Below are 56173 nucleotides of genomic sequence, written 5' to 3' on the forward strand. Positions count from 1 at the left end.
ATGCAGGCGTCGCAGCACGCAATCAAGGACTCAACGCCATGCAAACTGTTGTGAACCTGTGGCCGCTGATTGGCGTGCTCGTCATCGTGGTCGGCTTTGTGTTGCGCTTCAATCCGTTGCTGGTGGTAACGGCGGCGGCGATTGCCACCGGATTTGCTGCGCACTTCCCCCTGGAAAAAATCCTCGCCACCATGGGCGATGGCTTCCTGCAGACCCGCGCCTTGCAACTGATCCTGTTGCTGCCCCTGGCCGTTATCGGCCTGCTGGAGCGCCATGGCCTGCGCCTGCACGCGCAGAACTGGATTGCGCGCTTCGAGCGCGCCACCGTCGGGCGCCTGCTGATCATCTATCTGTTTGTTCGTGAGTCCACGGCGGCCATGGGCCTGACCAGCCTTGGCGGGCACCCGCAAATGGTGCGCCCGTTGCTGGCGCCCATGGCGGAAGGCGCTGCCGAGAAACGCTTCGGAAAACTGCCGGACAAGGTGCGGCACAAGGTCCTGGCGATGTGCGCCGCCACAGACAACGTGGGGCTGTTTTTTGGTGAAGACATCTTCGTGGCCTTTGGTGCGATTGCCCTGATGCATACCTTCCTGCTGGGTTCGGGTATTGATGTCGAGCCGCTGCATATTGCGGTGTGGGGCATCCCCACGGCGATTTGTGCGTTCATTGTGCATGCCATACGCTTGCATCGCTTTGACCGAAGGCTGACCCGTGAGCTGACGGCCACTGCGCCAGTCACCGCTCAGTCGGAGGCCGCGCAATGATCATTTCCATCCAATACCTGTACTGGCTCGCCGGCGTTTTGTTGCTGATTACGGCGGGCATGATCCTGGCTGACCGGACCCATCCCAAGCGTTGGTCAAGCGCGTTGTTCTGGTTGCTGTTCGCCATTCCGTTTTTGGTGGGCGAGCACCTGCCGTCGGTGGTGGTGGGTGTTGGCGTGGTGCTGATGGCACTGATCGCCGGGCTCGGCGGGGTAGGGCGTGGCACCCATGCCGAGTTGCATGACAAGGCGTCCCGCGCCAGTGCTGGCCGGCTGGGCCATAAACTATTTATTCCGGCCCTGGCCATTCCGTTGACCACGGTGATTGGCTCGGTGCTGCTCAAGCACACCGAGATTGGTGGCGTGCCGCTGTTGGATCCGAAGAACACCACGTTCGTGTCCCTGGGGCTCGGTTGCCTGATTGCCCTGGGGTTGGCCTGCTGGCTGACCCGCGATACGCCGGTGCAGGCCTTGCGTGAATCGCGACGCCTGACCGAAGCCCTGGGCTGGGCCATGGTGCTGCCGCAGATGCTGGCCATGCTCGGCCTGCTGTTCAACGAAGCCGGCGTTGGCACGGCCGTGGCTCATGTCACCACCACCTACATCAACCTGGATTACAAGTTGGTGGCGGTGATGGTCTACGTGCTGGGCATGGCGCTGTTCACCGTGATCATGGGTAACGGCTTCGCCGCCTTCCCGGTCATGACCGGCGGGGTTGGCGTGCCGGTACTGGTGGGCATTTATGGCGGCAACCCGGCGGTGATGGCGGCCATCGGCATGTTTTCCGGGTACTGCGGCACGCTGATGACCCCGATGGCGGCGAACTTCAATATTGTGCCTGCGGCGCTCCTGGAGTTGCCGGACAAAAACGCGGTGATCAAGGCGCAGATGCCCACGGCGTTGATGATGTTGCTGGTCAATATCGTCCTTCTTTATGTATTGATGTGAGGTGGTGATGGGGACTGTGCTGCTGACGGGTTTCGAGCCGTTCGATCAAGACCTGATCAACCCGTCCTGGGAGGCAGTGCGCCTGCTGGATGGGGTGCAACTGCAAGACGGGGTGACAATCGTCGCCCGCCAATTGCCCTGTGCCTTCGCCACTGCCGGCGCCTGCCTGGAACAGTTATTGGCCGAGCATCGACCGCAACTGGTGATTGCTACCGGGCTGGGGCCTGGGCGCAGTGATATTTCCATCGAGCGGGTTGCGATCAATCTCAACGATGCACGGATCCCGGACAACCTCGGTGCCCAGCCCGTGGATACGGCAGTGATTCCTGGGGGGCCTGCTGCCTACTTCAGCACCTTGCCGGTCAAGGCCATGGTCAAGGCGCTACGCACGGCCGGAATTGCCGCCTCGGTCTCGCACACAGCGGGCACTTTCGTATGCAATCAGGTGTTCTACAGCTTGCAGCATGCGTTGGCGGGGTCGGGAGTGCGCAGTGGGTTTATCCATGTGCCTTTTCTGCCAGGGCAGGCGGCCGAGCCTCAGCCCTCGATGGCGTTGGCGACAACGGTTGAAGGGCTGCGGGTGGCAATCCTGGCCGCCTGGAATACTCCACGTGACATCGCCGAGAGCGCTGGCCAGGTCTGTTGATGACGGCCGATCCGCCGTTTACAACGCCTGGGCTGATCCGTAGATTGCATCACGGCCCAACCACGGGCGACGAGCGCACGAGGAAACCCAGCAGTGTCCGCCAAACATCCGGCCGTATTTGATCGCCAGTACCGTGCATTTCTGTTTGATATGGATGGCACGCTCCTTAACTCCATCGCCGCCGCAGAGCGGGTCTGGGCTGCCTGGGCGCTGCGCCATGGCCTGGACGTCGAGGCGTTCCTGACCACCATCCATGGCGTGCGGGCCATCGACACGATCAGCCGCCAGGCCTTGCCAGGGGTGGACGCGCACGCGCAAGCGCGCGCTATTACCGAGGCAGAGATCGAGGACGTGGAGGGCGTGGTGGCAATCCCAGGTGCCGTGGCCTTTTTGCAGAGCTTGCCTGCGCACTGCTGGGCCGTGGTCACTTCTGCGCCCAAGGCCCTTGCGTTGAGCCGTATGCACGCCGCAGGCCTGGTCCCGCCGGCCGTCATGGTTACGGCTGAGGATGTGACCAATGGCAAGCCGGACCCGACCTGTTATCTGCTCGGCGCGCGGCGTTTGGGAGTGCCGATAGGCGAGTGCCTGGTGTTCGAGGATGCAGCGGCGGGCATTCGTGCAGGCGAGGCGGCGGGCGCGGACGTGGTAGTGGTGACATCCACCCATGGCGAGCCGATGCTGACGGAGCATGGGGCTATTGCAAATTATAACGACGTGCGTGCCCAGTGCGATGCTGATGGCCGGCTGCGCCTGCTGCCGTCTACAACGGCTTGAATGCCATGCCGCGCCGGGTCAGCAGGATGTTTTGCGCGCCAATCCACTGGTGGCCCAGAGGGTCGACAATGTGCCCAAGGGTGAAGGTGCCGGTGATCAGTTTCAGCAGATAAAGCTCGCGCAGGCCTGCGAGGATTTCTTCGGGCTTGCCCCGCAGTTCGCTGGAGGATTTCGGGTTATCTACCGAGAGTTGTTCGATCAGGGACTGTAGGTGCTTGGCGTTATGTTCTATGTCCATATCGATAATGTTTTTTATGAAAGATATGGGTATGGGTGCTACCGACGTGGATAGTTCCTCATAGTTTGAATATAGGATCCAATCGGTGCTTCAAGAGGGGGTTTTCTGGTGACCACGCCCAAATGCGCGGCGGTTGAGTTTGCGCTGGATCGCAGCCTGAAGGGGCTTGAGGCAGAAGCAGAACAGATAGCCACCGAGAAACAGCGCCAGGTCAGGCCAAGAATCGGCATCCTGCGCGGGGGTACTGCCTTCCATGTAAAACCTGAGGCCGTATCCGATTGTCACGAAAGCAAGGGCAATCAGTAGGGCAATCATCCAGGATTTGTAGGCATAAGGCTCTTTGAGGGATCGCCTCATCAACGCGCTCCGAATGCACCGTAAGGTTTTGTTACGTTCCTGGAGAGATTTGTCTGCTAAATGTGCAGCAAGTTCCGTGGCTGAACCTGTGTGCTGACCACTGGTGGCGGGGCCTGGCGCAAGTTGCGCGGATCACGGGATTCCGTGGGCAGGCCAAGGGGCTTTCGCCAGCCGTTACAGGGGCGAGCGGGCTGGCTACTGGGGAGGCTTCAAGGTGTTTCGCGTTTGTCCGGTGCAGTCAGGCCTGCCTGGATGCGCTGGTAAATCTCTTCGCGATGCACGGCAACATCCTTGGGAGCATTGATGCCGATTCTTACTTGCTGGCCGCTAACGCCCAGAATGGTGATAGTAATGTCATCACCGATATTTATGCTTTCACCGACTTTGCGGGTGAGTATCAGCATGGACTTCTCCTTGATTGCTTTGAAGGACGCATGTTTCTAACAGGGCGGATGTCGGTTGTGTGTAGCTTACTGTGAAGCGCTTCCCTGTGGCTGCCTCTTTAGGACGCATGGAGGCGGCATTAATTCCCATGGCGCCATCATACAGGTCTGGGAAACATCCTTCGCAATGTTTAAGCCAACGTTTATGACGGCCAGAATAGACAGTGAATGATAAAGTTGCCTCTTTGATCCTTAAAGGGGCAGGGCAGTGCGTAAAGTAGCGATGGCATTTGTGGTATTGGCGTTGGCCGGATGCGGTGACGGGCCCAATCTCGACACCCCCCGAGACAAGGCTGAAGCCGCCAAGGCCCAGGCTCCTGCGGTTGCCGCTGTGCAGTGGGACATCCTGGTGCGCTCGCCCGACAACAAGCTGCAGGCGCTGAGTGACCTGACCGCCTGGTTGCTGGAAAACGGCTTCACGTTCTATCTGGCCAAGGAAGACGGCAAGGACCTGGTGCTGTTAGGGCCGTTCGCCAGCAAGGCCGAGGCCGAAGCAAAGCAGGCCCAATTGCAGGAAAGGCTGGTGAAAAAGAAGAAAACTGACGCCGAGTCGCTGGTGATCGAGCACAAGGCCCGCCCGTAATACGGTGGTTGGCGGGATCCGTGGATCCCGCTCGCGTTTATCCGCAGGCCTTGAGGTTCACCGGGCCGACGAACTCATTGCCACGCCCCATCACGCAGGCCACGGTCTGATTGCGCTGGCGCTCCCAGGGCTGAACGGGATAGGTACGGTTCCAGGCTTCATACAACTGGCGGTCCTGTTTCGACAGGCGCAGGCCGTATTGTTTGCTCATGTAAAAGTACGTCCGGGCAATCATGCCGCGGATGGATGGCCTGGGCATGACCTTCTTGGCCTTGAAGTCCACCTGGGTCAGGCATGAACCATATTGCCCACCCTGCACCGGCAACCAGCCAAAACTGAAGTTGTTGCGGTCACCATTGACCTCGCCGATGCTCGGCACCAGGTTGTGCAGGTCAGCTTCGGCGCGTTTGAAGACGCTATCGGTACGTGTGCAGTTCTTGCGACCACCGTCCTGCCAGCACTGGCGTTGATGGCCGATCTGCCACGCCGGGACAATGTGCTCCCACTCGATGCGCGCCGCGCGGTTGGCGTTTTTACGGGGAATGTAGCCGCAGGCTTTCAGGTCTACCCGGTTACCCGTGTATTTGCAGCCGCAATAAAACTCCGTGGATTGCGGGGCGTAGAGTTTCCAGGCGATTTTCTTGGCTTCACTGAAGGTGCGTGGGGCTTGGGCGTGGGCAGTGGTGGCAAAAAACACACAGAACAGGGCGATAAAACGGACACTCATTGACTCAATCTTCCTTCGGTACGACCCAGAAAATCTGCACGCCGCCATCATCGCGATAGGCGAGGGTGACGTTGTCGTTTTCTGCGATTTCCTCCAGTAGTCGTGCCCATTCGTCCTCGGGTTCCTCGGGCAGGCGAAAAATCAGCGCGGCCTTGTTTTTTTGCGCGTTGGTGGAATTGATGATTTTTTGCACGCGGATCGCCAGGCGTTGATAGGCGTCGGGAGGTGTCGGTGCTGCGGAGGAGGGCTTGGCCACGGAGGAGTCCTTAATTAGCTGTACGAACATACAGTATTTAACTGTGAGGAAATTCGCAACTGCTTAAAATTCAAGAAGTCCGTGTGACAACGGTTTACGCGGATTGGTGTACAGCGAGGATTTTTTGTAGGAGCCGGCTTGCCGGCGATGGCATCCCTGGGACCACCATCGCCGGCAAGGGTTATATCAGTGACTCAGTATTCCCAGAACATGCGTTGCAGTTCTTTGCTGTCCTGGGTCTTGGTCAGGGCGACCATGGCCAGGATGCGGGCTTTTTGCGGGTTCAGGTCATGAGCCACGACCCAGTCGTATTTGTCGTCAGGCTGTTCGGCATTGCGCAGAACGAAACCGCCGGCATTGACGTGGGAAGAGCGAATGATTTGCACGCCTTCCTTACGCAGTTCCTGCAGGGCAGGTACTACCTTGGCCGGTACCGAGCCATTGCCGGTGCCGGCATGGATGATGGCTTTGGCGCCAGCCTGGGCCAGGGCTTTGTAGGCGGTGTCGCTGACGTTGCCATAGCCGTAGGCAATTTCAACATCCGGCAGGCTCTTGATGTTCTTGATATCGAACTCAGAGTTCATGGTGTGACGCTTGGCCGGCTGGCGGAACCAGTAGGACTTGCCTTCTACAACCATGCCCAGTGGGCCCCAGGCACTTTTGAAGGCTTCGGTCTTGATGTTGATCATTTTGCTGACGTCGCGACCCGACTGGATCTCGTCGTTCATGGTCACCAGTACGCCTTTGCCGCGTGCGTCTTTGCTACCGGCTACAGCCACGGCGTTGTACAGGTTGAGCATGCCATCGGCAGACATGGCAGTGCCTGGACGCATGGAGCCCACGACTACGATTGGCTTGTCGGTTTTTTCCACCAGGTTGAGGAAGTAGGCGGTTTCTTCGAGGGTGTCGGTGCCGTGGGTGATCACGATACCGTCCACGTCCTTGCTGTCGGCAAGTTCGGCGACACGACGACCCAGTTGCAGCAGGTTTTCGTTGGTGATGCTTTCGGAAGCAATCTGCATCACCTGCTCACCACGCACGTTGGCGATCTGGCTGAGCTCGGGAATGCCGGCGATCAGTTGTTCGATACCGACTTTGGCGGCCTGGTAGGTGGCGCTGTTGGCAGCGCTGGCGCCGGCGCCGGCGATGGTGCCGCCAGTGGCCAGCACGACCACGTTGGACAGCTTGGTCTTGGATTCAACTTCCTTGGCCTGGGCGGCAACCGGGAAGAGCAGCAGCAGGGCTAAGGCGCCCGGAACAAAGTTCTTGAGTGCAGATTTCATTATTTTTCTCTCTAGTTTTGATGAGTGCGTGTGCAGGTTCATCCAGAACACCCAGGCTGCGCTGAGCGCCACAAGGTGCTGTTTAAGAGCAGGATTTGTACCAGGCGGATTTTGTTCTAGGTTTGATTTTAACTTATTGATTTAAATCATTTTTTTACATTTAGAAAATTTGCTGGCTTTAACTCGTGTCCGAATTTCCGAACGCTGGCGGCTTCGGCGTTCGGTTGTCCGAAAATCACCCTGGAAAAATCAGCATCACCCTCCTGAAATGTTTCTGCGCAACTGTCGTTTTAGAGAACGATCACCCAGCCCGAATGTTTAGCCCGCACGCGGTCAAGTTGTAAGGCAGGCGCTAGAGCCCGCGCAGGAAAAGCACATTTCTCTCGTTGACAAAATTCAGCAGTCTTCGCATAGTTTGTTTAGCGCAAACGTTTGCGAGCTATTTCACGAGCACTCCATGAGTGAGGTGAAGGTGCAGGCGTTGCTCACAATAATCATAAGATCGGAGTGAACCCATGAAGCTGCCATTCGCTGGACGTTTACTGGCTGCCGCTGTGCTGGCTGCCGCATCCGCTGCCCTGCCTCTCTCCTCTGCATTCGCTGATGACACCGCCGTCAAACCCAAGGTCGGCCTGGTGATGAAGTCTTTGGCCAACGAGTTTTTCGTCACCATGCAAGACGGTGCCAAGGACTATCAGAAAGCTCACGCCGCTGATTTCGACATGATCACCAACGGCATCAAGAACGAAACCGATACCTCGGCGCAGATTGATATCGTCAACCAAATGATTCTCGCCAAAGTCAACGCCATCGTCATCGCGCCCGCCGACTCCAAGGCGTTGGTCAACGTGCTGAAGAAAGCCTCCGACGCCGGGATCAAGGTGGTCAACATCGATAACCGCCTCGACCCTGAAGTGCTGAAAAGCAAAAACCTCGACGTTCCCTTTGTCGGTCCGGATAACCGCAAGGGTTCGCGCCTGGTCGGCGAGTACCTGGCCAAGCAACTGGCGAGCGGTGACAAGGTTGGGATCATCGAAGGTGTGCCGACCACCACCAACGCCCAGCAACGCACCGCCGGGTTCAAGGATGCGATGGATGCGGCCGGCATGAAGATTGTCTCCGTGCAGTCCGGTAACTGGGAAATTGACCAGGGCAACAAGGTCGCGGCGGCCATGTTGAGCGAATACCCGGACCTCAAGGCACTGCTGGCCGGTAACGACAATATGGCTTTGGGCGCCGTTTCTGCGGTGCGCGCGGCGGGCAAGGCGGGCAAGGTGCAGGTAGTTGGCTACGACAACATTGCCGCGATCAAGCCGATGCTCAACGACGGTCGCGTCCTGGCTACCGCCGACCAGGCGGCTGCACAACAAGCAGTGTTTGGTATCCAGAATGCGCTGAAGCTGGTCAAGGGTGAAAAAGTCGAGTCCGTGGACGGTGTGATCGAAACACCGGTTGAACTCGTCCTCAAGCAATAATCCCTGGCTGCGCACTACAGCGCCCGCTCAGGTCGAGCGGGCGCCTGGAGATTTTCCTATGTCATCTTCCGCACCGGCCACTGTCCTCTCGGTCAGCGGTATCGGTAAGACCTATGCCCAGCCCGTCCTGTCCGACATCACCCTGACGCTCAATCGCGGCGAGGTGCTGGCACTGACCGGCGAGAATGGCGCGGGCAAAAGCACCCTGTCGAAGATCATCGGCGGCCTGGTCACGCCAACCACTGGGCAGATGCAGTTCAACGGCCAGGACTATGCCCCGGCCAGCCGCACCCAGGCAGAAAAGCAGGGGGTTCGCATGGTGATGCAGGAGCTCAACCTGCTGCCGACCCTGACGGTGGCCGAAAACCTGTTCCTCGACAACCTGCCCAGCCGTGGTGGCTGGATCAGCCGCAAGCAACTGCGCAAGGCCGCGATCGAGGCCATGGCGCAAGTGGGCCTGGATGCCATCGATCCAGACACCCTGGTCGGCAGCCTGGGCATCGGCCATCAACAGATGGTCGAGATCGCCCGTAACCTGATCGGCGACTGTCATGTGCTGATCCTCGACGAGCCGACCGCGATGCTCACCGCCCGTGAAGTCGAGATGCTGTTTGAACAAATCACCCGCCTGCAGGCCCGGGGTGTGGCAATTATCTATATTTCCCATCGGCTGGAAGAACTGGCGCGGGTAGCCCAGCGCATTGCGGTGCTGCGTGACGGCCAGTTGGTATGTGTCGAGCCGATGGCCAATTACAACAGCGAGCAACTGGTCACGTTGATGGTCGGTCGCGAACTGGGCGAGCACATCGACCTCGGCCCACGCACCATCGGCGCGCCGGCCTTGACGGTGAAGGGCCTGACCCGTTCGGACAAGGTTCGTGATGTGTCCTTTGAAGTGCGGGCCGGTGAAATCTACGGCATCTCGGGGTTGATCGGCGCCGGCCGCACTGAGTTGCTGCGCCTGATCTTTGGTGCCGACCTGGCCGACAGTGGCACGGTCGCCCTTGGCTCGCCGGCGCGGGTGGTGAGCATTCGCTCGCCGGTGGACGCGGTGGGGCATGGCATTGCGCTGATCACCGAGGATCGCAAGGGCGAGGGCCTGTTGCTCAGCCAGTCCATCAGCGCCAACACGGCCCTGGGCAATATGGCCAAAGTGTCCAGCGCCGGCCTGGTCAATGGCCGCGATGAAGCGGCCCTGGCCAAGCGCCAGATCGACGCGATGCGTATCCGCAGTTCCAGCCCGGCGCAATTGGTGTCCGAGTTGTCGGGCGGCAATCAGCAAAAGGTGGTGATTGGCCGCTGGCTGGAGCGCGATTGTGCGGTGATGCTGTTTGATGAACCGACCCGTGGCATCGACGTGGGCGCCAAGTTCGATATCTATGCGCTGCTTGGTGACTTGACCCGCCAGGGCAAGGCGCTGGTGGTGGTGTCCAGTGACCTGCGCGAGCTGATGCTGATCTGCGACCGCATCGGGGTGCTGTCTGCCGGGCGCCTGATCGAGACCTTTGAGCGGGACAGCTGGACCCAGGACGAATTGCTTGCCGCCGCATTTGCCGGCTATCAGAAACGTGATGCGCTGCTCAATGAAGCGGCGCCCAGGACAACCCCATGAAAACAGCTACTCCAACCGCAAAAGCCGGCGGTAATTTCTACGGCCTGGGCACTTACCTGGGCCTGGCCGGCGCCTTGCTGGCCATGATCGCGCTGTTCTCGGCTCTGAGCAGCCACTTTTGGTCCTATGACACGTTCAGCACCATCGCCAACCAGATTCCCGACCTGATGGTGCTGGCGGTGGGCATGACGTTCATCCTGATCATTGGCGGCATCGACCTGTCGGTGGGTTCGGTGCTGGCCCTGGCCGCGTCTGCGGTCAGCGTGGCGATCCTCGGCTGGGGCTGGAGCGTGGTCCCGGCAGCGCTGCTCGGCATGGGTTGCGCGGCACTGGCGGGGACCATCACCGGCTCGATCACCGTGGCCTGGCGGATTCCGTCGTTCATTGTGTCCCTGGGCGTGCTGGAAATGGCCCGTGGCGCGGCCTACCAGATGACCGGGTCGCGCACTGCCTATATCGGCGACTCTTTCGCCTGGCTGTCCAACCCGGTGGCCTTTGGTATCTCACCATCATTCATCATTGCGCTGCTGGTGATTATCGTCGCCCAGGCAGTGCTGACGCGTACCGTCTTTGGGCGCTACCTGATCGGCATCGGCACCAATGAAGAAGCGGTGCGTCTGGCGGGGATCAATCCAAAACCCTACAAGATCCTGGTGTTCAGCCTGATGGGGCTGTTGGCTGGGGTGGCAGCATTGTTCCAGATTTCCCGCCTGGAAGCGGCTGACCCGAATGCGGGCTCCGGCCTGGAGCTGCAGGTGATTGCCGCAGTGGTGATCGGCGGCACCAGCCTGATGGGCGGGCGTGGCTCGGTGATCAGCACGTTCTTCGGGGTGCTGATCATTTCGGTATTGGCGGCCGGCCTGGCGCAGATCGGCGCGACCGAACCGACCAAGCGCATCATTACCGGCGCCGTGATCGTGATTGCAGTGGTGCTCGACACCTACCGCAGTCAACGCGCCAGTCGGCGGGGCTGAGCCATGGCAACCATCAAGGATGTGGCGGCGCTGGCGGGCATTTCCTACACCACGGTATCCCATGTGGTGAACAGGACCCGTCCGGTCAGCGAGCCCGTGCGGCTCAAGGTCGAAGCTGCGATCAAGCAGCTGGACTATGTACCCAGTGCGGTCGCCCGCTCGCTGAAGGCCAAGACCACCGCGACCATCGGCTTGCTGGTGCCCAACAGCCTCAACCCGTATTTCGCTGAGCTGGCCAGGGGCATCGAGGACTACTGCGAGCGCAATGGCTACTGCGTGATCCTGTGCAATTCCGACGATAACGCCGAGAAGCAGCGCAATTATTTGCGGGTGCTGCTGGAGAAGCGTGTCGACGGCTTGATCGTCACCTCGGTCGGCGGTGATGACAGTGGCCTGGCCACGGGCCTCAAGGCGGTGCGCACGCCCATGGTCATTGTCGACCGGGGCCTGGAGGGCGTTGATGTGGATCTGGTGCGCATCGATCACGAGCAGGGCGCGTACCTGGCAACCCGGCATTTGCTGGAGCTGGGGCACCGGGATATCGCCTGTATCGGTGGGCCCGCGCGCACGCGTGTCGCGCAGATGCGCCTGGCCGGTTACCAGCGTGCGTTGCAGGAGGCCGGGATTGTCGTGTCTGCCAGTCGCGTGCTGGAGAGCGATTTTACCAGTACCGGCGGCTATGCGGCGGCGGTGCAGTTGTTGGCGGACCAACCGCCCAGCGCGATATTCGCCGGCAACGACATGATCGGTTTCGGTGTGCTGCGCGCGGCCGCCGAGCGCAACCTGCGGGTGCCTGCCGAGCTGTCGGTGATAGGTTTTGATGACATTCAAATGAGCCGCTATGTGTACCCCGCGTTGACCACCGTGGGCCAGTCGATCCTGCAATTGGGGGAAACGGCGGCGGAGTTGTTATTGCGACGGATTGCGACACCACAATTGCCGGCTGACCAGCGCATTGTCACGCCGAGCATTGTCTTGCGTGAGTCAACGGCGCCGTTGGCTGGCGTGTTTGCCTCAAACCGCTGAACGAATTGATGAGTATTGATGTATGCCAGCAACAGTAGTGGTAGTAGGCAGTTTGAACATGGACCTGGTGACCCGGGCCAGCCGGCTGCCTCGCGGCGGTGAAACCCTGGTGGGCCAGTCGTTTGCCACGGTGCCGGGCGGCAAGGGCGCCAATCAGGCGGTCGCTGCGGCGCGTCTGGGGGCTGACGTTGCGATGATTGGCTGTGTGGGCAGCGATGCCTACGGCGCCCAACTGCGCGATGCGCTGGTGGTGGAGGGTATCGACTGCCAGGCGGTCAGTGAGGTGCAGGGCTCCAGTGGCGTCGCGCTGATTGTGGTCGATGATAGTAGCCAGAATGCGATTGTGATTGTCGCTGGTAGCAACGGCCAGCTGACACCCGCGTCGCTGCTGGCGTTCGACGCCGTGCTGCAAGCGGCGCAGGTGATTGTCTGCCAGCTCGAAGTGCCGATGGATACCGTGGGGTATGCCCTCAAGCGCGGTCGTGAACTGGGCAAGACGGTAATCCTCAACCCCGCGCCCGCCAGTGGCCCGTTACCGGCAGACTGGTACGCCGCGATCGATTACCTGATCCCCAACGAGAGTGAAGCGTCGGCCTTGAGCGGTGTGCCGGTGGACTCGCTGGAAACAGCCAAGGTCGCGGCTGCCCATTTGCTAAAAGCCGGGGCAGGCAAGGTCATTGTGACCCTTGGCTCGCAGGGCGCACTGTTCGCCGATGGCCAGGGCTTCGAGCATTTGCTGGCGCCCAAGGTGCAGGCCGTGGATACCACAGCGGCGGGCGACACCTTTGTCGGTGGTTTTGCCGCGGCACTGGCCAATGGTCAGGGTGAGGCCGAGGCCATTCGTTTCGGCCAGGTCGCGGCGGCCCTGTCGGTCACCCGTGCCGGTGCGCAACCCTCCATTCCTACACTGCATGACGTTCAAGGCGTTGCTCGCCCATGAAAAAGACTCCATTGCTCAACATTGCCCTGTCGCGGCTGATTGCCTCTCTTGGCCACGGCGACATCCTGGTGATCGGTGATGCCGGTCTGCCAGTGCCGCCGGGCGTGGAACTGATCGATCTGGCGCTGACCCAGGGCATTCCCGACTTCATCAGCACCCTGCGCGTGGTGCTCAGCGAGATGCAGGTTGAAAGCCACGTATTGGCCGAGGAAATCCTGCTCAAGCAGCCGCCGGCGCTGGCGGATCTCAACGCACTCGACCAGGGTGGCCTGGGTGAGCGCCGCCTGCTCAGTCATGAACAATTCAAGTTGCTCAGCCACAAGGCGCGCGCGGTGGTGCGTACAGGCGAGTGCCAGCCCTACTGTAATATCGCGCTGGTGTCTGGCGTGACTTTCTAGCATTTCCCACAATGACAAGGAGTGCGTCATGCAACGTAGAACCCCAATCCTGCGACACCTGTTTCGGAGTGTGCTGCTTTTGTCCGTACTAACTGCTGCAAGCGCCCAGGCGGCGGAAAAAATCGACCTGATCATTGATACCGATCCGGGTGCAGACGATGTGGTCGCGCTGCTGTTTGCGATGGCGTCGCCACAGGAACTGAATATCCGGGCATTGACCACCGTGGCCGGCAACGTGCGCCTGGACAAGACCTCGCGCAATGCCCGGTTGGCCCGTGAGTGGGCGGGCCGTGAAGAGATTCCGGTGTATGCCGGCGCGCCGCAGCCGCTGCTGCGCACGCCGATCTATGCCGAGAATATCCATGGCAAGGAAGGCATTTCCGGGGTCACCGTACATGAGCCGAAAAAAGGCCTGGCCGAAGGCAATGCGGTGGACTACCTGATCAAGACCCTGAGCACCGCCAAGCCCCATAGCATCACCATTGCCATGCTCGGCCCGCAGACCAACCTGGCGCTGGCACTGACCCAGGCGCCGCAAATCACCCAGGGCATCAAGGAGGTGGTGGTCATGGGCGGCGCGCATTTTAATGGCGGCAACATTACCCCGGTGGCCGAGTTCAACCTGTTTGCCGATCCGGTGGCTGCTGAAATTGTCCTCAAAAGTGGCGTCAAGCTGACCTACCTGCCGCTGGACGTGACCCACAAGATACTCACCAGCGACGCGCGCCTGAAGAAGATCGCCGACCTGAACAACAACGCCAGCAAAGTGGTGGGCGATATTCTCAACGAATACGTCAAAGGCGATATGGAGCACTACGGTATGAGCGGCGGCCCGGTGCATGACGCCACCGTGATCGGCTACCTGCTCAAGCCTGAGTTGTTCACCGGGCGCCAGGCCAATATGGTGGTCGATAGCCGCGAAGGCCCGACGTTCGGCCAGACCATCGTCGATTGGTACGATGGCCTCAAGCACGACAAGAACGTGTTCTGGGTGGAAAGCGGCGATGCCCAAGGCTTCTTCGACCTGCTCACCGAACGCCTGGCGCGCCTGAAGTAAGCGGCCTGTTGGCGGGTTTCTATTCGCGCTGGGGGTCTTCGACGCCCATATGGTCGGCCGGGTATTTTTCGAATATCTGGCCGATAAAGGCTTGTGCGGCCTGGGTGCCCAGTTCCTTGACCAGCAGGTCTATGCCGATGATTGCCAATTCTTCCGGGCTGCCTGGGCTGTAGGAGCTTTGCCCTTGGGGCCACTTGGCTTTGATATCGGCATTGATGGTAACGGTGGTCATCGGGTTCTCGCGGTTCGCAAAGGCTGGAATGGCCTGCAGAGTTAACCATCTTGCGCCGCGTTTGGCACTGCTACTTAGGCATGAGGGGAGGGCTGTGCGACACTGGTACTTTGTTTAATTGCCAGGACAAGCCACGTGCACATCGATTTGACCAACCCCAAGAGCCTCACATTGGAAGCCGTTCGCCAAATGATTGCCAGTGCCAGCGACGACCAGCACACCCAATTGCGGGTGACCAAGGCTGGTATCGCCTATATCTCCTCCTGCGTGGTGGGTGGGATGGACGTCAACGGCCTGTTGTTTCGCCTGGAGACCTGGGCGGCAGGGTCGGGCTATGTGGGCCGGATAGCGGCCAGTGATGAGGTGTGGGTGACACAGATTTATAACGCGCTGAAACAGAATTGGCCGAATCCGCCGTTTGACTACATCGACGTCTACTGACACTTGTTCATATCTGGTGACGAATGATTCATCCGGCCGTAGGGCCGAGTCAGGCAGACTCGCTTACGGCCAATTGTGACAATTCTGAAACCTATTGGCCAAATCACGGTCGCACGATCTCTGTCCATTTTTATCATAGGAGGCTTCATGCCTTGGAAGCTCGCATCATTCGGTACTTTGTTGGCGGCAACCGTCCTGGCGGGCTGCAGCACTTCGGGTACCTCTGAGCCGGCCAAAGACACGGCTGCGGCTGTTCATACACGCTGTGAATCGAAGGCTGCGGAGTTTGCAATCGGGCAGAAAGCCTCGCCGCAATTGCTGGAGCAGGCCCGTACCCGCGCAGGTGCGCAGAATGCACGCATTCTCAAGCCCAACGATATGATCACCCTTGAATACCGCTCCGATCGCCTGAACCTCAATACCGATGACAACCTGGTGATCACCCGCGTCAACTGCGGCTGATAACGCCGCGCTTTTGTATCGCCCATAAAAAACCCCGTCACATGGACGGGGTTTTTTAGCTCAGCGGAGAATTACTCGCCGCGAACCTGTGCAGCTTGCATACCCTTTTGGCCTTTCTCAGCCACGAAGGAAACGGTTTGGCCTTCTTTCAGGCTTTTGAAACCGTCGCTTTCGATAGCTTTGAAGTGTACGAACAGGTCGTCACCGCCACCTTGAGGAGTGATGAAGCCGAAGCCTTTTTCATCGTTGAACCATTTAACGGTGCCGGTTTGGCGATTAGACATGGTGTATCTCCAAGAAACATATATTTTCAGTAGTACTGTGCTGCTCAGGCCAACTGGGCACACTGGGCTATCATAGTCGAAATGTTCGGCTTGGGAGCCCCCCCAAGGCACTGTTTGCTAATCAATCGCGTTTTCTTCAGTGCCCTGGCTGGCTGTAAGCCCCGGTTTACGGGGCTTTAGCACGAAATATCCGCTAGTAAAAAAAGCCGTAAAAGCTGTGTAAATTGTGCGAAATAGCAGTTTTCACAGGGTTTTCAGGTCCTTTTGATGGACTGAATTCTCGTCGTGCTTACTTTTTCTTTACGACCTTGCAGGACGAAATAGCCGCGACTGCTTTGTTTCTAAGCTCCGGGCTGGCGTTCTGGTTGGTCATCAGCTCCTTGATTTCCGCAGTGCTCAATTCTGCGTTGATCTTGTCCGCGCCACATTCGCAATGGGCTTTGGCGGTTTTGGCATCAACGTTCTGGCTTGCAGCAGCGCTGCAGTCCTGAACAAAGCTGTCCCGGGCGCCGGCAGGCCAATTGGAGGGCGCGGCGGCTTGTGCGCCGATGGAGAACAGGGCCAGGGAAGCGGCAAGGGCGAAGATCGAGGTGCTGCGCATGGTTAGATGCTCCTTGAGTCGATATGACGAACGGCGATTTTCAGTGTGTTTGAGGCCCGTCGTACAGCCCAAGTTCACTTTTGGCTGCAAAAGCCTGGAGTTTGTCGCTACAAGGCGGTAGGGCAGCGCCATGACCGTTCATCTGTGCTAGCATCCACGACCTGGCTTTTTTCATGCCAGGCTTCTTTTGTTTAACTCCAGTCACTCTGGTTCGATTATCGGTTGGCCGAAAGGCTCCTGCCGCTGTAAGGCAGGCGCTCAGCAATGAGCGGCCTGGTGTTGGATCTTGTACTGGCTCATCCCAACCCACGTGACCTTTGGTAGGGGTCACCACTAGGAGAGGAGGCGCCATGCCAACTATTACTCTTCCCGACGGCAGTCAACGTTCATTCGATCATCCGGTTTCCGTAGCCGAGGTCGCCGCATCCATCGGTGCAGGCCTGGCCAAGGCCACCGTGGCTGGCAAGGTCGACGGCAAGCTGGTTGATGCCAGCGACCTGGTCACCTCCGATGCCAGCCTGCAAATCATCACGCCCAAGGATCAAGAGGGGCTGGAGATCATTCGCCACTCTTGCGCGCACCTGATTGGCCATGCGGTCAAGCAGCTGTACCCCACCGCGAAGATGGTGATCGGCCCGGTCATCGACGAAGGCTTCTATTACGACATCGCCTACGAGCGTCCTTTCACTCCGGACGACCTGGCAGCCATCGAACAGCGCATGCACGCACTGATCGAGAAAGATTACGACGTCATCAAGAAAGTCACGCCGCGCGCCGAGGTGATCGACGTGTTCACCGCCCGTGGCGAGGACTACAAGCTGCGTCTGGTGGAAGACATGCCGGACGAGCAGGCCATGGGCCTGTATTACCACGAAGAATATGTCGACATGTGCCGGGGTCCGCACGTGCCGAACACGCGCTTCCTCAAGTCGTTCAAACTGACCAAGTTGTCCGGTGCCTACTGGCGCGGCGATGCGAAGAACGAGCAACTGCAGCGGATCTACGGCACTGCCTGGGCTGACAAGAAGCAGCTGGCTGCCTACATCCAGCGCATCGAAGAAGCCGAAAAACGTGACCATCGCAAGATCGGCAAGCGCCTGAACCTGTTCCACCTCCAGGAAGAAGCGCCGGGCATGGTGTTCTGGCACCCGAACGGCTGGACCCTGTACCAGGTGCTTGAGCAATACATGCGCAAGGTTCAGCGCGAAAACGGCTACCTGGAGATCAAGACTCCGCAGGTCGTTGACCGTAGCCTGTGGGAAAAGTCCGGGCACTGGGCCAACTACGCCGACAACATGTTCACGACCCAGTCGGAAAACCGCGACTACGCCATCAAGCCGATGAACTGCCCGTGCCATGTGCAGGTGTTCAACCAGGGCCTGAAGAGCTACCGCGAGCTGCCGATGCGCCTGGCCGAGTTCGGTGCCTGCCACCGTAACGAGCCATCGGGTGCGCTGCACGGCATCATGCGCGTGCGCGGCTTCACCCAGGACGACGCCCACATCTTCTGCACTGAAGAGCAGATGCAGGCCGAGTCCGCCGCGTTCATCAAGCTGACCATGGACGTTTATCGCGATTTCGGCTTTACCGAAGTGGAAATGAAACTGTCCACTCGTCCGGAAAAACGCGTTGGCTCCGACGAGCTGTGGGATCGCGCCGAAGCTGCACTGGCCGCAGCGCTAGACAGTGCGGGCCTTGCGTACGATCTGCAGCCGGGCGAGGGCGCGTTCTACGGTCCTAAAATCGAGTTCTCGCTGAAAGATTGCCTTGGCCGTGTCTGGCAATGTGGTACCTTGCAGCTCGATTTTAACCTGCCGATCCGTCTGGGAGCCGAATACGTCTCCGAAGATAACAGCCGTAAACACCCGGTTATGCTGCACCGGGCGATCCTCGGTTCGTTCGAACGGTTCGTCGGGATCCTGATCGAGCACTACGAGGGCGCGTTCCCTGCGTGGTTGGCTCCGACTCAGGCAGTGATCATGAATATCACTGATAAACAGGCCGATTTTGCCGCTGAAGTTGAAAAAACACTCAACGAAAGCGGATTTCGTGCCAAGTCCGACTTGAGAAATGAAAAGATCGGCTTTAAAATCCGCGAGCATACTTTGCTCAAGGTTCCCTATCTTTTGGTTATCGGAGATCGGGAAGTCGAGATGCAGACTGTCGCTGTGCGTACTCGTGAAGGTGCTGACCTGGGCTCGATGCCCGTCGCCCAGTTCGCTGAGTTCCTCGCGCAAGCGGTTTCCCGGCGTGGTCGCCCAGATTCGGAGTAATTATTATTAAGCGTGAAATGAGACAAGATAAACGAGCTGCACCGAAAGCCCCGATCAACGAGAATATCTCGGCACGCGAGGTTCGGTTAATTGGGGCTGAGGGTGAGCAGCTTGGGATTGTGTCAATTGAAGACGCGCTTCTTAAGGCTGAAGAAGCCAAGCTCGATTTGGTGGAAATTTCCGCCGATGCTGTACCTCCTGTCTGCAAGCTGATGGACTACGGCAAATCGATCTTCGAAAAGAAGAAGCAGATTGCCGCAGCCAAGAAGAACCAGAAGCAGATCCAGGTTAAAGAAATCAAGTTTCGTCCAGGGACGGAGGAAGGGGATTACCAGGTAAAACTGCGCAACCTGGTACGTTTCCTGAGTGATGGGGACAGGGCCAAGGTATCCTTGCGATTCCGCGGCCGTGAGATGGCCCACCAGGAGCTGGGTATGGAACTCCTCAAGCGGGTTGAAGCTGACCTGCTGGAGTACGGTTCCGTCGAACAGTATCCTAAGATGGAAGGACGCCAGCTGATCATGGTCATCGCCCCGAAAAAGAAGAAGTAATCAATAGGGCACGGCAGGCCTTCTGATTATGTTTATCAACTGAATGCGGAGTATCCGAACATGCCAAAGATGAAGACTAAAAGTGGTGCTGCTAAGCGGTTTCTGAAAACTGCTAACGGTATCAAGCACAAGCACGCTTTCAAGAGCCACATCCTGACCAAAATGTCGACCAAGCGTAAGCGTCAACTGCGCGGTAGCAGCTTGCTGCATCCGTCTGACGTGGCAAAAGTCGAGCGCATGCTGCGCCTTCGTTAATTTTGGATCAAGAATAGAGGAAGTAACTCATGGCTCGTGTAAAGCGTGGCGTCATTGCCCGTAAGCGTCACAAAAAAATTCTGAAACTCGCTAAAGGCTACTACGGCGCGCGTTCACGCGTATTCCGTGTTGCCAAGCAAGCGGTAATCAAGGCAGGCCAATACGCCTACCGTGACCGTCGTCAGAAAAAACGTCAGTTCCGCGCTCTGTGGATCGCTCGTATCAATGCTGGTGCTCGTGTTAACGGTCTGTCCTACAGCCGTTTCATCGCTGGCCTGAAAAAAGCGTCCATCGAAATCGACCGTAAGGTTCTGGCTGAACTGGCCGTGAACGAAAAAGCGGTGTTTGCTGCGATTGTCGAGAAAGCTAAAGCCACCTTGGCTTAAGTACCCCCGACAGTCACCCTGGGCTACGCCGTAGTCCAAGGTGGTAAACGTCATAAATAGGGGAAGAGCCTTCAAGCTCTTCCCCTATTTTGTATCTGGAGTCTGTACATGGAAAACCTGGACGCGCTGGTCGCTCAAGCTCTTGAGGCTGTGCAAAGCGCTGAAGATATCAATGCCCTGGAGCAAATCCGGGTTCACTACCTTGGCAAAAAAGGTGAATTGACTCAGGTGATGAAGACCCTGGGCAATCTGCCGGCCGAACAGCGCCCGCAAGTCGGCGCGCTGATCAACGTTGCCAAGGAGCGTGTCACAGAGGTTCTCAATGCGCGCAAGGCGTTGTTCGAGGAGGCCGATCTTGCGGCCAAGCTCGCCGCCGAGTCCATTGACGTGACCCTGCCTGGCCGCGGCCAGACCTCTGGCGGTCTGCATCCGGTTACCCGGACTCTGGAACGTATCGAGCAGTTCTTTACCCACATCGGCTACGGCATTGCCGAAGGCCCTGAGGTCGAAGACGACTATCACAACTTCGAGGCGCTCAACATCCCAGGCCATCACCCGGCCCGGTCGATGCACGACACCTTCTATTTCAATGCGAACATGCTGTTGCGCACCCATACCTCGCCGGTACAGGTCCGCACCATGGAATCGCAGCAGCCGCCGATCCGCATCGTCTGCCCAGGCCGTGTGTACCGTAGCGACTCCGATATCACCCACTCGCCGATGTTCCACCAGGTCGAAGGCCTGCTGGTTGATCGCGATATCAATTTCGCCGACCTCAAAGGCACCATCGAAGAATTCCTGCGGGTGTTCTTCGAAAAAGAGCTGGCGGTACGTTTCCGCCCGTCCTACTTCCCGTTCACCGAGCCATCCGCCGAAGTTGATATGGAGTGCGTGATGTGCAGCGGTAAAGGCTGCCGTGTCTGCAAACAGACTGGCTGGCTGGAAGTCATGGGCTGCGGCATGGTTCACCCCAACGTGCTGCGCATGTCCGGGATCGATCCAGAAGAATTTTCGGGCTTTGCCTTCGGCATGGGCGTCGAGCGTCTGGCCATGCTGCGTTACGGCGTGAACGACTTGCGCCTGTTCTTCGACAACGACTTGCGGTTCCTCGCGCAATTTCGCTAGTCGTAACGAACCTTTAGGAGAGCAGGATGAAATTCAGTGAACAATGGCTGCGTGGCTGGGTAAGCCCGCAGGTAAATCGCGATGAGCTGGTTGCTCGTCTGTCGATGGCCGGTCTTGAGGTCGATAGCGTTACGCCGGCCGCCGGTGTTTTCAGTGGCGTGGTAGTGGGCGAGGTGCTGAGCACCGAGCAGCACCCGGACGCCGACAAGCTGCGTGTGTGCCAGGTCAGCAATGGCGCGGAAACTTTCCAGGTCGTGTGCGGTGCGCCAAACGTGCGCCCGGGCCTGAAGATTCCGTTTGCGATGATCGGTGCCGAGCTGCCCGGTGACTTCAAGATCAAGAAAGCCAAGCTGCGTGGCGTTGAGTCCAACGGCATGCTGTGCTCCCAGTCGGAGTTGCAGGTTGGCGAAGGCAACGATGGCTTGATGGAGCTGCCGGCTGATGCGCCAGTGGGCCAGGACATCCGTGTCTATCTGGACCTGGAAGACGCCAGCATCGAAGTCGACCTGACTCCGAACCGCGGCGACTGCCTGTCCCTGGCGGGCCTGGCCCGTGAAGTCGGTGCGCTGTACGGCGTGCCTGTCACGCGTCCGGTAGTGACAGCGGTCCCGGCAGTCCACGACGAAGTGCGTTCCATCGAAGTGCTGGCACCAAACGCATGCCCGCGCTACCTGGGTCGTGTCATTCGCAATGTCGACCTGTCCCGGCCGACCCCGCTGTGGATGGTCGAGCGCCTGCGTCGTGCCGACGTGCGCAGCATCGATGCCGCTGTCGACATTACCAACTACGTGATGCTGGAGCTGGGTCAACCGCTGCACGCCTTCGATCTGGCCGAGATCAACGGTGGGATCCGCGTGCGTATGGCCGAGGAAGGCGAAAAGCTGGTCTTGCTCGATGGCCAGGAAGTCACCCTGCGCAGCGATACCCTGGTGATTGCTGATCATTCCCGCGCCCTGGCCATTGCCGGTGTGATGGGCGGTGAGCACAGTGGTGTGTCCGCGACGACCCGTGACGTATTCCTTGAAAGCGCGTTCTTCGACCAGATCGCTGTGGCGGGCAAGGCTCGTTCTTACGGCTTGCACACCGATGCCTCGCACCGCTACGAGCGTGGCGTGGACTGGCAACTGGCCCGTGAAGCCATGGAGCGCGCCACCGGCCTGCTGCTGGAAATCACCGGCGGTGAAGCTGGCCCGATCATCGAGACGGTCAGCGAGCAGTATTTGCCGTCGATTGCACCGGTGACGTTGCGCGCTCAGCGCGTCGAGCAAATGCTCGGCCTGGTGATTGAAGAGGCGCAAATCGTGCGCCTGCTGACCGGTCTGGGCCTGGGCATCAGCGCTGATGGGGAAGGGCAATGGCGTGTAGAAGTGCCAAGCCATCGCTTCGATATCAGCCTTGAAGTCGACCTGATCGAAGAGCTGGCCCGTCTGTACGGCTACAATCGCCTTCCGGTTCGTTACCCGCAAGCGCGCCTGGCCCCGCAACCCAAGACCGAAGCCCGTGCACACCTGCCTGAGCTGCGTCGCCTGCTGGTCGCCCGTGGTTATCAGGAAGCGGTGACCTACAGCTTCATTGATCCCAAGCAGTTCGAACTGTTCACCCCGGGTGTCGAGCCGCTGTTGCTGGCCAACCCGATCTCCAACGACATGGCAGCCATGCGCTCGTCCCTGTGGCCAGGCCTGGTGAAAGCACTTTCCCACAACCTGAACCGTCAGCAGGACCGCGTGCGCATGTTCGAAAGCGGCCTGCGCTTTGTCGGCCAACTGGACGGCCTGAAGCAAGAGCCGATGCTGGCTGGTGTGGTCTGCGGCAGCCGTTTGCCGGAAGGTTGGGCGCAGGGTCGCGACCCAGTGGACTTCTTTGACGTCAAGGCGGACGTGGAAGCGGTGCTGGGCTTTGCCGGCGCGCTGGATGCCTTCGCGTTTGTCCCTGGCAGCCACCCGGCCTTGCATCCAGGCCAGACTGCGCGCATCGAGCGCGAAGGTCGCCTGGTCGGTTTCGTCGGTGCGATCCACCCTGAACTGTCGAAAACCCTCGGTCTCGACCGTCCTGTGTTCGTCTTCGAGCTGGTGTTGGCTGAAGTCGCTGCGGGCAAGATGCCTAAATTCAGCGAGCTGTCGCGTTTCCCGGAAGTGCGTCGTGACCTGGCCCTGGTGGCGGATCGTGATGTCGCGGCCAGCGCCGTGCTGCAAGTAATCCGAGAAAATGCAGGCGAATGGCTGACGGACCTCAGGCTATTTGACGTCTATCAGGGTAAAGGCATTGATCCGCATAGAAAAAGCCTTGCAGTTGGCTTGACCTGGCAGCATCCATCGCGCACTCTTAATGACGATGAGGTGAATACCACGACGCAAAATATCCTCACCTCGCTCGAACAAAGGTTGAACGCCACGTTAAGGAAGTGACGTATGGGGGCTTTGACGAAAGCTGAGATGGCGGAACGTCTGTACGAAGAGTTGGGTCTGAACAAGCGCGAGGCCAAGGAATTGGTCGAGCTGTTTTTTGAAGAAATCAGGCACGCTCTGGAAGACAACGAACAGGTCAAATTGTCCGGTTTCGGCAATTTTGACCTGCGGGACAAACGCCAGCGGCCTGGCCGCAATCCAAAAACGGGAGAAGAAATCCCGATCACGGCTCGCCGTGTGGTCACCTTTCGTCCAGGGCAGAAGTTGAAGGCCCGAGTTGAGGCTTATGCTGGAACCAAGTCATAACGACGAGCTACCCGTCATCCCAGGCAAACGCTACTTCACCATTGGTGAAGTCAGTGAACTCTGTGCGGTAAAACCGCATGTGTTGCGCTATTGGGAGCAGGAGTTTCCTCAACTCAACCCCGTCAAACGCACCGGGAACCGTCGGTATTATCAGCGACAGGATGTGCTGATGATCCGACAGATCCGCGCGTTGCTGTACGACCAGGGGTTCACCATCAGCGGCGCACGCCAGCGCATGTCTGGTGATGAAGCCAAAGACGACACCACCCAATACAAGCAACTGATCCGCCAGATGATCTCCGAATTGGAAGATGTACTGGTGGTTTTGAAAAAGTGAAACAAGCCTTTAAAATACTTCCACATTTCAAATGCTTGCGGTATATTCCTGATCGCTTCGTTATGAAGCGAACCCAGTTTCACGCCTAGTCGGGGCGTAGCGCAGTCCGGTAGCGCACTAGCATGGGGTGCTAGGGGTCGAGTGTTCGAATCACTCCGTCCCGACCATATTTTTCAATGACTTAGCCCAATCTGAAAAGGTTGGGCTTTTTCATGTGTGCGGTTTTTTGCGAGGCGAATCGCGGTTTCCTTCTTAAGGTCGGCAGCGACGGTCCGCTAGAGTCTGTTCTCGAAACCTTGTCGTCGGATGTCGCTCATTAGTTGTTTGAGAGGATTAAGCGGGTTGTTACCTCTCTTGGATGGTTAACCATTTCCCTTGGGAATATTCTTGCGAAATGAATAGAGAAAGACGCCAGTTGCTGGAGTGGGAGCGGGATGAGTGTGCAGCCCTAAAGAGGGCTATTGCGGACTACAACGCAGCTCGCCCAAAAGACAAGCGCCTAACACAGGATGAGATTGCGCATGCAGTTGGCATGAGCCAGGGCACGCTTGGAAGCCACCTCAACGGTCATCGGCCACTGACCCAAAAATTGGCTGTTTCAATGGCGGCGATGCTGGGCATTCCGATTGGCAAGTTCAGCAAAAGGATCGAGGGTGATATTGAGCGGATGGCTTCGGCTGCCGGCCTTGGCCAACTCAGAGCAAGCTCATCTAGTGATGATCGGGTGTATGCCCGAGGTTTCGATCTTCAAAACGACTCAAGCTATACCGGCGTTCTTCAACTGACGGCGCAAGGCTCTACTGGAGACGGCGAAGAGAATTCGCACGTTGAGATTCGCGGAGTCATGGCGTTCAAGTCTTCTTGGTTGCGTGCAAATCACCTTAGTCAAAAATATCTAGATGTGATCTACGCCAACGGCCACAGCATGGAGCCAACGATTAACGACGGCGATGTCCTACTAATAGATGAATCAAAGATTGAGCCGAGGGACGGTCAGATATTTGCCATGCAGAGCGAGTCCAAAGGAACGATCGTGAAACGCTTGGTCAAGTCTGATTTCGGCGGTTGGATCATCCGTAGCGATAACCCAGACAAAGCGCGTTATGGCGATCAGACATTGCGTGATGGTGAGATAAACGAAATTCGTATCATTGGTCGGGTGGTTTGGCGAGGAGGTATGCTTTAAACCACTTTCGTACCTTCGGAGTCGGCTCCAAATCAGTCGGTCGATCAGACCCAATATCGAGCGAAATTGTCTCGATTTTGGGCCTAAGCACGAGGTGATTTACAGAAAGCGAGGACGCGCGTGATGCTCCTCAATTGTATGAACAGACCCGCCACCGAGCGGGTTTTTTTGTATCTGGAGTATTTATATCTCCAATGGAGTTGAAATAAAAATCTCTTTAGGAGATATTTTGTTTGTCGAGTCACCTGATGGTTCTCGTACGGTCTGCAGCCTGTCGCTCTCTAAACCCGTTAAGGGGTACGCCGTCGCTAGCCTCTACAACACGGCAATAAGCGAGGGAGAGAGCCCAATACGGCCTGCTTGGTGGTTGGTGGGCCTTTACCAGATCTATACCCCGCCTCCATTTGAACCGCCAAAGAATGCACCGCTATCGCTACTGCCTGTTTTTGGAGTGAGAACAGGCTTAACGAGCGCTGGATAACGTCAGCGACATCCAGAACATCAGTAGTTTCGTGAAGCGCGCCCAACCGAGCGGCTGAACGTCAGGCGTTCTAACAACTGGCATTGAAGGTACTGAAATGAATTCCCTAATTAATGAGGTAATCCACATGATCGAATCGAAACTATTGACTCACAACCAGCAAGCCTTAGTAGACGAGCAAGCCCAAGGCACAGATGAATGGCTCGCGCTTGGCTTGCAAGAATATAGTAGAACAGTCGATAGCATTGTCGCGCTTCGCGCCCTGAGTTCATCCGGAAATCAGCGCGCAACCGTGATTGGCTATTACAACAAAGGTGATGGCGGGGGTGGCAATTACTACGTTGATCCGGCCGACACGGCGTCGGTGGACAATGGCGGTACTGTGATCGTAGCCACTGATGGTGCACGCTGGAAGCTGGCTACAACGGATGTAGTCGATATTCGGCAGTTTGGCGCAAGAAATGGATCAGCCGCTTCCTCCAGCGCCGAAATTCAAAAAACATTCGATGAGGGTGGATCCAAGAGTGCTGCTGATGGGGTGTACCTGCTGGGCTCTACTGTTTCGTATGACCATTCGGCTGCGGACTTTCCCCATACTGGAGCCCCTTCTAAGCGCCTTACCTTCCTGGGTAATTCCCTCGGCAACACGATATTTGAAGTTGCCACCGGCGTGCCCATTGGCTTCCAGCTCATAGGTGGTATTTCGGCAGGTAGCATGGGGGGGTGGGGCTATAGTCGGTTTGGAAATTTTTCGATTGTCGGCAAGGAAAGAAGTTATGTCCCTGCGCAACGAGTCGGTTATGGCATTGATCATAAATCCCTCGGGTATGACCATATATCCAACATATCCGTCCAGCACATGGGCACCGGTTTCAGCATTCGCGACTGCCTGAGCAACGAGTACACCAACCTATACGCTCGCGAGAACAACATCGGGTTTGTTATCGCGAGGTCGGTTGCGGGGGGAACACTACCGAACGCGATGGTTTTTTCCAAGATCGTGGCTACTGGGAATAGTACGACAGGCGTTTACTTTGACTTAATGGGTGCTGGCAATACCTGGACGGGCGGTAGCATCGAGGGTAACGGAACGCCCGGGAGCCCCGCATCATTCGGATTTAAAGCGAATGTTCTTGGTGACAACGGCCTTGCCTGTCTCGACATGAGTTCGGGATATTTTGAGAGTAACGCGGGCGTGGCTGACCTGTCCCTGGATAACGTCGGGACATCACCAGTATCGGTCATCGTGCGTAATACCCAGTTCCATCGCCTTTCGAATGTTCACTTTACGAGCTGCAATATTCAGCTTCGATCCTCCGGTGGAGGAAAGCTCACCCTTATCCTTGAGGGTTGTGGCTTTGTGAGCGGCGGCGACTACGTTCCGGATATCTCCCGCCCATTCATTGATATGGGCGCCAATTGCCAGGTGATTGGTTGGGATACTTGTACGACAAACGAAGTCGTGTCAGTGGGCCATGCCTTTAACTCAGCGGCCAGTGCGGTAGTCAGCGGGTCGGCTCTGGGCAACGGGACTATCCTTAACGCCCCGTTCAATACATTCATCACTCGTATAAATCCAGGCGAGTATAAAATCTCGACCCCCGGCGGGTACGGCAGCACGAAAGAGGGTTATGTGCCGAACGTGATACCTGTTGGTCTCGTGGCAGACGTTCGTCTTGCCTACATCACCAGGAACAGTGCCAATGAGTTTCAGTTTGCGTTCAGGGGGCCTGCTACAACGGCGTATCAAGACAGTGATTTCGTGTTCACTGTGACTAAGTCGAAGTAATGCACTAGGAATGGTTTGAAATTCAATAGAGAGGCGTACCAAGAGATGGTGTGCCTCTTTATTCTTGTTACCTTGCTCTGGAAATCGAATCATGGAGGAAATCAAAATCACGAAGATCGAACGTGTAAAAAGCTTTGTGAGGCGAGTAACTTTTCGATTAGTTGATGGCGCACCTGGTAAAAGTCTCGGTTAATCCCAGCCTCTCTTCCTCCTTTCATCCCTTGCAAAAATTCCCGGCCTCCCGTGCCTTCTTGAAAGCCTGCATCAACTATTTCCCTTCGATATGCATCCCCTGCTTACGAGTGCCAGCCCCTCCCAGCAGCCCAAGTTACGCGACACCCACCCCGCACGCTCAAGCCTCAAACAACCCCCACCTGTCATTTTCATAACACTTGACCTTCCCCTCATGGCAAGCCGGATAAAACCTCAAGTGTTGGTTTGTCCTGAAAATTACAAGGAGGTACACGATGTACGGCAAGCGAATAACCCTGGGCGCCGTGGCGATAGCTGTCGTGTTCACGTTGGGTGGCTGTAAGGAGAGCGCGCCTGTGGCTGATGCCGCCAAGCCGCCTGGTGTGCCGGTGGCCGAGGTGGTTGCGCAGCCGGTGACTCCGTTTGTCGAATACACCGGTTCCTTGACCGCGATTGAGCAGGTTGAGCTGCGCCCGCGTGTCAGTGGTTACCTGCAACAGGTCAGCGTGCCCGAAGGCCAATCCGTGGCCAAGGGTAGCCTTTTGTTTATGATTGACCCACGGGAATTCCAGGCCGCGCTGAACGCTGCCAAGGGGCGCTTGCGTGAGGCACAGGCTAATGCATTGCTGGCCCAGGCCGAGCATGGTCGAGCCGAGCAGCTGTTCGCCAAAAAAGTGGTGGCGCGTGATCGGCTCGACACTGCCATTGCTTCGCTGAGCGCCGGCAGGGCCCAGGTTGATGCCGCCAGGGCAGCGCTGGACGCCGCCCAACTGGATTTGAGTTACACCCGTGTCACCGCGCCCATCAGCGGTCGCGTGGACCGTGCCCTGGTCACGGAGGGCAACTACGTCACCCGAGGGGTGACGCCGCTGACGACGATCGTCTCCATTGACCCGTTGCATGTGTATTTCGATGTCGATGAACGCACCTACCTGCGCTCGCTCGCCGCGACTCGGGAGGATGCCGCGTCCAAGGGGGAAAAGGCCGCCAAGGTCATGGTGGCGATGCTTAACGACGCAAACTATGCGCGGGCCGGGCGGGTGGACTTCCTGGCGAATGCGGCCGACCGCAAGACCGGCACAGTGCGTGCGCGTGCAGTGGTCGATAACCCCGACGGGCGCCTGACGCCGGGGCTGTTCGCCAAGGTCAAGCTGGACACCGGCGCGCCGCAACCCCGGGTGTTGGTGGCCGACCACTCCATCGGCACTGACCAGGGTCGCCGCTATGTATTGGTGGTCGGCGCAGGCGACAAGACCGAATACCGCCCCGTCGAGCTGGGGCCGATGGCCAACGGCCTGCGGGTGATTGAGCAGGGCCTGCAGCCGGGTGAGCGCATTGTGGTCAAGGGGCTGGTGCGCCCCGGCATGCAGGTGACGCCGCTGGCCGCCAACATCGACGGCGCGCCGTTGGATGCACCGCTGGTCATGGGGGGCGTGCAATGAGCTTCCCACGCTTTTTCATTGATCGGCCGATCTTCGCCATCGTGCTGTCGGTGTTGATGATGATCGCTGGCATCGTGGCCTTCTTTCATTTGCCGCTCAGCGAATACCCCGCCGTGACGCCGCCCACCGTGCAAGTGACCGCATCCTATCCGGGCGCCAACCCCCAGGTGATCGCCGAGACGGTGGCGGCGCCACTTGAGCAGGTGATCACCGGGGTCGAGGGCATGCTGTACATGACGTCGCAATCGGCGACCGATGGCCGCATGATCCTGACCGCAACGTTTGCCCAGGGCACCAACGCGGACATGGCGCAGATCCAGGTGCAAAACCGCGTCTCGCGGGCCCTGCCGCGTTTGCCCGAAGAGGTACAGCGCCTCGGCGTGGTCACGCAGAAGACCTCCCCGGACATCCTCATGGTGGTCCACCTGCTGTCGCCTGACCAACGTTACGACCCGCTCTATATCTCCAACTATGCCTACCTCCAGGTGCGCGATGAGCTGTCGCGGATTCCGGGGATCAACGACGTGCTGGTGTGGGGGGCGGGCGAGTACAGCATGCGTCTGTGGCTCGACCCGGACCTGATCGCCGCCCGTGGCTTGACCGCAGGCGACGTGATCAGCGCCGTGCGTGAGCAGAACGTGCAAGTGGCGGCCGGCTCGGTCGGCCAGGCGCCTGACTCCAGTGCGGCATTCCAGGTCACGGTCAATACCCTCGGGCGCCTGACGGACGAGGAGCAGTTTGGCGACATCATCATCCGCACCGGCGATAACGGCCAGGTGACGCGCCTGCGCGATGTGGCCCGTGTCGAAATGGGCGCCGATGCGTACGCGTTGCGCAGCCTGTTGGATGGCGAGCCGGCCGTTGCCTTGCAGATCATCCAGAGCCCGGGCGCCAACGCGCTCGATGTGGCGCAGGCGGTGCGCGATACCATGCAGCGCCTGGAGGCCAACTTCCCCGAGGGGATGGTGTCGCGGATTGCCTATGACCCGACAGTGTTTGTGCGTGCATCGCTGGAGTCAGTAGCCATCACCCTGATGGAAGCGATCCTGCTGGTGGTCCTGGTGGTGGTGGTGTTCCTGCGTAACTGGCGCGCATCCCTGATCCCGTTGATGGCCGTGCCGGTGTCGATTATCGGCACCTTCGCGGTCATGCATCTGATGGGCTTTTCCCTCAATACCCTGTCGTTGTTCGGCCTGGTGCTGTCCATCGGGATCGTGGTCGACGATGCAATCGTGGTGGTGGAGAACGTCGAGCGGCATATCGAGAACGGCGAGGAGCCGACGCAGGCTGCGCGACGAGCGATGGGCGAGGTGACCGGGCCGATCATTGCGATCACCTCGGTACTGGCTGCGGTGTTCATCCCCACGGCCTTCCTCAGTGGCTTGCAAGGTGAGTTCTATCGGCAGTTCGCGCTGACCATCGCGATTTCCACGATCCTGTCGGCGGTCAACTCCCTGACCCTCAGCCCGGCACTCGCCGGACTGTTGCTGCGCCCGCGCGGTGCCGCCGTGGTACATGATCCGCGTAGCCTGCGCGGTCGCGCCGCGCACCTGGTGCAGGTGCTGAGCCGGCCGTTCCAGCGGGCACCGCAGGCGTATGGCAACACGGTGCGCAAGGTGGTGGGCCGGCGCGGCGTGGCGCTGTTGGTTTATGGTGGGTTGCTGGCGCTGACCTGGTTCGGCTTCAGTGCTGTACCGGCGGGCTTCGTGCCGATGCAAGACAAGTACTACCTGGTAGGCATCGCCCAATTGCCCAACGCGGCCTCCCTGGATCGTACCGACGCAGTGGTGCGGCAAATGTCGAAAATCGCCCTGGATGAACCAGGAGTCGAAAGCGTGGTGGCATTCCCTGGGTTGTCGGTCAACGGCTTCGTTAACGTACCGAATGCCGCGGTGATGTTCATCATGCTTGATCCGTTCAAAGAGCGTACCTCTGCGGACATGGCGGCAGTTGCCATCGCCGGGCGCCTGCAAGCCAAGTTCGCGAACATTCCCGACGGTTTCCTCGGCGTATTCCCACCGCCGCCAGTGCCCGGCCTTGGGGTGACCGGCGGCTTCAAGCTGCAGGTCGAGGACCGTGGCGGGGTCGGGCTCCAGGCTCTGGTGCAGCAGACCCAGGTGCTGATGACCAAAGCCACCGAGTCGGGCCAGGTCGCTGGGTTGATGACCAGCCTTGACGTCAACGCGCCTCAGTTGAATGTCGATATCGACCGCACCCAGGTCAAGAGCCAGGGGGTGCGGCTGGCCGATGTGTTCGAGTCCTTGCAGGTCTACCTCGGTTCGCTGTATGTCAACGACTTCAACCGTTTCGGCCGCACCTACAAGGTGACGGCCCAGGCCGACGCGGACCACCGCATGCAGGCCGAAGCCATCGGCCGCCTGCAGGTGCGCAACGCGGCCGGGGACATGCTGCCGTTGTCGGCGTTTGTCACCGTCACACCGAGTTCCGGACCCGATCGGGTGATTCACTACAACGGCTACCCCTCGGCCGACATCTCCGGCGGAGCGATGCCGGGGGTCAGTTCGGGGCAGGCCGTCGCGCTCATGGAGCGCCTGGCGCAGGAGGTGCTGCCCGAGGGCGTGACCTTTGAATGGACGGACTTGACCTACCAGCAAAAGCTCGCCGGGTCATCGGCCCTGTTTATTTTCCCGCTGTGTGTGTTGCTGGCCTACCTGATCCTGGCCGCGCAGTACAACAGCTGGCTGCTGCCCCTGGCGGTCTTGCTGATAGTGCCCATGTGTCTGCTCAGCGCGATCATTGGCGTCTGGTTGGTGGACGGCGACAACAACGTGTTCGTGCAGATCGGGCTGGTGGTACTGGTGGGGCTGGCGGCGAAAAACGCGATCCTGATTGTCGAGTTTGCCCGCAGCCTTGAAGCCGAAGGCGCCAGCCCGCTGGAAGCGGTTATCCACGCGTGCCAACTGCGTTTGCGGCCGATCCTGATGACCTCGCTGGCGTTCATCGCTGGCGTGGTGCCGCTGGTATTTGCCAGCGGAGCCGGGGCCGAGATGCGCCATGCCATGGGGGTTGCGGTGTTTGCCGGGATGCTGGGGGTGACGCTGTTCGGTCTGTTCCTGACGCCGGTGTTCTATGTGGTGATGCGCAGCCTTGCCCTGCGTTTGCAGCGCAAGGGCGCGAGTCCCAAGCTGCAATTGGAGGAGAGCGCGTCATGAGATTGGCCTATCAAGCGTTTCTGTTGTCGTCGCTCCTGGTGACTGGCTGCACCGCAGTCGGGCCCGATTATTCCGCGCCGGTGCTGCCCGCCGCGCAACGGCCGGCGAGCTTCGGCGCACCCATCGCCGGTCTCGGTACGGGCGATGTCGAGGTGCAGTGGTGGCGTGTGTTCGATGAGCCGGCCCTCAGCCAACTGATCCAGCAGGCGCTGGCGGCCAACCACGATATCGGCATCGCCACCGCGCGGCTCGACGAAGCCAAGGCGATGCTGCGCGAGAGCCGCCAGGGCTTCTTGCCCAGCGGCGGTGCCGCGTTAGGGTATGAGCACCGACAGCGCAGCGAAGTCGAGACGCCATCCGGCCAGCAGCGCTCCCTTGAAACCACGCGCGCAGCGCTGGATGCCGCCTGGGAAATCGACTTGTTTGGCCGCGTCCGGCGCTCGGTGGAGGCCGCGCAGGCCCAGGCGGGCTCGCGCCAGGCGTTGCTGCGCAGCGTACAGGCGAGCGTTGCCGCCACGGTTGCCGCGACCTGGTTCGAGCTGCAAGGAGTCGAAGCCGAGCAGGCGGTGGTGGCGGACATCAGTCAAAGCCAGCGCGACAGCCTGGGCCTGGTGGAGCACTTGGTCAGTGTGGGGGCCGCCACCGAGTTCGATCGGCTGCGAGCCGAGGCCTTGCTGCGCAATGTCGAGGCGGTCGCCCCCGGCCTTGAGCGGCGTCGCGCAACCACTACCAATGCACTGGCGGTCTTGCTGGGGCAGGCGCCGCAAGGGTTCAAGCCACCGCAGGCCAGGCCCGGTCGTGAGACCTTGAACCTGCGCACCCTGCAGGTGGGCGACCCGGCCGGCTTGCTGGCCCGGCGCGCCGATATCGCCGCAGCCGAACGTGTGCTGGCGGCCGAGACCGCGCAGATCGGCGTGGAAACAGCCGGTCTGTATCCGGACATCCAGGTGCAGGGCTCCATCGGCCTGCTGGCCGGAAGCCTCGGCGCCTTGGGCGATTCGGGCATGCAGTCGAACTTTATTGCACCAGTCATTCGCTGGTCGCTGCTGGACACTGGGCGCGTACGTGCGCGGATTGCCGCCAGCGAGGCGCGCACCCAGGCGGCATTAATCAGCTACGACCAGACCGTATTACGCGCCCTGCAGGAAACCGATGACGCGTTCCAGGCCAACAGTGCGGCGGGCAGCACCCTGGGCCTGCGACTGCTGGAGGCCGCGGCCAATCGCGAGGCGGCGAGGTTGGCCCGCACGCGCTTCACGGACGGTGAGGGGGTGTACCTGGACGTACTGGAGGCAGAGCGCGCGGACTTCACCAGCCGCCGCGCACTGACCGTGGCGCGCACCGAGCAGCGCTTGGCGGTGGTCGGCATCTACAAGGCGCTCGGCGGTGGCTGGCAGATCTGCGAGCAGGCGGGGCAGGTGTGCAGCGGCGCTGCGGCGCTGCGTTAGACGCCGTTGTTGTACGCAAGCGCTGTGCTTGCGGTGTTCGGCGAAGGACGGCGAGGCGGCAGATTTCCTGGCGCAAGCCACCATTTATCGAATGAGGAGTCACCCATATGGATACCAAGCAGGTTCTGACCGTTGGCCTGGCGGTGCTAGGCGCGGCGGCAATGCCGTCGATGGCTGCCCAGGAAAGCATCAAAGGCACGTTCGCCTTGCCCGGCGAGAGTGAAAAGGCCGTGGGAGCGCTGATCGTCAAGGAAACCGGGCCGCTGACACGTGAGTTGTCGATCGCCTTTACCGACAAGGCCACCGGGCAACCGATCGTGCAGTTTGACGAAGAACTGACCCAGCGCCTTCATGTGCTGGCGACCGACAGCCATTTCACCAGCTTTATCCATGAGCATGCGGCCAAGCTGGGCGCTGACGGTCGTTTCAAGGTCGCGATGAAGTTTCCTCGGCCGGGCACCTATTACGTCTATGCCGATGCCGTACCGAGCGGGCTCGGCCAGCAGGTGGTGCGCTTCGAGGTGCCGGTGCAGGGCGCCACCGAGGCGGTGGCCCAGGCGCCGGCCAAACCGGAGCAGGGTAGCGATGGGCCCTACACGGTCAAGTTGGACACTTCGGCCCTGCGTGCCGGCAGCGAAAGCATGATGTCGCTGACGGTGCTCAAGGATGGCAAGCCGGCCCAGGACCTGGACACCTACCTGGGGGTGGCGGCCCATGCGGTGTTCGTCAGTACCGATGAGCTGGACTACGTGCACGCGCATGCCATGGCGGCGCCAATGCCAGGGCAGGCCGCCCACGCCGGGCATGGCGAGCCAGGCGCGGTGTCGGCGCAGTTGATGCTGCATGCCAAACCTGCGCATGCGGGCCCTTACGCCCTGTGGATTCAATTCAAGGGCGGCGACCAGATTCGTACCGTGCCATTTCTTGTGACGGTTCCCGCGGCGTCCTGAAGCCTGTTCACCTCGCCGTTGGTCAGCCATCGGCGAGTGAATCACCAATGGATGCTGGCTGTTTCAACTCTATTAAAAAGAATTGTCCTACAGGTATTGACCTTGCCACTGGAGGAACCTTTAGGCTTTTTTTTCGAGTACGCAAAAAATCATAAAAACAAGGATCAAGGGGTTATCAATGGATACTGCTACCCTGCAACAACGCTCGGACGCCCATCAGTGCAACAACGCTTCGGCGCTGATGGCTGATGCTTTAAAGCCCGGCGCGCAATACGCCCAAGTCACTGGCGCGCTGGACGCGCTGCTCGCCCTGACCCGCCAAGGCCTGTCGGGAGACACCGGCGCCTACGCCCACTACCAGTCAGCACTGCTGCAACTGCACATTCCCGGCGATCCGCGCACCGAGCCGACCCGGCGCTGGATGGCCAGTGAGGTGTACCGCGTCGAAGATGAGTTCGCCGCCGACCTGCCAAGTTTCACCGCGCTGCCGGTGGATGAGTTCCGCAAGCAGGTCGACGCTGAAATCGCCGCTCGCAGCCGGGTCAACCACCCCATGTCGCTGCACCTGTTCCAGGGCACGCCGCCTGCGCAAGACGTGCGTTTCTTCCTGGAACACCACTGGACCCGCTCCTACAACTTCTACAGCCTGTTGGCGGAACTGGCCTTTCGCTTCGAAGCCATCGAGGACGCCTCGGTGTTTTACCGCAACCTCTACGGCGAAGCGGGGGCGGAGACACCTGAGCGCTCGCACCCGGCGATGCTGGCCCACCTCATGGAGTATTTCGATATTCCGTTGGCAATCGATTTCCCGGCACTGCATCCCCTGGAAAAGGCCTACCTGAACAATCGCATTCGTTGTGTGCGCCACACCGATGTGGCCTGGGGACTGGCGCTGCTGTACGCCGTCGAGTCGGTCAGTTGCGTCAACCATCGGCGCATCTATGATCTGTTGCAGCGCCTCGATGTGCCAGAGGGGCCTAGTGAATTCCACCGCCTGCACGGCACCCAGGATGAGATCGATACCGAGGAAATGTGGGCTCTGATTGCCAAGTTCGCCAGCGACGACGGCTTCCAGCGCACGTTCATGCGTGCGCTCAAGCGTCACTTCGAGATCAACAAGGCCTACTTCGACAGCCTGTGGCAGCAGATGCAGGCACAACGCCTGTCCGCGTGATCCTCCCAGCGACCCCAGAACAAAAAAATGGAGCACATGATGAGCCCACGTAATTTCTCGTTGCCGCAATTGCAGAATATTCACACCGCTGAAGCCCGCCTGTTGGCCGAGGCGCTCAAACCCGATGCGACGTTCAACCGCATCGAAATCGCTGCCAATATGCTGCGCGCCCTGTGTGAATCGGGCCACCAGGGCGATGCTGCGAACGCCGCGCAGTGCCAGCAACTGTTGTACATCCTGTCGCTGAGCGATGACGTTGCGACAGCCTCGACCCGGCGATGGCTGGCCAATGCCATCTATAGCGTGCAAGAGCGCTTCATGCCGTCTGCGGACCTGGCATCGCCCCTGTCCGAAGCCGGTTTCCAGCAGCGCCTGGAAGAAGAGATCGCCGCGCAGTCGCGGGAAAACCACCCGATGTCGCAGTACATATTTGAAGGCAAGGCCTCCCGTGATCAACTGCAGGTGTTCCTGCATCACCAGTGGTTTCGCACCTTCCGCCTGTACCGCGATGCCGCGGACCTGCTGGTCAACCTGACCGACGTGGACGAGGCGGCCGCGCTTGGCCGTTACCTGTACGGCGAGCTGGGCGAAGAGGACGAGCAGCGCTCCCACCCCCGGCTGTTGGCCAAGCTCCTCGGCGCCGTGGGCTTGTCTGCCGATTTCGAGGCCATCTCGACCATGCCCGAGGAAGTCGCCTACCTGAACAACCGGGCCCGATGCTTTCGCAACCCGGATGTCGGCTGGGGCCTGGCGGTGTTCTACATCACCGAGCTGGTGGTCCCCGGCAATCACGGCAAGCTGTACAACGCCTTGCGCAACGCTGGCCTGAGCCAGGACGACGCGGAGTACTACGAGGTGCATATCAGCCTGGTCCCGCCGCGGGCCAAGCGTGAGTGGGCGCTGATCTCACGGCGTATTCCGGACCTCGCGTTCCAGAATTCATTCCTGACCTCCCTGGCCCAGCATTTCCGGCTCGAGAGGGCTTATTACGACGCTGTCTGGGCACACGTGCAGCGCGTTAAGTAGCCCTCCCTGGACAACGCGAGTACCCAGACATGCCGAGTCATATAACAGAGTCCCGTATCCACGGGGGCGCTTACTCGTCCCCGGAATTTGCCGCGATCTTCTCTGATGCCAATCAGGTGCAGAAGTGGCTCGATGTTGAAACCGCGCTGGCGGCGACCCAGGCGCAGATGGGCATCATCCCCCACGAAGCGGCACGGGAAATCGCCCGGGTGGCCAGTGTGGAGCTGCTCGACCTTGACGCCTTGGGTCGCGAGAGCATGGAAACCGGGCACATCCTGGTGCCGACCATTCGCGCCCTGGAGGCCTTGTGTGCCGATGGCTTGGGTGAGTACGTGCATTACGGCGTGACCACCCAGGACATCCTCGACACCGGGCTTATCTTGCAGGTCCGCGATGCCTGGGGCCTGGTGTTGCAGCGCCTGCGGGGGATTCGTGGGCATTTGCTCACGCTCGCCCTGCGGCACAAGCACACTCCGATGGTCGCCAGGACCCACGGGCAGCAAGCGCTGCCCACTACGTTCGGCTACAAGGTCGCGGTGTGGGTCGATGAAATCGATCGACACCTTGAGCGCTTCGATGAGGCCTATGCCCGGGTAATGGTGGGCAACCTGACCGGCGCGGTGGGCACCCTGGCGGCGTTTGGCCCACAGGGGCTTGAGGTGCAGCGCCGGACCCTGGAAAGCCTTGGCCTGGGGGCGCCGTTGAGCAGTTGGCACAGCGCCCGCGACCGGATCCTGGAGGCGGCCTGGTTGCTGGTCCAGGCTTCGGCGACCTTGGGCCGGGTCGCCAATGAGATCTACCACCTGCAGCGCACCGAGATTGATGAAGTGCGCGAAGGCCGCCGGGCAGGGCAGGTGGGCAGCAGCACCATGCCCCACAAGCAAAACCCGTCGACGGTGGATCTGATCAGCGCGCTTTCGCGGCTGGTGCGCGCACAGATGCTCGCGCTGACCGATGCGGCGTTCCAACTGCATGAACGCGACGGCACCACGTGGCGCATCGAATGGGCGGCCTTGCCGGAGCTGTTCATCTACGCCGGTGCCTTGCTCGCCCGTATGGAGGGCGTGCTGCTGGCCGGGCTGGATGTACGCGAAGCGCGCATGCGCAGCAACCTGGATTTGCTGGGCGGGCTGATCCTGTCGGAACGGGTGATGCTCGCGCTGGCGCCTCGCTTGGGCAAGCAGACGGCCCATCACCTGGTCCACGAAATCGCCCAGCAGGCCCAGGGCGCGGGCGCTTCTTTTCGCCAGGCCCTGCTCAACGACAAGCGTCTGCACGGCTGTTTTACCCGCCAAGCGCTCGACGACCTGCTTGACCCGACCACTTACACCGGGCTTGCAGCACAGATGGTCGACCTGGTGGCGAACAAAGCAATACCCCGCTGTTCAAGCGAAGGCCTTGAAGCGGTGATGGCAACCCAAGGAAACCCCGGTCAGCCCCAGTACGCGATGGAGGGTATGTGATGGATTCGCAAACGATGGAAATGGCAGCCCGTGCGTCTTGCACCGCACGTTCGGAACACCTCGGCCTTGGTCATGACGGCGAGCAATGCCGCCACGAACACAGCCACATTCTCGACTCGAAAACCCATGGCTCAGGCTATGCCGGCCCGCAGAGCCGCAAGATTTTCTGCAGTCACTGCCGCTTGCAGCGCTGGCTGGATGTGGAAGCCGCGCTGGCCATGGCCCAGGCCGATGTCAATATCATCCCGCGCGAGGCGGCCCTGGAAATCGAAAAAGCCGCCTTGCTGTCGGGTATCAATGTGCGCCAGCTGGCCGAGGGCGTGGCTGCCACCGGCCATTCGCTGATGCCATTGCTGAGCGCCCTGCAAAAAAACTGCAGCCCGAGTGCCCGTGAATTCGTGCACTACGGCGCCACCACCCAGGACATCCAGGACACCGCCCAGTCCCTGGAAATGCGTGACGTCCTCGACGCGATGGACCTGGCCCTGGAGACCTTGCTGGGCAAACTGTCGACGCTGGCCGATGCGCACCGTGATTCGCTGATGGTCGCCAGGACCCATTCGATCCCTGCGTTGCCGACCACCTTCGGACTCAAGGTCGCCGGCTGGATCGACGAACTGTTGCGCCACCGCCAGCGCCTGGCCGAGGCCCGCCAGCGAGTACTGGTGGTGCAGCTGTTTGGTGGGGTCGGCACGATGGCAGCGTTTGGTCCGCACGCGATGCCTATGCTTGAGCGCTTCGCGCAGCGCTTGTCGCTGCAAGTGCCCCTGGCGGGATGGCATGTGTCCCGAGACCGTGTCGCAGAGTTCGTCAGCACCTTGGCCATGGTCACGGCATCGCTGGCCCGCGTGGCCGACGAAATCCGCACGCTCAATCGCTGGGAAATCGGCGAAGTTGAAGTGGGCTGGAGCGACCAGCAAATTGGCAGCAGCACCATGCCCCACAAGCGCAACCCCGAAGGCTGCGAGCAGGTCGTGGTCCTGGCGCGGTTGGCCAAGGCCCAGGTCATGCTGGCGCTGGATGCGATGATCCTCGAACACGAGCGCGATTACCGTGGCACACGCCTGGAATGGTGTGCGGTGGCGGACGTTTCGCACTATGCGTTGATGGCACTCTCGATCCTGACCGAGACCATCGACGGGCTGACCGTTAACGTCAAGAAGATGGAATGCACCGCCCAGGCCTATGGCGATGCGATCTGCACCGAAGCCGTGGTGTTCGAAATGGCCCGCAAGCTCGGCAAGAGCAGTGCCTACCAGATCATCTTCGAAGTGTCCCAGGCGAGCCAGCGCGATCACGTGTCGATCCGCACGGCGATCGAGGCCGATGCCCGGGTTGTCGCTGTCATGGATGCAGGCGTCCTGGCGCGGCTGTTCGAGCCCCGAAGCCATCTGGGGATGTCCGAACGCATTGTCGATAACGTGCTGTCCAACGTGACGGCCCGCTGACTATTGCTTACTGAGAAGGCTTGCAATCTTATCAAGGAGAGACAGATGTCAAACGTTATGGAAGTTGATAAAGCCAAGGTCCAGCAGTTTTCCGCACGGATCATGGAGGATTACGGCAACACGCTGCGCGGTGCGATGCTCTACATCGGCGACCAGCTTGGCTTGTTCAAGACACTGGCCGACGGCGAGGCCGTGACCCTGGAGCAGCTGGCGCAAAAGAGTGGCTACAACCAACGCTATTTGCGCGAATGGCTGGGCAGCATGGTTACCGGCAATTATGTGACGTACGACGCGCAAACCCGCCGCTACCAGATGCCCGCCGAGTTTGTGCCGGTACTCGCCGACGAAGACTCGCCGTATTTTGCCGGGGGGATCATCCAGCTGAGTGTGCCGTTCGTGAGCATGGCGCCCAAGGTCATCGAAGCCTTTCGCCATGGCGGTGGTTGCGCTGAAGAGGCGTTTCCGCTGGAAACCTGGAAAGGCATGGAACGCATGACCATGCCTTGGTACAAGCACTACCTGGTCCAGCACTGGATTCCCTCCCTGGACGGCGTTGAAGAAAAACTCAAGACCGGCGGCAGCGTGCTGGATTTCGGCTGTGGCGCTGGCCTGGCGGCGATCACCATGGCCAAGGCGTACCCCGAGGCCCGTATTGTCGGCTGCGACTTCCACCTGCCTTCCATCGAACTGGCACGTGCCAACGCCAAGGCCGCCGGGGTCGGTGACCGGGTGCAATTTGAAGTGAACGATTCGGATGCCCTGCGAGGCCAGCAATTCGACTTTGTGACCACCTTTGTGGTGATCCACGATGCCACCGATCCCCAGCAGATGCTCAAGGACCTGCGCGCAGCGACGGCCGAAGACGGCACCTACCTGATGGTTGAGCTCAACCTGTCCGATGAGCTTCACGAGAACATGAACCTGTTCGGTCGAGTGATGTACCCGCAGAGCACCCTGTACTGCATGACCTGTTCACTGTCCCACGGCGGGGCAGGGCTGGGGGCGTTCATGGGCGAGAAGCGCGCACGGCAAATGGCGCAAGCCGCCGGGTTCAGCCACTTTCGCAAGGTGCCTTCCGAATGGCCGCCGATGCCGGCGTTGTTTGAACTCAAGCCGTGATCTAGCGTGCCCGGGGGCGTGTCGTACACGTTCCCGGGCATGCTCTTGCTACACCTGCGTGGTGGATGGCCCAACTCTGTTATCGTGGCGCCCCTCTGAACGCAAGGAAGCAATCACCCATGCATTTGCGCAAATCCCTGGCAATCGTCCTACTGGTATCGGTTGGCAATCTGGCGGTAGCCGCGGAAAACAACAACCCGTTCCAGGGGGCGCTTATGCTCACCTCGGTAGCGCCCTTCGTGATTACCTCGGGTGCCACCGCAGGAACTTCATACATTCCAGAGCTTTTCAAATCATCCAAAAGCGATGCCCTGGCGTTCATCGGCTCCGATGGCGAGATCCGTGGAGCACAGTTCGAGCAGGCGTGCAGGTTTTACCGCTCGACCTACACGCCACCGCTGATGTCCGACGCACAACTGGCCCTGGCGATCGCAGCCGCCGGCTGATGGGGGCTCACCCCGCGATGTACAGCCCCCCATTCACATGCAGCACTTCCCCGGTCATGAAGCTTGCGCCGTTGCTGCACAAAAAGGCGATCACCGAGGCGATCTCGCTGGGCTGTCCCAGGCGTTTGAGCGGCGTTTGCTCCACCGAGTCACTACCACGGGTGGCGATCAGGCTTTGGGTCATCGGGGTTTCGATGATGCCGGGGGAGACAGCGTTGACCCGGGTGTTCGGGCCCAGTTCGCGGGCCAGGGCGCGGGTCAGGCTAAGCAGACCGCCCTTGGAGGTGCCGTAGTGGGCGTTGGAAAACGCACCGCGGTGGGCGGCGACTGAGGTCAGGTTGACGATTGCGCTGTTGGCGCGCAATGCCGGGATCGCCCGCTGGCACAGATAAAATACGCCGTCGAGGTTGATGCCCAGGGTCTGGCGCCATTGTTCGTCGGTCATCTGGCGAATCGGTTGTGACTGGTACAAACCGGCCGATGGCACCAGGAAGTCGATGCCGCCAAAGCGCTCGACGGCCAGTTGCACGGCCTTGGCCGAATCTTGTGGGTCGGCGGCGTTCATGCGCAGGGTTGCAACGCGCTCGCCGCTGGCGTCGAGTTTCTGGGCGAAGTCCGCCAGGCCATCGCCGTCCAGGTCAGTGAGCACCATCGAGGCGCCGTATTGATAGAACAGCTTCGCCACTTCACGGCCAATGCCGCCGTTGGCACCCGTCAGTAGCAGAACGCGATTGTTGAAATCGTACATGGGTGTTGTCTCCGAAAGGATGCCAGGGTTCACGGGCCGAGAATGCGCGCCAGGTGTTCGTGCTGCAGATCAACCCCCAGAAAGCGGCAGATCTGCACGATTTGCCCGTAAATCATGTGTTGCCCGTGGTGTACGCGGCAGCCGCGCGCCCGTGCCGCTGCCAGCAGAGCGGTATCGGCGGCGCGCATCACGGCCTCGCAAACCAGCGCATCAGCCCGCAGGGTGCCCGGGTCCAGGGGCAGGGCGTCGTCGTCCTTGAGCCCCAGGGAGGTGGCGTTGATGATCACGTCAAAGTCCTGGGCATTGCCGTCGCTCAGGCTTAATTCGACGTCGGGGAACTGTGTTTCGAGGCGCTCCAGCAGGGCCGCGGCGCGGGCCGGGGAGCGGTTGTAGATCGCCAGCCGCGCCGGTTGTTGCCCGGCAATCGACCAGGCAATCGACTTGCCGGCCCCACCGGCCCCCACCAGCAGCACACGCTTGCCTTCCAGCCGGTGTCCCTGCTGGTGCAGCCCGGCGAGCATGCCTTCGCCATCGAAGTTGCCTCCAATCAGCCGACCGCTCTCGGGCTCGATCCGTACCGCATTCACCGAGCCGACCTGCCGCGCGGTGTCGGTCAGTTCGTCGCACAACTCAACGATGCTTTCCTTGAATGGAATGGTCACCACCAGGCCATGCAGGTTGGCTATGCCGGCCACGCCGAGCAGCACCTTGTGCAGGTTCGAGCCGCGCACGTGGAGGGGCACGCAGACCAGGTCCAGGCCCTGATTGGCGGCGCTATGGTTGATGACTTGCGGGGTTTTTACATGGGCGATCGGGTCGGCAACGATGCCGATCAGTTGGGTCTGGCCACTGATGTGTGGCAGAGCTCTGGTAGGACTCATAAGTAGGAACCTGTCTGACATATTTTATTGTTGTCTGACAGGATGGTAGGAGGCTTCGCTTTTCGGTGTCAAGGGTGCTGCAGGCAGATCAGGCCTGCAGGTACATGTTCATACGCTTGGCAGCATTGCGCAGGTGACGCTCGGCGGCCTCGCCTGCCAGCACCGGGTCGCGGGCCTGGATGGCCTGGAAGATCGCCTGGTGTTCGTCCTGCACGTCCTGGATCAGCTCGTTGTAGATCTCGGCGGTGTTGCTGCGTGCCTCGCGAATCAGGCGTCGGACGCTGTGGTCGAGGTACTCGTTGAGCGACTTGAAGTGCGGGTTATGGGTGGCCGCGACAATCGCCTGGTGGAAGGCGTAATCCTCCTCGTCACCCAACTGGTCATTGACCATGGCGTACTCCATGCCGACCAGGGCCTGGCGGATCTTCTTCAGGTCTTCGGGGGTATGGCGCAAGGCTGCCAGGCGCGTGGCGCCCACTTCGATGGTGATCAGGAATTCGAGGATATGCAGCAGGGCGTCGGCTTCTCCGAGCGAAACTTCCTTCAAGCGAAACGCATGACGCTCACCACGCTTGGCGACAAATGCACCCTTGCCCTGTTGGGTGGTGATCAGTTCTTCGAACTTGAGTTGCGACAAGGCTTCACGCACCACCGCGCGGCTGACCGAAAACTGTTCGCACAGTTGCCGTTCGCTGGGCAGTTGATCGCCGGTGGCCAGCCGCCCGGACTGGATCTCGCCACTGAGCCAGTGAACGATCTCCATGGGCAGGGGCTGGTTGGGGTGCACGTTATCGCTTTTCATTGTTCGGTCCTCTGCCGGGAGGCAGCACGGGTACGGGCATCGAAGTGATGGCGGTTGATAGTGAAGGATTGAGCTGTGGTCTTACAAGTGTTTGAAAAAATTATCCCGGGGTGGATTGGCTGTTCTCAAGGCCTGCAACTGAGGTCGTAACAAAAAAGATCATAAATCTTGACTCAGGTGCTTTGACTTCGGGACAGGCTTGACGTAGTTTTCGCCAACTGGTCAGACATGTTAGGCCTGATGTTCTACCAGATTGTAAATAACAATAAAAAATCGAGGTTTCCATGCACTCCAAGACCACGCTGCGTCTGCTCACCCTTGGCACGACCCTGTTCGCCGGTTTCGCCTGCGCTGATCCTTTGAAGGTGGCGTTGGTCGAGACCCTGTCGGGGCCTTCGGCTGCCACCGGGCAAATGTTCCGCGCCGCGACGCGTTTCCAGATCGAACGGCTGAACGCCGAAGGCGGCTGGAATGGCGAGCCGATCCAACTACTCGAGTTCGATAGCCAGGGCACCCCAGCGGGGGCCTCCGAAAAACTCAAGGCTGCCATTGGTAGCGGCGCGCAAATGATTGTCCAGGGCGCTTCATCCGTGGCTGCCGGGCAAATTACTGAAGATGTGCGCAAGTACAACCTGCGCAACAAAGGCAAGGAAGTGGTGTTCCTCAACGTCGGCGGTGAAGCGCTGGAGCTGACTGGCAGCAAGTGCCACTTCTACCACTTCCGTTTCAACGGCAACGCGCCGATCCGGGTCAAGACCCTGGTTGCGGCCATGAAAGAAGCCGGCACCCTGGGCAGCAAAGTCTATTCCATGAACCAGAACTACAGCTGGGGCCTGGACATGGAAAAAGCCATCACCGAAAACTCCGCGGCGGGTGGTTATCAGTTGGTCGGCAAAAGCCTGCACGACACGCAGAAGGTCCAGGACTTCTCGCCCTACATCGCGCGTATCCAGGCTTCCGGCGCCGAAACCGTGCTGACCGGCAACTGGGGCAACGACCTGTTGCTGTTGATGAAGGCCAGCCGCGCCGCCGGCCTGAAACTGCGCTTCGGTACCGCCTTCCTCGACCAACCGGGCAACCTGGCCAATGCCGGTGATGTTGCCCTGGGGCATTACGTGTCCCACCCGTTCAATATCGAGGCGGCGGGTGAGCAGGGCGAGCGTTTTGCCAGCGAGTACCAGGCCAAGACTGGCCATCTGCCGGCCTATATCGAGCCGCAGACGGTATTTGCCTTGCAGATGGTCGGCAATGTGCTCAAGAAGCTGGCGGCAGAAGACGGCCGCCTCAATACCCGCAGCTTCGCCCTGGCCCTGGAAAAAGCCAGCGATAGCAACCCATTGGGTGAGGTGCGCATGCGTGCCGAGGATCACCAACTGCTGATGCCGTTCGTGGTGTCGGTGGTGTCCAAGGACGCACGCTACAAAGTCGACGGCACTGATATGGGCTTTGTGCCGATCAAGTCGTTCAGTGCCGATCAAGCCGCCGCGCCAGTGCAGGATGCCTGCCAGATGCAACGCCCCGAGTGACGCCGCATGGCGCGCCGCTCGGCGCGCCTTTCTGTCCATCGCGAACGCTGGAGTCGCCTATGGAATTTCTCACTGTTTCACTGCTTAACGGCGTGATCTACGGCCTGCTGTTGTTTATGGTTTCGGCCGGCCTGACGCTGATTTTCGGCATGATGGGCGTGCTCAACTTCGCCCATGCTTCCTTCTACATGGTGGGTGCCTACCTGGCCTACACCCTACAGAAGTTTGTCGGCTTCAGCGCTGCGGTCGTGCTTTCGACGCTGCTGGTGGGCCTGCTCGGGGTCATCGTCGAGCGCTTTTTCCTGCGCCGGGTACACAAGCATGGGCATGCCCACGAACTGCTGCTGACCTTCGGCCTGACGTTCATCATTGCCGAGCTGATCAAGTTGTTCTACGGCAACTTTTCCGTTGAATACCGGGTGCCGGAGTTCCTCAACTTCGCCGCGTTCCAGGTGTTCAGCACCGACTATCCGTTCTATCGCCTGTTGATGGGCGTGGTCTCGCTGCTGGTGTTCGGCCTGATCTACCTGCTGTTGACCCGCACCCGGGTCGGCATCGTCGTGCGTGCAGCCATCCATCGTCCGCAAATGGCCGAGGCCCTGGGGCATAACGTGCCGCTGGTGTTCATGGCGGTGTTCGGCATCGGCGCGGCCCTGGCCGGCCTGGCCGGGGCGTTGGCCGGCGCTTTCTATACCACCAACCCGAACATGGCCCTGGAGCTGGGAGTGATTGTGTTTGTGGTGGTCGTGGTTGGCGGCCTGGGGTCGATGGCCGGGGCGATGATCGCTTCGTTGTTGATCGGGCTGATTTCCTCGTTCGCCGTGGGTGTGGACCTCAGCCTGGCGTCGCTGCTGGCCCTGGTCGGGGCGGGTGACTGGGCGCAGCAGATGGGCGGGCTGATGATCCTCAAGGTGTCCAGCGTCGCCGCGACGATTCCGTTCGCGCTGATGCTGCTGATTTTGCTGATCCGGCCGTCCGGGCTGATGGGCGAGAAGGGATAAACCATGAAACTGACGAAAATCCTCCTGGCGCTGCTGTTGCTGGCATTGCTGGTGCTGCCCGCCATCCTGCCGGCGGCGATGGTCAACGCGGCCATCCAGATGCTGATCGCCGCCTTGTTTGCCTGCGCCTTCAACCTGTTGTGCGGGCAGGGCGGCATGCTGTCGTTCGGCCACGCGGCGTACTTTGGCGTAGGCTCGTTCGCCACCTTGCATGCAATGAATGCACTCAATGGCGAAGGTCTGCTGCCAACCCCATTGTTACCGCTGATTGGCGCCATGGGCGGCTTTATCTGCGGCCTGTGCGCCGGTTGGTTCGCCACTAAGCGGGCGGGCGTGTACTTCTCCATGATCACCCTGGCCCTTGCCGAGTTGCTGCACTCCCTGGCGCCGCACCTGAGCACGCTGTTTGGTGGCGAGGCCGGTATTTCGTCCATGCGCACCGCCGCCTGGGGCCTGGATTTTGCGGACGCCAGCCAGGTGTATTACCTGACGCTGGGCTGGGTAGTGCTGTCGATTGCCTTGCTCTACGCCTTCACACTGACCCCCATGGGGCGCCTGACCTTCGCCTTGCGCGAGAACGGCCACCGTCTGCAATTTCTCGGCTACAACGTGCATCGCCTGCGGGTGCTGGTGTTTGCCTTGTCGGCGATGTTTGCCGGGATTGCCGGCGGCTTGCAGGCGCTGAACCTGGAGTCGGCCAACTACGTGCTGTTTGACATGCGTTTTTCTGCCGAGGTGGTGCTGAACACTTACATCGGCGGAGTCAACGTATTCCTCGGCCCGGTGCTCGGCGCGGCCCTGATGACCTTCTTTGGTAACGCCGCCTCCGACCTCACGCAATCCTGGTTGCTGTATCAGGGTCTGCTGTTTGTGCTGGTGATGATGTTCATGCCCAGCGGCCTGGCCGGGCTGGTGCTGTGCTGGAGTGCACAGATTCGTCGGCGCGGCTGGTTGGCGATCATCCCCGCAGCGTTCTCGGCGCTGCTCAGCGCCGGGTTGTTGAGCCTTGCGGTGGTGTTTGCCATCGAGACGCTGCAACGGGTGTTCAGCCAGGACTATCAGGCGCTGCTGGTGGCGGACCAAGTGTGGCCGGCGATTAGCCTGTTCGGCCGTGAATGGCTGCCGGGTGCGCTGCTGACCTGGGCCACCCCGTTGTTATTGGGCCTGGCCGGGCTGTTGCTGTTGAAACTGGCCCGCCGCCAATGGTTGCAACTGCTGGACGATGAATCGCCGGCCAGCACCTCCGCCCTCCAGCCCAGGACCCAAGGAGAACAACCATGAGCGATGCGATCCTGCAGTTACGCGATGTGCAGAAGTCCTTTGGCGAGGCCCATATCATTCGTGGGGCGCATCTGGAGTTGCGCGCGGGCGAGCGGCATGCGGTGATCGGTCCCAACGGGGCCGGCAAGTCGACCCTGTTCCATCTGATCTCCGGGCAATTGCAGCCGAGCAGCGGGCAGATCCTCCTGGGAGACGAGGCAATCCAGGGCTATTCGCCGCAGCACATCAACCACCTGGGGCTGTCGCGCTCGTTCCAGATCACCAATATTTTTCCCGGGCTCTCGGTGTTCGAGAACCTGCGCATCGCGGTGATGCGCAAACACCGGATGCAGTACCACTTCTGGCGCTCGCTCCAGTGTTACCCCGAGGTACGCGAACAGACCGAGCAACTGCTCGAACAGGTGCGGCTGCAGGGCAAGCAGGCGGTGTGCGCGGCCGAGTTGTCCTACTCCGAACAGCGCGCCCTGGAGATTGGCATGACCCTGGCCTGTGACCCGCGGGTGATCCTGCTCGACGAGCCGATGGCGGGCATGTCCCATGAAGAAACCGACTACGCCCTGAACCTGATTCGCGAGGTGACCCAGGGCCGCTCGCTGCTGATTGTCGAGCATGACATGGACGTGGTGTTTTCCCTGTGTGACCGCATCAGTGTGCTGGTCTACGGCGAAGTGATCGCCACCGGCACGCCGGACCAGATCCGCGCCGACCGACGTGTCCAGGAAGCCTACTTGGGTGAGGAGCAATGCGCATGAACCCGACCCCGCAAAACCTGTTGTCGATCAGCGATCTGCATGTGCACTACGGCAAGAGCCATGTGCTGCATGGTGTCGATCTGCACATCGGCCACAACGAAGTGGTCAGCCTGCTCGGGCGCAATGGCGCCGGGCGTTCCACCACCATGAAAGCGGTAATGGGCCTGGTGCCGCCGAGTGCCGGCAGTATCCGCCTGGCCGGGCGCGAGCTGACGGGGCTGCGTCCGTACCGCATCAGCCGCGCCGGTATCGGTTTTGTCCCGGAAGAGCGCGAGGTGTTTGCCAACCTCAGCGTCGAGGAAAACCTGCGCATGGGGCAACAGTTGGCGAATGATGGCGCCACCGCGTGGACTGTCGAGCAGATGTTCGACTACTTCCCCCGGCTGCGGGAGCGGCGCAATACCGGTGCTGGCAACCTGTCCGGGGGCGAACAGCAGATGCTCACCCTGTGCCGCTCGTTGCTGGGCTGCCCCAGGGTGCTACTGATCGACGAGCCCACCGAGGGCTTGGCGCCGAAGATTGTCGCGGTGGTGGCCGAGGCCATTCGCGATATTCACCGGCGCGGGGTGTCGATCCTGCTGGTGGAGCAAAAGCTGACCATCGCCCTCAAGGTGTCCAGCCGGGTGTGTGTGATGGGACATGGGCGGATCGTCTTCGAGGGCACGCCCCAGGCGCTGACAGACGACCCGAACCTGATGAAGGAGTGGCTGGCGGTCTAGGGCCGACACCGCATTCAACCGGCAGGTTCGCCTGCTATTACCACGCTGATCCTGTGGCGGCCCTGAGGCCCGCCAGGGGTCGCTGCGTCTGCAATCCAACGGGAATAACAATAAAAATGAACCTGATCAAACACTTCACCGCACCACCGCTGTTGTTGCTCAGCACCTTGCCGGGCCTGGCTATGGCCCAGGAGCACGGCTTTATCGAGGATGCGACGGCCAATGTGCAGATGCGCAACTTCTACTTCAACCGCGACTACCGCGACAGTGGCTCCGCCAAGGCCAAGAGCGAGGAGTGGGCCCAGGGCTTTCTGCTCAACGCCCAGTCCGGCTACACCCAGGGCACCGTGGGGGTTGGCGTCGACCTGATCGGCCGCCTCGGGGTCAAGCTCGACAGCGGCGGTGGGCGCACCGGCAGCCTGTTGCTGCCGGCCGATGGCAATGGCTCGGCGGATGACTTCTCCAGCCTGGGGGCCGCGGTCAAGTTCAAAGTGTCGAAAACTGAGCTTAAAGTCGGCGAATTGCTGCCGACCTTGCCGATCCTCCAGTACAACGATGCGCGCCTGCTGCCTCAGACCTTCCAGGGTGCGATGCTGACGTCCAGGGAAATTACCGGGCTGACCTTCAATGCCGGGCAGATGCGCTCTTTCACCCAACGCAACTCCAGCGACCGTGAAGACCTGTTTATCGACGGTCGCGCCTTCGCCACGTCCGATCGCTACAACTACCTGGGCGGCGAATACCGCTTCAACCAGGACCGCACCATGCTCGGCCTGTGGGGCGCGCAACTGGAGGATATCTACCGCCAGCGGTTTATCCAGTTCACCCACAAGCAACCGGTCGGCGCCTGGACGCTGGGCGCCAATATCGGTTTGCTGGACTCCGAGGAGGAAGGCCAGGCCAAGGCCGGGCAGATCGATAACCGCTCGTTCTATACCGCCCTGAGTGCCGGTACCGGTGGGCATACCCTGATGGCCGCCTGGCAACGCATGTATGGCGAGGACGGCACTATCTGGTTGAGCCCGACCACCACCGTGCTGCCCAGTGATATCCAGGTGCGCAACTTCGCCGCCGCCCAAGAGAAGGCCTGGCAAGTGCGCTACGACTACAACTTTGCCGCCCTCGGCGTGCCGGGGTTGAGCGCCTTTGTGCGCTATGTCAATGGTGACAATGTGGCGGTGGCCGGTGGCAACGGAGGCAAGGAATGGGAGCGGGACTTCGACCTGTCCTATGTGATCCAGAACGGGCCATTGAAGAACCTAGGGCTGCGCTGGAGAAATGCCATGGTGCGCTCCAACTTCGGCCCTTCGGTGGACGATAACCGCCTGATCGTCAGCTACAACCTGGCGTTGTTCTAATTGCTCGGGTACTACTTTTTCGATAAATCCCTTTGACAGACCCCTGGCTGCGAGTTAGCTTTTATCTACTGGTCTGACAAGTTTGTTTAAATGTATGACCAGACATAAAAACAAGTGAGAACCCCATGTCCCATCCAGATCATTCTCCCGCTACGCCCCAGCACGATGCCGACGTTTTTCAACACAGCGCCTACGCCGGAATCCACGGCAAGGTGGTGGTGGTGACCGGTGGCGGCAGCGGTATCGGCCTGGCCCTGGCCGAAGGCTTTGCGCGCAATGGCGCGCACCTGCTGCTGATCGACATCAACGCCCAGGCCATGGCGGACGCCAAGGTTGCGCTGCAGGAAAATTTCCCGGCGACCCGGGTCGAATGTTTCCAGGCCTCAGTCACCGACGAAGCCGCTGTGGAGGCCGCTTTCGCGCATGCCAAGGCGTGCTTTGGACGCATCGACGTGTTGCTCAACAACGCTGGCGTGTCGATCAACAAGCCGTCCCTGGACATCACCCCCAGCGAATGGCGGCGCGCCATCGAGATCAATCTCAACAGCGTGTTCTTCTGCGCCCAGGTGGCGGCGCGCTACATGGTAGAACAGCAGGCCGGGGTGATCATCAACACCTCGTCGATGTGGGGCGTGTCGCACGCTGCCGATCGCACCGCGTACTGCGCGACCAAGGCCGCCGTGGTCTCCATGACCAAATGCCTGGCCGTGGAATGGGCACGGCACGGCGTCCGAATGAACGCCATCGGCCCAGGCTATACCCGTACCCCGCTGGTGGAAGAACTGCAACGGGCCGGGCGCCTCGACGTCGAGGCCCTGCGCCAGCGCACCCCCTTGCAACGCCTCGGCGAGCCGGGGGAGATGGCCGAGCTGGCGCTGTTCCTCGCGTCCAGCAGCGCGACCTTTATCACCGGGCAGATTTATGTGTCGGACGGCGGCTGGACGGCCAACGGCTTTTAGTTCGCCCCTCGTTGTGCGGGCCCGCCGTGACCCGCGATTGAACTCATTTGTGGAGAAGTAAAATGCCGAAAAGTGTTGCCTTGTCGCCGGCCTCGCCGTGGGTCGAGCTCAGTACCACCGACGCCGACTGGAAGCAGGCCGACCCTGCATTGCTGGGCACTTTGCTCAGCCAGTTGCACCTGATCCGCGCCTTCGAGGAGACCGTGCTGGAGCTGGCCGGTGAAGGCCTGGTGCATGGCCCGGCACATTCGAGTATCGGCCAGGAAGGGGGCGCGGTCGGTTCGATTGTCGCCCTGGGCGCGGCCGATGAAGTCAATGGCTCGCACCGCGGGCACCACCAGTTCCTGGCCAAGGCGCTGGTGTACCTGATGCCTGAAGGGATCGACCCGAACGCCGCGGTCAACGCGCCGATCCAGGACCTGCTGCAACGCACTCTGGCGGAAATCCTCGGCCTGGCCCAGGGCTTCTGCAAAGGCCGTGGCGGCTCGATGCACCTGCAGTGGGCCGAGGCAGGGGCCCTGGGCACTAACGCTATCGTCGGTGGCGGCGTGCCGCTGGCCGCCGGTGCCGCCTGGGCTCACCGGCATGCGCAGACCGACACCGTGGCGGTCACTTATTTTGGTGACGGCGCGGTGAACATCGGTTCGGTGCTGGAGACCATGAACCTGGCGGCGGCCTGGAAGCTGCCGCTGTGTTTCTTTATCGAGAACAACCTGTACGCCGTGTCGACCACGGTTGATGAGGCCACGGCCGAGCCACGCCTGTCGGCACGCGGGCTGGGCTTCAATATCCCGAGCTGGAAGGTCGATGGCATGGACCCGCTGGCGGTGTACCTGGCCATGCAGCAAGCGCTGGCGCATATGCGCGCCGGCAACGGTCCGACCGTGATCGAGGCTGATGTGTACCGCTTCTTCCATCAGAATGGCCCGTTCCCCGGCAGTGCATTCGGTTACCGCAGCAAGGAAGAAGAGCAGAGCTGGCGTGCCCGTGATCCGCTGGAGCGCCTGGCCCGGGAAATGCAAAAGCGCGGGCTGATCGACGATGCCGGCCTGGCCAACCTGCGTGACACCGTCAAGCAGGCAATGGCCCAGGCGGCAGCGGCTCTGCTGGAAGCCGACCCCGCGGGCAAGCCGGGCAAGCGGCGGATTCGCCCTGAGTTGTGGCCATCGCCGGACTTTCGCGATGTCGGTATCCGGGGCGATCTCAGCGAACTGGCCGCTGCGCGCACCAGTGAACAGGCCACCTATCGCGGCGCCATGGAGCCACGCAAGTTCATTGACGCCATCGCTGATGTGATGAACCGACGCATGGAAACCGATGCCAGCATCGTCGTGATGGGCGAGGATGTACACCGTCTCAAGGGCGGCACCAATGGTGCCACCCGTGGCCTGAAAGAGCGCTTTCCAGAGCGCATCCTCGGCACCCCGATCAGTGAAAACGCCTTCTGCGGGCTGGGTGGCGGTATGGCCCTGGACGGGCGTTTCAAGCCGGTAGTGGAATTCATGTACCCCGACTTCATGTGGGTTGCCGCCGACCAGGTGTTTAACCAGATCGGCAAGGCCCGGCACATGTTCGGCGGGCAAAGTGATGTGCCGCTCGTGCTGCGCACCAAGATCGCCATGGGCACCGGCTACGGCTCGCAGCACTCCATGGATCCGGCCGGGATCTACGTGACCAACCCGGGCTGGCGCATCGTCGCGGCGTCCACGCCGTTCGACTATATCGGCCTGATGAATGCCGCGCTGGCCTGCAAGGACCCGGTGCTGGTGATCGAGCACGTCGACCTTTACAGCCACAGCGGCGAGGTGCCGGTGGACGACCTCGACTACCAGATCCCATTCGGCACCGCCGCCGTGCGCCGCGAAGGCCGCGACCTGACGATCCTCACCTACCTGAGCATGGTCGGGCATTCCCTGGAGGCGGTGGAGCAGACTGGTGTCGACGCCGAAGTGATTGACCTGCGCTTCCTCGACCGCGCCAGCTTCGACTGGGCCACGGTGGAGGCGAGCATTCGCAAGACCAACAATGTACTGATCGTCGAGCAGGGTGCCCGGGGGACATCCTATGGGGGTTGGCTGGCTGACGAATTGCAGCGCCGTTGCTTCGACTGGCTCGACCAGCCGATCCAGCGCGTAACCGGCGGCGAAGGCTCGCCAAGTATTTCCAAAGTCCTGGAGCGCGCCGCGTGTGCCCGCACCGAGGAAGTGATCGAAGGCCTGCAACAGGTCATCCGCGAAAAAGGGGCGCACCAATGAGCGTGAAGATGCTGGTTCCAATGGAAGTAGGGATTTGCTGTGTCGATCTGCCGGCCCTCAGCCGGTTCTACCAGCAGGTGCTGGGTTTCACCTTTGTCACCCAGGTGCAAATGCCCGCTGCCGCCGCGCAGCAAGTCGGCCTGAGCGACGGCGGCTACAGCGTAGTGCGCCTGCAGACGCCCTATGGCGAACGCATCAAGCTGCTGGCGCCAGAGCACACGCCGAGCCGGCAAGCGCCGGGATTGATCCTCGACCGCCAGAACGCGAGTTACCTGACATTCATTGTTGAAGACATCGCCAGCCTGGTGGCCGACCTGAAAACCGCCGGCGCGAGTTTTTTTGCCGGCGACGCGCCGATCCAGCTGCGCCCTGACGTCAAGGCGCTGTTCTGCCGCGATCCGGAAGGCAACGTGCTGGAGTTGGTGGAGTACACCGACATCGCCGCCTACCGTCCTGACCTGTTCAACCAGCGGAGTGCCTGATGGCCAAGCTCTTACATATGCCCGAGGTGTCGGCCAACGCGACCCACGCCGCGATCCAGGCCTGGACCCTCAAGGAAGGCGACACGATCAACGCCGGCGACTGCATCGCCGAGATTGAAACCGAAAAGGCCTTGGTCGAACTGACGGCTGAAGAAGATGCGGTGCTGGGCAAGATCCTGGTCGAACCGGGCCGCGAAGTGGAAGTGGGGTCGCCGATCGCGGTGCTGTTTTCCCGGGGCGAAACCGAGGTTGATATCGCCGCGCTGCTGGCCAAGGCCGGTGCGTCGGTGCTGGTTGATGCGCCTGTGCCGCAACCTGCGGTCGAGGCCGCGCCGCTGAGGCAAGGGCACAGCCGCGCGCGGGTGTTTGCCAGCCCCCTGGCCCGTCGCCTGGCAGCGGCCAAGGGCCTGGACCTGGCGAGCCTCAAGGGCAGTGGGCCGAATGGGCGCATCGTCAAGCGCGACGTCGAGGCGTCAGCCGTTGCTGGGGTTGCCCTGGTGCCTGCGGCGACACCGGTATCGGCCAGCGAGTTTGAGGACATCCCCCACAGCAGCATGCGCAAGACCATTGCCCGGCGTCTGGTGGAGAGCAAGGCCACGGTGCCGCATTTTTATCTGGATGTGGAGTGTCGCATGGAGGCGCTGCTGGCCCTGCGCGAGCAGATCAACCAGACCGCCCCACGGAAGATTTCGATCAACGACTTTATCGTCAAGGCTGTCGGCGTGGCCCTGCGCCAAGTGCCGGCGATGAACGTGACCTGGACCGACACCGCGCTGCGCCGCTACCAGCAGGCGGATGTCTGCGTGGCGGTGTCCACCGACAGCGGCCTGATCACCCCGGTAGTGCGCAATGCCGACAGCAAGGCACTGTCGCAGATCAGCACGGATGTGGCTGAACTGGCCGGGCGCGCCCGCGACGGGCGCCTGCGCCCCGAGGAATACCAGGGCGGCAGTTTCACCATCAGTAACCTGGGTATGTTCGGCGTCGAGCAGTTCAGCGCCATCATCAATCCACCCCACGCGGCGATTCTGGCGGTGGGCGCGACCCAGCAAAAACCGGTCGTGGAAAACGCTGAGCTGAAGGTCGGTTCGGTGCTGCGCTGCACCCTGTCCGTGGATCATCGGGCGGTGGATGGCGCGCTGGCGGCGCAATGGCTGGCGGTGTTCAAGGGCCTGCTGGAAAACCCGCTGGGCATGCTGATCTGAGGAAGTACCCATGAGCGACATGAAATTCGATGTGATCGTCGTCGGTGGCGGCCCCGGCGGCTACGTGGCGGCTATCCGCGCCAGCCAGTTGGGCCTGCGCACGGCGTTGGTGGAGAAGGACCAACTGGGTGGGGTGTGCCTGAACTGGGGCTGCATTCCAACCAAGGCGCTGCTGCGCAGCGTTGACGTGCTGCGCCTTATCGGCAGTGCGGCGAGCTTTGGCATCGAGGTCGGGCCGGCGACACCGGACCTCAAGGCGATCGTCAAGCGCTCCCGCGATGTAGCGGTGCAGTTGCAGCGGGGCGTCAGCGGGCTGATGAAAAAACACCGCATCCAGGTGTTCAACGGCCATGCGCGCCTGGATGGGCCGCGGTGCCTGAACGTCCGTGGTCAGCAGGGCGACCTGCGCCTGACGGCGCCGCACATTATTCTTGCCACCGGGGCCCGGGCCCGGATGCTGCCGGGCATGGAACCGGACGGCAAGCATTTCTGGAGCTACCGACAGGCCCTGGTGCCGGACAATGTGCCCAAGCGCCTGGTGATCATTGGCGGCGGGGCAATCGGCATCGAATTTGCCAGTTTCTATCACGCGCTGGGCGCCCAGGTCAGCGTGGTGGAAATGGCCGAGCGGATCCTCCCGGTGGAAGACCATGAGGTCAGTGCCCATGTAGCCCAGGCCCTGACCCGCGACGGGATCCGCCTCTACACC

General features: G+C 60.5%; 57 protein-coding genes and 1 tRNA gene (1 of these 58 running past the window's edge). 46 read left to right on the forward strand and 12 right to left on the reverse strand.

The genetic code is table 11. From position 1 onward, the window contains the following. Positions 1-38: 38 nt before the first annotated feature. The 4 genes from HBO12_RS24400 to HBO12_RS24415 all read left to right on the forward strand — a co-directional run bounded on the left by HBO12_RS24400 (position 39) and on the right by HBO12_RS24415 (position 3131). Positions 39-764 (forward strand): DUF969 domain-containing protein, encoded by a 726-nt coding sequence (locus HBO12_RS24400; RefSeq protein ID WP_169953482.1) that lies wholly within the window; start codon positions 39-41, stop codon positions 762-764. Beyond that, a complete protein-coding gene (locus HBO12_RS24405; RefSeq protein ID WP_170043456.1) occupies positions 761-1711 on the forward strand; it encodes a DUF979 domain-containing protein in 951 nt (316 codons plus the stop codon). The genes HBO12_RS24400 and HBO12_RS24405 overlap by 4 nt, the downstream gene beginning before the upstream one ends. Positions 1712-1718: 7 nt before the next feature. Then, positions 1719-2357 (forward strand): pyroglutamyl-peptidase I, encoded by a 639-nt coding sequence (pcp, locus tag HBO12_RS24410; RefSeq protein ID WP_170043457.1) that lies wholly within the window; start codon positions 1719-1721, stop codon positions 2355-2357. 93 nt (positions 2358-2450) lie between these two features. Then, positions 2451-3131 (forward strand): HAD-IA family hydrolase, encoded by a 681-nt coding sequence (locus HBO12_RS24415; protein ID WP_170043458.1) that lies wholly within the window; start codon positions 2451-2453, stop codon positions 3129-3131. Here HBO12_RS24415 and HBO12_RS24420 read toward each other — a convergent pair. From HBO12_RS24420 to csrA, 3 genes are all read right to left on the reverse strand, one after another. After that, positions 3118-3369: a hypothetical protein gene (locus HBO12_RS24420; RefSeq protein WP_169953490.1), complete on the reverse strand. Its 252-nt coding sequence runs from the start codon at positions 3367-3369 to the stop codon at positions 3118-3120. The genes HBO12_RS24415 and HBO12_RS24420 overlap by 14 nt on opposite strands. Before the next feature lie 90 nt (positions 3370-3459). Continuing rightward, on the reverse strand, positions 3460-3726 hold the full coding sequence (locus tag HBO12_RS24425) for a hypothetical protein (RefSeq protein ID WP_170043459.1): 267 nt from the start codon (positions 3724-3726) through the stop codon (positions 3460-3462). 209 nt (positions 3727-3935) lie between these two features. Then, on the reverse strand, positions 3936-4130 hold the full coding sequence (gene csrA, locus HBO12_RS24430; protein ID WP_007920550.1) for a carbon storage regulator CsrA: 195 nt from the start codon (positions 4128-4130) through the stop codon (positions 3936-3938). Between the two features lie 247 nt (positions 4131-4377). Here csrA and HBO12_RS24435 point away from each other — a divergent pair, with 247 nt between their 5' ends. Then, on the forward strand, positions 4378-4752 hold the full coding sequence (locus HBO12_RS24435; RefSeq protein ID WP_346266498.1) for an SPOR domain-containing protein: 375 nt from the start codon (positions 4378-4380) through the stop codon (positions 4750-4752). Between the two features lie 37 nt (positions 4753-4789). Here the strand turns inward: HBO12_RS24435 and HBO12_RS24440 are convergent, their stop codons facing one another. The 3 genes from HBO12_RS24440 to HBO12_RS24450 all read right to left on the reverse strand — a co-directional run bounded on the left by HBO12_RS24440 (position 4790) and on the right by HBO12_RS24450 (position 7018). Further along, complete coding sequence (locus HBO12_RS24440) at positions 4790-5479, reverse strand: endonuclease (protein ID WP_169953494.1); 690 nt, start codon at positions 5477-5479, stop codon at positions 4790-4792. Between the two features lie 4 nt (positions 5480-5483). Beyond that, a complete protein-coding gene (locus tag HBO12_RS24445; RefSeq protein ID WP_057438624.1) occupies positions 5484-5735 on the reverse strand; it encodes a DUF1654 domain-containing protein in 252 nt (83 codons plus the stop codon). 194 nt (positions 5736-5929) lie between these two features. Beyond that, positions 5930-7018 carry an asparaginase gene (locus tag HBO12_RS24450; RefSeq protein WP_057438625.1) on the reverse strand — a complete coding sequence of 363 codons (1089 nt, stop codon included), beginning with the start codon at positions 7016-7018 and terminating at the stop codon, positions 5930-5932. A gap of 515 nt (positions 7019-7533) precedes the next feature. Between HBO12_RS24450 and HBO12_RS24455 the strand changes: the two genes are divergently transcribed. From HBO12_RS24455 to HBO12_RS24485, 7 genes are read left to right on the forward strand one after another with little or no spacing between them, the layout of a single operon-like run. Then, positions 7534-8493 (forward strand): sugar ABC transporter substrate-binding protein, encoded by a 960-nt coding sequence (locus tag HBO12_RS24455; protein WP_170043460.1) that lies wholly within the window; start codon positions 7534-7536, stop codon positions 8491-8493. 58 nt (positions 8494-8551) lie between these two features. Continuing rightward, positions 8552-10105 carry a sugar ABC transporter ATP-binding protein gene (locus HBO12_RS24460; RefSeq protein WP_170043461.1) on the forward strand — a complete coding sequence of 518 codons (1554 nt, stop codon included), beginning with the start codon at positions 8552-8554 and terminating at the stop codon, positions 10103-10105. Next, the gene (locus HBO12_RS24465) at positions 10102-11079 is read left to right on the forward strand and encodes an ABC transporter permease (RefSeq protein ID WP_169953500.1); all 978 of its coding nucleotides are present in this window, start codon (positions 10102-10104) and stop codon (positions 11077-11079) included. Before HBO12_RS24460 ends, HBO12_RS24465 begins: the two co-directional genes overlap by 4 nt. Before the next feature lie 3 nt (positions 11080-11082). Then, on the forward strand, positions 11083-12105 hold the full coding sequence (locus tag HBO12_RS24470) for a LacI family DNA-binding transcriptional regulator (protein ID WP_170043462.1): 1023 nt from the start codon (positions 11083-11085) through the stop codon (positions 12103-12105). 22 nt (positions 12106-12127) lie between these two features. After that, complete coding sequence (gene rbsK, locus HBO12_RS24475; protein ID WP_169953504.1) at positions 12128-13045, forward strand: ribokinase; 918 nt, start codon at positions 12128-12130, stop codon at positions 13043-13045. Continuing rightward, the gene (gene rbsD / locus HBO12_RS24480; RefSeq protein ID WP_169953506.1) at positions 13042-13443 is read left to right on the forward strand and encodes a D-ribose pyranase; all 402 of its coding nucleotides are present in this window, start codon (positions 13042-13044) and stop codon (positions 13441-13443) included. The genes rbsK and rbsD overlap by 4 nt, the downstream gene beginning before the upstream one ends. 28 nt (positions 13444-13471) lie before the next feature. After that, positions 13472-14500 (forward strand): nucleoside hydrolase, encoded by a 1029-nt coding sequence (locus HBO12_RS24485; protein WP_170043463.1) that lies wholly within the window; start codon positions 13472-13474, stop codon positions 14498-14500. 19 nt (positions 14501-14519) lie between these two features. Here HBO12_RS24485 and HBO12_RS24490 read toward each other — a convergent pair whose 3' ends face one another. Continuing rightward, positions 14520-14732, reverse strand: a complete 213-nt coding sequence (locus tag HBO12_RS24490; RefSeq protein ID WP_170043464.1) for a hypothetical protein — start codon at positions 14730-14732, stop codon at positions 14520-14522. A 135-nt stretch (positions 14733-14867) separates the two neighbouring features. On the opposite strand from HBO12_RS24490, the gene HBO12_RS24495 reads away from it, so the two are divergent. Further along, positions 14868-15173 (forward strand): hypothetical protein, encoded by a 306-nt coding sequence (locus tag HBO12_RS24495; protein WP_169953510.1) that lies wholly within the window; start codon positions 14868-14870, stop codon positions 15171-15173. Positions 15174-15320: 147 nt separating this feature from the next. Next, positions 15321-15635, forward strand: coding sequence for an I78 family peptidase inhibitor (locus HBO12_RS24500; RefSeq protein ID WP_169953511.1), 315 nt, complete (start codon positions 15321-15323; stop codon positions 15633-15635). Between the two features lie 71 nt (positions 15636-15706). Here the strand turns inward: HBO12_RS24500 and HBO12_RS24505 are convergent, their stop codons facing one another. After that, positions 15707-15919: a cold-shock protein gene (locus HBO12_RS24505; RefSeq protein ID WP_003234260.1), complete on the reverse strand. Its 213-nt coding sequence runs from the start codon at positions 15917-15919 to the stop codon at positions 15707-15709. 289 nt (positions 15920-16208) lie between these two features. Next, positions 16209-16520, reverse strand: coding sequence for a hypothetical protein (locus HBO12_RS24510; protein WP_169953512.1), 312 nt, complete (start codon positions 16518-16520; stop codon positions 16209-16211). Positions 16521-16870: 350 nt separating this feature from the next. Here HBO12_RS24510 and thrS point away from each other — a divergent pair, with 350 nt between their 5' ends. The 21 genes from thrS to HBO12_RS24615 all read left to right on the forward strand — a co-directional run bounded on the left by thrS (position 16871) and on the right by HBO12_RS24615 (position 41495). Next, entirely contained in the window at positions 16871-18793 is a 1923-nt protein-coding gene (gene thrS, locus HBO12_RS24515) for a threonine--tRNA ligase (protein WP_169953513.1), read from the forward strand. Then, a complete protein-coding gene (infC, locus tag HBO12_RS24520) occupies positions 18793-19344 on the forward strand; it encodes a translation initiation factor IF-3 (protein ID WP_170043543.1) in 552 nt (183 codons plus the stop codon). The genes thrS and infC overlap by 1 nt, the downstream gene beginning before the upstream one ends. A 60-nt stretch (positions 19345-19404) precedes the next feature. Continuing rightward, positions 19405-19599 carry a 50S ribosomal protein L35 gene (rpmI, locus tag HBO12_RS24525; RefSeq protein ID WP_002553160.1) on the forward strand — a complete coding sequence of 65 codons (195 nt, stop codon included), beginning with the start codon at positions 19405-19407 and terminating at the stop codon, positions 19597-19599. Between the two features lie 29 nt (positions 19600-19628). Beyond that, a complete protein-coding gene (rplT, locus tag HBO12_RS24530) occupies positions 19629-19985 on the forward strand; it encodes a 50S ribosomal protein L20 (RefSeq protein WP_003174975.1) in 357 nt (118 codons plus the stop codon). A 108-nt stretch (positions 19986-20093) separates the two neighbouring features. Continuing rightward, positions 20094-21110 (forward strand): phenylalanine--tRNA ligase subunit alpha, encoded by a 1017-nt coding sequence (gene pheS, locus HBO12_RS24535; protein WP_169953514.1) that lies wholly within the window; start codon positions 20094-20096, stop codon positions 21108-21110. 26 nt (positions 21111-21136) lie between these two features. Beyond that, positions 21137-23515: a phenylalanine--tRNA ligase subunit beta gene (pheT, locus tag HBO12_RS24540; protein ID WP_170043465.1), complete on the forward strand. Its 2379-nt coding sequence runs from the start codon at positions 21137-21139 to the stop codon at positions 23513-23515. A gap of 3 nt (positions 23516-23518) precedes the next feature. Then, positions 23519-23821: an integration host factor subunit alpha gene (ihfA, locus tag HBO12_RS24545; RefSeq protein ID WP_002553164.1), complete on the forward strand. Its 303-nt coding sequence runs from the start codon at positions 23519-23521 to the stop codon at positions 23819-23821. Then, positions 23802-24158 (forward strand): MerR family transcriptional regulator, encoded by a 357-nt coding sequence (locus HBO12_RS24550; protein WP_003174972.1) that lies wholly within the window; start codon positions 23802-23804, stop codon positions 24156-24158. The genes ihfA and HBO12_RS24550 overlap by 20 nt, the downstream gene beginning before the upstream one ends. Positions 24159-24248: 90 nt before the next feature. Next, positions 24249-24325, forward strand: a tRNA-Pro gene (locus tag HBO12_RS24555). Between the two features lie 227 nt (positions 24326-24552). After that, complete coding sequence (locus HBO12_RS24560) at positions 24553-25344, forward strand: LexA family transcriptional regulator (RefSeq protein ID WP_262377069.1); 792 nt, start codon at positions 24553-24555, stop codon at positions 25342-25344. Between the two features lie 578 nt (positions 25345-25922). After that, positions 25923-27614 carry a hypothetical protein gene (locus HBO12_RS24565; RefSeq protein ID WP_170043466.1) on the forward strand — a complete coding sequence of 564 codons (1692 nt, stop codon included), beginning with the start codon at positions 25923-25925 and terminating at the stop codon, positions 27612-27614. A gap of 467 nt (positions 27615-28081) precedes the next feature. Continuing rightward, entirely contained in the window at positions 28082-29248 is a 1167-nt protein-coding gene (locus HBO12_RS24570; protein ID WP_170043467.1) for an efflux RND transporter periplasmic adaptor subunit, read from the forward strand. After that, entirely contained in the window at positions 29245-32421 is a 3177-nt protein-coding gene (locus HBO12_RS24575; protein ID WP_170043468.1) for an efflux RND transporter permease subunit, read from the forward strand. Before HBO12_RS24570 ends, HBO12_RS24575 begins: the two co-directional genes overlap by 4 nt. Next, the gene (locus HBO12_RS24580; RefSeq protein ID WP_170043469.1) at positions 32418-33869 is read left to right on the forward strand and encodes an efflux transporter outer membrane subunit; all 1452 of its coding nucleotides are present in this window, start codon (positions 32418-32420) and stop codon (positions 33867-33869) included. Before HBO12_RS24575 ends, HBO12_RS24580 begins: the two co-directional genes overlap by 4 nt. Before the next feature lie 107 nt (positions 33870-33976). After that, complete coding sequence (locus HBO12_RS24585; protein WP_169956060.1) at positions 33977-34819, forward strand: hypothetical protein; 843 nt, start codon at positions 33977-33979, stop codon at positions 34817-34819. A 178-nt stretch (positions 34820-34997) separates the two neighbouring features. Next, positions 34998-35993, forward strand: a complete 996-nt coding sequence (locus HBO12_RS24590) for an HOASN domain-containing protein (protein WP_170043470.1) — start codon at positions 34998-35000, stop codon at positions 35991-35993. A gap of 39 nt (positions 35994-36032) precedes the next feature. Beyond that, on the forward strand, positions 36033-37019 hold the full coding sequence (locus HBO12_RS24595) for an HOASN domain-containing protein (protein ID WP_169956064.1): 987 nt from the start codon (positions 36033-36035) through the stop codon (positions 37017-37019). A gap of 29 nt (positions 37020-37048) precedes the next feature. Continuing rightward, complete coding sequence (gene purB / locus HBO12_RS24600; protein WP_170043471.1) at positions 37049-38482, forward strand: adenylosuccinate lyase; 1434 nt, start codon at positions 37049-37051, stop codon at positions 38480-38482. Beyond that, a complete protein-coding gene (locus HBO12_RS24605) occupies positions 38482-39930 on the forward strand; it encodes a class-II fumarase/aspartase family protein (protein ID WP_169956068.1) in 1449 nt (482 codons plus the stop codon). Before purB ends, HBO12_RS24605 begins: the two co-directional genes overlap by 1 nt. A gap of 45 nt (positions 39931-39975) precedes the next feature. Continuing rightward, positions 39976-41049: a class I SAM-dependent methyltransferase gene (locus HBO12_RS24610; RefSeq protein ID WP_169956070.1), complete on the forward strand. Its 1074-nt coding sequence runs from the start codon at positions 39976-39978 to the stop codon at positions 41047-41049. Between the two features lie 119 nt (positions 41050-41168). After that, positions 41169-41495, forward strand: coding sequence for a DUF2388 domain-containing protein (locus HBO12_RS24615; protein WP_170043472.1), 327 nt, complete (start codon positions 41169-41171; stop codon positions 41493-41495). Between the two features lie 7 nt (positions 41496-41502). Here the strand turns inward: HBO12_RS24615 and HBO12_RS24620 are convergent, their stop codons facing one another. The 3 genes from HBO12_RS24620 to HBO12_RS24630 form a co-directional block, all read right to left on the reverse strand. Beyond that, positions 41503-42243 (reverse strand): SDR family NAD(P)-dependent oxidoreductase, encoded by a 741-nt coding sequence (locus HBO12_RS24620; protein ID WP_170043473.1) that lies wholly within the window; start codon positions 42241-42243, stop codon positions 41503-41505. Positions 42244-42272: 29 nt separating this feature from the next. Continuing rightward, positions 42273-43124: a shikimate dehydrogenase family protein gene (locus HBO12_RS24625; RefSeq protein WP_170043474.1), complete on the reverse strand. Its 852-nt coding sequence runs from the start codon at positions 43122-43124 to the stop codon at positions 42273-42275. An 88-nt stretch (positions 43125-43212) separates the two neighbouring features. After that, on the reverse strand, positions 43213-43926 hold the full coding sequence (locus tag HBO12_RS24630) for a FadR/GntR family transcriptional regulator (protein WP_170043475.1): 714 nt from the start codon (positions 43924-43926) through the stop codon (positions 43213-43215). A gap of 284 nt (positions 43927-44210) precedes the next feature. Between HBO12_RS24630 and HBO12_RS24635 the strand changes: the two genes are divergently transcribed. The 11 genes from HBO12_RS24635 to lpdA all read left to right on the forward strand — a co-directional run. Continuing rightward, positions 44211-45452, forward strand: a complete 1242-nt coding sequence (locus tag HBO12_RS24635; RefSeq protein ID WP_170043476.1) for a branched-chain amino acid ABC transporter substrate-binding protein — start codon at positions 44211-44213, stop codon at positions 45450-45452. A gap of 59 nt (positions 45453-45511) precedes the next feature. Next, positions 45512-46453 (forward strand): branched-chain amino acid ABC transporter permease, encoded by a 942-nt coding sequence (locus HBO12_RS24640; RefSeq protein ID WP_170043477.1) that lies wholly within the window; start codon positions 45512-45514, stop codon positions 46451-46453. Between the two features lie 3 nt (positions 46454-46456). Then, positions 46457-47734, forward strand: a complete 1278-nt coding sequence (locus tag HBO12_RS24645; protein ID WP_170043478.1) for a branched-chain amino acid ABC transporter permease — start codon at positions 46457-46459, stop codon at positions 47732-47734. Continuing rightward, positions 47731-48486 (forward strand): ABC transporter ATP-binding protein, encoded by a 756-nt coding sequence (locus HBO12_RS24650; protein ID WP_170043479.1) that lies wholly within the window; start codon positions 47731-47733, stop codon positions 48484-48486. The genes HBO12_RS24645 and HBO12_RS24650 overlap by 4 nt, the downstream gene beginning before the upstream one ends. After that, positions 48483-49205 (forward strand): ABC transporter ATP-binding protein, encoded by a 723-nt coding sequence (locus HBO12_RS24655; RefSeq protein WP_170043480.1) that lies wholly within the window; start codon positions 48483-48485, stop codon positions 49203-49205. The genes HBO12_RS24650 and HBO12_RS24655 overlap by 4 nt, the downstream gene beginning before the upstream one ends. A gap of 116 nt (positions 49206-49321) precedes the next feature. After that, positions 49322-50563, forward strand: coding sequence for an OprD family porin (locus HBO12_RS24660; RefSeq protein ID WP_170043481.1), 1242 nt, complete (start codon positions 49322-49324; stop codon positions 50561-50563). Between the two features lie 125 nt (positions 50564-50688). After that, positions 50689-51522, forward strand: a complete 834-nt coding sequence (locus HBO12_RS24665; RefSeq protein WP_170043482.1) for an SDR family NAD(P)-dependent oxidoreductase — start codon at positions 50689-50691, stop codon at positions 51520-51522. A 62-nt stretch (positions 51523-51584) separates the two neighbouring features. Next, positions 51585-53777: an alpha-ketoacid dehydrogenase subunit alpha/beta gene (locus tag HBO12_RS24670; protein WP_170043483.1), complete on the forward strand. Its 2193-nt coding sequence runs from the start codon at positions 51585-51587 to the stop codon at positions 53775-53777. Further along, entirely contained in the window at positions 53774-54259 is a 486-nt protein-coding gene (locus tag HBO12_RS24675) for a VOC family protein (RefSeq protein ID WP_170043484.1), read from the forward strand. The genes HBO12_RS24670 and HBO12_RS24675 overlap by 4 nt, the downstream gene beginning before the upstream one ends. Further along, complete coding sequence (locus tag HBO12_RS24680) at positions 54259-55464, forward strand: pyruvate dehydrogenase complex dihydrolipoamide acetyltransferase (protein ID WP_170043485.1); 1206 nt, start codon at positions 54259-54261, stop codon at positions 55462-55464. The genes HBO12_RS24675 and HBO12_RS24680 overlap by 1 nt, the downstream gene beginning before the upstream one ends. Before the next feature lie 10 nt (positions 55465-55474). Beyond that, positions 55475-56173 carry the 5' portion of a dihydrolipoyl dehydrogenase gene (lpdA, locus tag HBO12_RS24685; protein WP_170043486.1) on the forward strand. The gene runs 693 nt beyond the window's last position, so only the first 699 of its 1392 coding nucleotides appear in the window; it begins with the start codon at positions 55475-55477; its stop codon lies beyond the right edge, outside the window.

Origin of the sequence: Pseudomonas sp. WS 5059, assembly GCF_012985525.1 — a bacterium.
Classification (GTDB): Bacteria; Pseudomonadota; Gammaproteobacteria; order Pseudomonadales; family Pseudomonadaceae; genus Aquipseudomonas.

Bases quoted from the DNA above. Each gene is read 5' to 3' on its own strand.
- HBO12_RS24400 (WP_169953482.1), top strand. From the start codon at position 39: ATGCAAACTGTTGTGAACCTGTGGCCGCTGATTGGCGTGCTCGTCATC.
- HBO12_RS24405 (WP_170043456.1), top strand. From the start codon at position 761: ATGATCATTTCCATCCAATACCTGTACTGGCTCGCCGGCGTTTTGTTG.
- pcp (WP_170043457.1), top strand. From the start codon at position 1,719: ATGGGGACTGTGCTGCTGACGGGTTTCGAGCCGTTCGATCAAGACCTG.
- HBO12_RS24420 (WP_169953490.1), bottom strand. From the start codon at position 3,369: ATGGACATAGAACATAACGCCAAGCACCTACAGTCCCTGATCGAACAA.
- HBO12_RS24425 (WP_170043459.1), bottom strand. From the start codon at position 3,726: ATGAGGCGATCCCTCAAAGAGCCTTATGCCTACAAATCCTGGATGATT.
- csrA (WP_007920550.1), bottom strand. From the start codon at position 4,130: ATGCTGATACTCACCCGCAAAGTCGGTGAAAGCATAAATATCGGTGAT.
- HBO12_RS24440 (WP_169953494.1), bottom strand. From the start codon at position 5,479: ATGAGTGTCCGTTTTATCGCCCTGTTCTGTGTGTTTTTTGCCACCACT.
- HBO12_RS24450 (WP_057438625.1), bottom strand. From the start codon at position 7,018: ATGAAATCTGCACTCAAGAACTTTGTTCCGGGCGCCTTAGCCCTGCTG.
- HBO12_RS24455 (WP_170043460.1), top strand. From the start codon at position 7,534: ATGAAGCTGCCATTCGCTGGACGTTTACTGGCTGCCGCTGTGCTGGCT.
- HBO12_RS24460 (WP_170043461.1), top strand. From the start codon at position 8,552: ATGTCATCTTCCGCACCGGCCACTGTCCTCTCGGTCAGCGGTATCGGT.
- HBO12_RS24465 (WP_169953500.1), top strand. From the start codon at position 10,102: ATGAAAACAGCTACTCCAACCGCAAAAGCCGGCGGTAATTTCTACGGC.
- HBO12_RS24470 (WP_170043462.1), top strand. From the start codon at position 11,083: ATGGCAACCATCAAGGATGTGGCGGCGCTGGCGGGCATTTCCTACACC.
- rbsK (WP_169953504.1), top strand. From the start codon at position 12,128: ATGCCAGCAACAGTAGTGGTAGTAGGCAGTTTGAACATGGACCTGGTG.
- rbsD (WP_169953506.1), top strand. From the start codon at position 13,042: ATGAAAAAGACTCCATTGCTCAACATTGCCCTGTCGCGGCTGATTGCC.
- HBO12_RS24485 (WP_170043463.1), top strand. From the start codon at position 13,472: ATGCAACGTAGAACCCCAATCCTGCGACACCTGTTTCGGAGTGTGCTG.
- HBO12_RS24490 (WP_170043464.1), bottom strand. From the start codon at position 14,732: ATGACCACCGTTACCATCAATGCCGATATCAAAGCCAAGTGGCCCCAA.
- HBO12_RS24500 (WP_169953511.1), top strand. From the start codon at position 15,321: ATGCCTTGGAAGCTCGCATCATTCGGTACTTTGTTGGCGGCAACCGTC.
- HBO12_RS24505 (WP_003234260.1), bottom strand. From the start codon at position 15,919: ATGTCTAATCGCCAAACCGGCACCGTTAAATGGTTCAACGATGAAAAA.
- HBO12_RS24510 (WP_169953512.1), bottom strand. From the start codon at position 16,520: ATGCGCAGCACCTCGATCTTCGCCCTTGCCGCTTCCCTGGCCCTGTTC.
- thrS (WP_169953513.1), top strand. From the start codon at position 16,871: ATGCCAACTATTACTCTTCCCGACGGCAGTCAACGTTCATTCGATCAT.
- rpmI (WP_002553160.1), top strand. From the start codon at position 19,405: ATGCCAAAGATGAAGACTAAAAGTGGTGCTGCTAAGCGGTTTCTGAAA.
- rplT (WP_003174975.1), top strand. From the start codon at position 19,629: ATGGCTCGTGTAAAGCGTGGCGTCATTGCCCGTAAGCGTCACAAAAAA.
- pheS (WP_169953514.1), top strand. From the start codon at position 20,094: ATGGAAAACCTGGACGCGCTGGTCGCTCAAGCTCTTGAGGCTGTGCAA.
- pheT (WP_170043465.1), top strand. From the start codon at position 21,137: ATGAAATTCAGTGAACAATGGCTGCGTGGCTGGGTAAGCCCGCAGGTA.
- ihfA (WP_002553164.1), top strand. From the start codon at position 23,519: ATGGGGGCTTTGACGAAAGCTGAGATGGCGGAACGTCTGTACGAAGAG.
- HBO12_RS24550 (WP_003174972.1), top strand. From the start codon at position 23,802: ATGCTGGAACCAAGTCATAACGACGAGCTACCCGTCATCCCAGGCAAA.
- HBO12_RS24560 (WP_262377069.1), top strand. From the start codon at position 24,553: ATGAATAGAGAAAGACGCCAGTTGCTGGAGTGGGAGCGGGATGAGTGT.
- HBO12_RS24565 (WP_170043466.1), top strand. From the start codon at position 25,923: ATGAATTCCCTAATTAATGAGGTAATCCACATGATCGAATCGAAACTA.
- HBO12_RS24570 (WP_170043467.1), top strand. From the start codon at position 28,082: ATGTACGGCAAGCGAATAACCCTGGGCGCCGTGGCGATAGCTGTCGTG.
- HBO12_RS24575 (WP_170043468.1), top strand. From the start codon at position 29,245: ATGAGCTTCCCACGCTTTTTCATTGATCGGCCGATCTTCGCCATCGTG.
- HBO12_RS24580 (WP_170043469.1), top strand. From the start codon at position 32,418: ATGAGATTGGCCTATCAAGCGTTTCTGTTGTCGTCGCTCCTGGTGACT.
- HBO12_RS24585 (WP_169956060.1), top strand. From the start codon at position 33,977: ATGGATACCAAGCAGGTTCTGACCGTTGGCCTGGCGGTGCTAGGCGCG.
- HBO12_RS24590 (WP_170043470.1), top strand. From the start codon at position 34,998: ATGGATACTGCTACCCTGCAACAACGCTCGGACGCCCATCAGTGCAAC.
- HBO12_RS24595 (WP_169956064.1), top strand. From the start codon at position 36,033: ATGAGCCCACGTAATTTCTCGTTGCCGCAATTGCAGAATATTCACACC.
- purB (WP_170043471.1), top strand. From the start codon at position 37,049: ATGCCGAGTCATATAACAGAGTCCCGTATCCACGGGGGCGCTTACTCG.
- HBO12_RS24605 (WP_169956068.1), top strand. From the start codon at position 38,482: ATGGATTCGCAAACGATGGAAATGGCAGCCCGTGCGTCTTGCACCGCA.
- HBO12_RS24610 (WP_169956070.1), top strand. From the start codon at position 39,976: ATGTCAAACGTTATGGAAGTTGATAAAGCCAAGGTCCAGCAGTTTTCC.
- HBO12_RS24615 (WP_170043472.1), top strand. From the start codon at position 41,169: ATGCATTTGCGCAAATCCCTGGCAATCGTCCTACTGGTATCGGTTGGC.
- HBO12_RS24620 (WP_170043473.1), bottom strand. From the start codon at position 42,243: ATGTACGATTTCAACAATCGCGTTCTGCTACTGACGGGTGCCAACGGC.
- HBO12_RS24625 (WP_170043474.1), bottom strand. From the start codon at position 43,124: ATGAGTCCTACCAGAGCTCTGCCACACATCAGTGGCCAGACCCAACTG.
- HBO12_RS24630 (WP_170043475.1), bottom strand. From the start codon at position 43,926: ATGAAAAGCGATAACGTGCACCCCAACCAGCCCCTGCCCATGGAGATC.
- HBO12_RS24635 (WP_170043476.1), top strand. From the start codon at position 44,211: ATGCACTCCAAGACCACGCTGCGTCTGCTCACCCTTGGCACGACCCTG.
- HBO12_RS24640 (WP_170043477.1), top strand. From the start codon at position 45,512: ATGGAATTTCTCACTGTTTCACTGCTTAACGGCGTGATCTACGGCCTG.
- HBO12_RS24645 (WP_170043478.1), top strand. From the start codon at position 46,457: ATGAAACTGACGAAAATCCTCCTGGCGCTGCTGTTGCTGGCATTGCTG.
- HBO12_RS24650 (WP_170043479.1), top strand. From the start codon at position 47,731: ATGAGCGATGCGATCCTGCAGTTACGCGATGTGCAGAAGTCCTTTGGC.
- HBO12_RS24655 (WP_170043480.1), top strand. From the start codon at position 48,483: ATGAACCCGACCCCGCAAAACCTGTTGTCGATCAGCGATCTGCATGTG.
- HBO12_RS24660 (WP_170043481.1), top strand. From the start codon at position 49,322: ATGAACCTGATCAAACACTTCACCGCACCACCGCTGTTGTTGCTCAGC.
- HBO12_RS24665 (WP_170043482.1), top strand. From the start codon at position 50,689: ATGTCCCATCCAGATCATTCTCCCGCTACGCCCCAGCACGATGCCGAC.
- HBO12_RS24670 (WP_170043483.1), top strand. From the start codon at position 51,585: ATGCCGAAAAGTGTTGCCTTGTCGCCGGCCTCGCCGTGGGTCGAGCTC.
- HBO12_RS24675 (WP_170043484.1), top strand. From the start codon at position 53,774: ATGAGCGTGAAGATGCTGGTTCCAATGGAAGTAGGGATTTGCTGTGTC.
- HBO12_RS24680 (WP_170043485.1), top strand. From the start codon at position 54,259: ATGGCCAAGCTCTTACATATGCCCGAGGTGTCGGCCAACGCGACCCAC.